The sequence below is a fragment of the Acidobacteriota bacterium genome (assembly GCA_033549365.1).
Taxonomy (GTDB): Bacteria; Acidobacteriota; Aminicenantia; order Aminicenantales; family Saccharicenantaceae; genus JAWSUF01.
Genome location: JAWSUF010000005.1, coordinates 1 through 57,671, shown reverse-complemented (window position 1 = coordinate 57,671; position 57,671 = coordinate 1). Strand labels below are relative to the sequence as shown.

The 57,671-nt window shown below is 58.3% G+C and carries 58 protein-coding genes (1 of these 58 running past the window's edge); 33 read left to right on the top strand and 25 right to left on the bottom strand.

Annotated features, from left to right (window positions below; translation table 11 throughout):
- Positions 1–1,701: the 3' portion of a TlpA disulfide reductase family protein gene (locus SCM96_08800; protein MDW7760723.1), read on the top strand. Its footprint begins 222 nt before the window's first position; 1,701 of the gene's 1,923 nt are visible here — the last part of the coding sequence; its start codon lies beyond the left edge, outside the window; it ends in the stop codon at positions 1,699–1,701.
- On the opposite strand, the gene SCM96_08795 is transcribed toward SCM96_08800, so the two are convergent.
- The 11 genes from SCM96_08795 to SCM96_08745 form a co-directional block, all read right to left on the bottom strand.
- On the bottom strand, positions 1,702–2,520 hold the full coding sequence (locus SCM96_08795; protein MDW7760722.1) for a redoxin domain-containing protein: 819 nt from the start codon (positions 2,518–2,520) through the stop codon (positions 1,702–1,704).
- Between the two features lie 92 nt (positions 2,521–2,612).
- On the bottom strand, positions 2,613–3,182 hold the full coding sequence (locus SCM96_08790) for a hypothetical protein (protein MDW7760721.1): 570 nt from the start codon (positions 3,180–3,182) through the stop codon (positions 2,613–2,615).
- Positions 3,183–3,218: 36 nt separating this feature from the next.
- Entirely contained in the window at positions 3,219–4,346 is a 1,128-nt protein-coding gene (locus SCM96_08785; protein MDW7760720.1) for a hypothetical protein, read from the bottom strand.
- Positions 4,347–4,427: 81 nt separating this feature from the next.
- On the bottom strand, positions 4,428–5,678 hold the full coding sequence (locus SCM96_08780; GenBank protein MDW7760719.1) for a hypothetical protein: 1,251 nt from the start codon (positions 5,676–5,678) through the stop codon (positions 4,428–4,430).
- A gap of 136 nt (positions 5,679–5,814) precedes the next feature.
- Positions 5,815–7,116, bottom strand: coding sequence for a hypothetical protein (locus SCM96_08775; protein MDW7760718.1), 1,302 nt, complete (start codon positions 7,114–7,116; stop codon positions 5,815–5,817).
- A gap of 15 nt (positions 7,117–7,131) precedes the next feature.
- Entirely contained in the window at positions 7,132–8,427 is a 1,296-nt protein-coding gene (locus tag SCM96_08770; GenBank protein MDW7760717.1) for a hypothetical protein, read from the bottom strand.
- A gap of 308 nt (positions 8,428–8,735) precedes the next feature.
- Entirely contained in the window at positions 8,736–9,050 is a 315-nt protein-coding gene (locus tag SCM96_08765) for a YbjQ family protein (protein MDW7760716.1), read from the bottom strand.
- Positions 9,047–9,499 (bottom strand): zf-HC2 domain-containing protein, encoded by a 453-nt coding sequence (locus SCM96_08760; protein MDW7760715.1) that lies wholly within the window; start codon positions 9,497–9,499, stop codon positions 9,047–9,049. Before SCM96_08760 ends, SCM96_08765 begins: the two co-directional genes overlap by 4 nt.
- Positions 9,496–10,113 carry a sigma-70 family RNA polymerase sigma factor gene (locus SCM96_08755; GenBank protein ID MDW7760714.1) on the bottom strand — a complete coding sequence of 206 codons (618 nt, stop codon included), beginning with the start codon at positions 10,111–10,113 and terminating at the stop codon, positions 9,496–9,498. The genes SCM96_08760 and SCM96_08755 overlap by 4 nt, the downstream gene beginning before the upstream one ends.
- 55 nt (positions 10,114–10,168) lie before the next feature.
- Complete coding sequence (gene rlmB / locus SCM96_08750; protein MDW7760713.1) at positions 10,169–10,915, bottom strand: 23S rRNA (guanosine(2251)-2'-O)-methyltransferase RlmB; 747 nt, start codon at positions 10,913–10,915, stop codon at positions 10,169–10,171.
- A gap of 96 nt (positions 10,916–11,011) precedes the next feature.
- Positions 11,012–11,731: a DUF4412 domain-containing protein gene (locus tag SCM96_08745; protein MDW7760712.1), complete on the bottom strand. Its 720-nt coding sequence runs from the start codon at positions 11,729–11,731 to the stop codon at positions 11,012–11,014.
- A gap of 120 nt (positions 11,732–11,851) precedes the next feature.
- On the opposite strand from SCM96_08745, the gene SCM96_08740 reads away from it, so the two are divergent.
- The 3 genes from SCM96_08740 to SCM96_08730 all read left to right on the top strand — a co-directional run bounded on the left by SCM96_08740 (position 11,852) and on the right by SCM96_08730 (position 15,271).
- Positions 11,852–13,117, top strand: a complete 1,266-nt coding sequence (locus SCM96_08740; protein ID MDW7760711.1) for a hypothetical protein — start codon at positions 11,852–11,854, stop codon at positions 13,115–13,117.
- 599 nt (positions 13,118–13,716) lie between these two features.
- On the top strand, positions 13,717–14,355 hold the full coding sequence (locus tag SCM96_08735; protein MDW7760710.1) for a Crp/Fnr family transcriptional regulator: 639 nt from the start codon (positions 13,717–13,719) through the stop codon (positions 14,353–14,355).
- 88 nt (positions 14,356–14,443) lie between these two features.
- Positions 14,444–15,271, top strand: a complete 828-nt coding sequence (locus tag SCM96_08730; GenBank protein ID MDW7760709.1) for a 4Fe-4S dicluster domain-containing protein — start codon at positions 14,444–14,446, stop codon at positions 15,269–15,271.
- Positions 15,272–15,423: 152 nt separating this feature from the next.
- Here SCM96_08730 and SCM96_08725 read toward each other — a convergent pair whose 3' ends face one another.
- Both SCM96_08725 and SCM96_08720 read right to left on the bottom strand, forming a co-directional pair.
- The gene (locus tag SCM96_08725) at positions 15,424–15,783 is read right to left on the bottom strand and encodes a type II toxin-antitoxin system VapC family toxin (protein MDW7760708.1); all 360 of its coding nucleotides are present in this window, start codon (positions 15,781–15,783) and stop codon (positions 15,424–15,426) included.
- A 2-nt stretch (positions 15,784–15,785) separates the two neighbouring features.
- Positions 15,786–15,983 carry a type II toxin-antitoxin system VapB family antitoxin gene (locus SCM96_08720; protein MDW7760707.1) on the bottom strand — a complete coding sequence of 66 codons (198 nt, stop codon included), beginning with the start codon at positions 15,981–15,983 and terminating at the stop codon, positions 15,786–15,788.
- Positions 15,984–16,187: 204 nt separating this feature from the next.
- Here SCM96_08720 and SCM96_08715 point away from each other — a divergent pair, with 204 nt between their 5' ends.
- Positions 16,188–16,619, top strand: coding sequence for a pyridoxamine 5'-phosphate oxidase family protein (locus SCM96_08715; GenBank protein MDW7760706.1), 432 nt, complete (start codon positions 16,188–16,190; stop codon positions 16,617–16,619).
- A 3-nt stretch (positions 16,620–16,622) separates the two neighbouring features.
- Here the strand turns inward: SCM96_08715 and SCM96_08710 are convergent, their stop codons facing one another.
- The gene (locus SCM96_08710; GenBank protein ID MDW7760705.1) at positions 16,623–17,258 is read right to left on the bottom strand and encodes a cyclase family protein; all 636 of its coding nucleotides are present in this window, start codon (positions 17,256–17,258) and stop codon (positions 16,623–16,625) included.
- Positions 17,259–17,369: 111 nt separating this feature from the next.
- Here SCM96_08710 and SCM96_08705 point away from each other — a divergent pair, with 111 nt between their 5' ends.
- The 13 genes from SCM96_08705 to SCM96_08645 all read left to right on the top strand — a co-directional run bounded on the left by SCM96_08705 (position 17,370) and on the right by SCM96_08645 (position 24,037).
- On the top strand, positions 17,370–17,588 hold the full coding sequence (locus SCM96_08705) for a ribbon-helix-helix domain-containing protein (protein ID MDW7760704.1): 219 nt from the start codon (positions 17,370–17,372) through the stop codon (positions 17,586–17,588).
- Entirely contained in the window at positions 17,578–17,862 is a 285-nt protein-coding gene (locus tag SCM96_08700; protein ID MDW7760703.1) for a type II toxin-antitoxin system RelE/ParE family toxin, read from the top strand. Before SCM96_08705 ends, SCM96_08700 begins: the two co-directional genes overlap by 11 nt.
- Before the next feature lie 20 nt (positions 17,863–17,882).
- Positions 17,883–19,040, top strand: a complete 1,158-nt coding sequence (locus SCM96_08695; protein ID MDW7760702.1) for a 6-bladed beta-propeller — start codon at positions 17,883–17,885, stop codon at positions 19,038–19,040.
- 11 nt (positions 19,041–19,051) lie between these two features.
- On the top strand, positions 19,052–19,171 hold the full coding sequence (locus SCM96_08690) for a hydrolase (GenBank protein MDW7760701.1): 120 nt from the start codon (positions 19,052–19,054) through the stop codon (positions 19,169–19,171).
- A gap of 241 nt (positions 19,172–19,412) precedes the next feature.
- Entirely contained in the window at positions 19,413–19,625 is a 213-nt protein-coding gene (locus SCM96_08685) for a hypothetical protein (GenBank protein ID MDW7760700.1), read from the top strand.
- 43 nt (positions 19,626–19,668) lie between these two features.
- A complete protein-coding gene (locus SCM96_08680) occupies positions 19,669–21,267 on the top strand; it encodes a radical SAM protein (GenBank protein ID MDW7760699.1) in 1,599 nt (532 codons plus the stop codon).
- An 11-nt stretch (positions 21,268–21,278) separates the two neighbouring features.
- Entirely contained in the window at positions 21,279–21,884 is a 606-nt protein-coding gene (locus SCM96_08675) for a hypothetical protein (protein ID MDW7760698.1), read from the top strand.
- A gap of 64 nt (positions 21,885–21,948) precedes the next feature.
- Complete coding sequence (locus SCM96_08670; GenBank protein MDW7760697.1) at positions 21,949–22,293, top strand: nucleotide pyrophosphohydrolase; 345 nt, start codon at positions 21,949–21,951, stop codon at positions 22,291–22,293.
- Positions 22,294–22,395: 102 nt separating this feature from the next.
- Positions 22,396–22,683 carry a nucleotidyltransferase family protein gene (locus tag SCM96_08665; GenBank protein MDW7760696.1) on the top strand — a complete coding sequence of 96 codons (288 nt, stop codon included), beginning with the start codon at positions 22,396–22,398 and terminating at the stop codon, positions 22,681–22,683.
- Complete coding sequence (locus SCM96_08660) at positions 22,680–23,021, top strand: HepT-like ribonuclease domain-containing protein (protein ID MDW7760695.1); 342 nt, start codon at positions 22,680–22,682, stop codon at positions 23,019–23,021. The genes SCM96_08665 and SCM96_08660 overlap by 4 nt, the downstream gene beginning before the upstream one ends.
- 151 nt (positions 23,022–23,172) lie before the next feature.
- Complete coding sequence (locus SCM96_08655) at positions 23,173–23,343, top strand: hypothetical protein (protein MDW7760694.1); 171 nt, start codon at positions 23,173–23,175, stop codon at positions 23,341–23,343.
- Positions 23,344–23,430: 87 nt separating this feature from the next.
- Positions 23,431–23,664 carry a CopG family transcriptional regulator gene (locus tag SCM96_08650; protein MDW7760693.1) on the top strand — a complete coding sequence of 78 codons (234 nt, stop codon included), beginning with the start codon at positions 23,431–23,433 and terminating at the stop codon, positions 23,662–23,664.
- Positions 23,665–23,683: 19 nt separating this feature from the next.
- Positions 23,684–24,037, top strand: coding sequence for a type II toxin-antitoxin system RelE/ParE family toxin (locus SCM96_08645; GenBank protein MDW7760692.1), 354 nt, complete (start codon positions 23,684–23,686; stop codon positions 24,035–24,037).
- Positions 24,038–24,226: 189 nt separating this feature from the next.
- Here SCM96_08645 and SCM96_08640 read toward each other — a convergent pair whose 3' ends face one another.
- From SCM96_08640 to SCM96_08595, 10 genes are all read right to left on the bottom strand, one after another.
- Positions 24,227–26,233 carry an NADH-ubiquinone oxidoreductase-F iron-sulfur binding region domain-containing protein gene (locus tag SCM96_08640; protein MDW7760691.1) on the bottom strand — a complete coding sequence of 669 codons (2,007 nt, stop codon included), beginning with the start codon at positions 26,231–26,233 and terminating at the stop codon, positions 24,227–24,229.
- A 77-nt stretch (positions 26,234–26,310) separates the two neighbouring features.
- The gene (locus SCM96_08635; protein MDW7760690.1) at positions 26,311–26,781 is read right to left on the bottom strand and encodes an NAD(P)H-dependent oxidoreductase subunit E; all 471 of its coding nucleotides are present in this window, start codon (positions 26,779–26,781) and stop codon (positions 26,311–26,313) included.
- A gap of 1 nt (position 26,782) precedes the next feature.
- Positions 26,783–28,087 carry a [Fe-Fe] hydrogenase large subunit C-terminal domain-containing protein gene (locus SCM96_08630; GenBank protein ID MDW7760689.1) on the bottom strand — a complete coding sequence of 435 codons (1,305 nt, stop codon included), beginning with the start codon at positions 28,085–28,087 and terminating at the stop codon, positions 26,783–26,785.
- Between the two features lie 12 nt (positions 28,088–28,099).
- A complete protein-coding gene (locus SCM96_08625; GenBank protein MDW7760688.1) occupies positions 28,100–28,540 on the bottom strand; it encodes an ATP-binding protein in 441 nt (146 codons plus the stop codon).
- Positions 28,537–28,881: a DRTGG domain-containing protein gene (locus SCM96_08620; GenBank protein ID MDW7760687.1), complete on the bottom strand. Its 345-nt coding sequence runs from the start codon at positions 28,879–28,881 to the stop codon at positions 28,537–28,539. Before SCM96_08620 ends, SCM96_08625 begins: the two co-directional genes overlap by 4 nt.
- 1 nt (position 28,882) lies before the next feature.
- Entirely contained in the window at positions 28,883–30,298 is a 1,416-nt protein-coding gene (gltA, locus tag SCM96_08615) for an NADPH-dependent glutamate synthase (protein ID MDW7760686.1), read from the bottom strand.
- A gap of 14 nt (positions 30,299–30,312) precedes the next feature.
- Positions 30,313–31,146 carry a sulfide/dihydroorotate dehydrogenase-like FAD/NAD-binding protein gene (locus SCM96_08610; GenBank protein MDW7760685.1) on the bottom strand — a complete coding sequence of 278 codons (834 nt, stop codon included), beginning with the start codon at positions 31,144–31,146 and terminating at the stop codon, positions 30,313–30,315.
- A gap of 1 nt (position 31,147) precedes the next feature.
- Positions 31,148–33,667: a molybdopterin-dependent oxidoreductase gene (locus tag SCM96_08605; GenBank protein ID MDW7760684.1), complete on the bottom strand. Its 2,520-nt coding sequence runs from the start codon at positions 33,665–33,667 to the stop codon at positions 31,148–31,150.
- 13 nt (positions 33,668–33,680) lie between these two features.
- On the bottom strand, positions 33,681–34,007 hold the full coding sequence (locus SCM96_08600) for a DRTGG domain-containing protein (GenBank protein ID MDW7760683.1): 327 nt from the start codon (positions 34,005–34,007) through the stop codon (positions 33,681–33,683).
- A gap of 18 nt (positions 34,008–34,025) precedes the next feature.
- A complete protein-coding gene (locus SCM96_08595; protein ID MDW7760682.1) occupies positions 34,026–34,556 on the bottom strand; it encodes a hypothetical protein in 531 nt (176 codons plus the stop codon).
- Between the two features lie 526 nt (positions 34,557–35,082).
- Here SCM96_08595 and SCM96_08590 point away from each other — a divergent pair.
- The 12 genes from SCM96_08590 (at position 35,083) to SCM96_08535 (ending at position 51,967) form a co-directional block, all read left to right on the top strand.
- The gene (locus SCM96_08590; protein ID MDW7760681.1) at positions 35,083–35,889 is read left to right on the top strand and encodes a nucleotidyltransferase domain-containing protein; all 807 of its coding nucleotides are present in this window, start codon (positions 35,083–35,085) and stop codon (positions 35,887–35,889) included.
- A 118-nt stretch (positions 35,890–36,007) separates the two neighbouring features.
- Positions 36,008–36,724 (top strand): phage Gp37/Gp68 family protein, encoded by a 717-nt coding sequence (locus SCM96_08585; protein ID MDW7760680.1) that lies wholly within the window; start codon positions 36,008–36,010, stop codon positions 36,722–36,724.
- 389 nt (positions 36,725–37,113) lie between these two features.
- Positions 37,114–38,586 carry a protein kinase gene (locus tag SCM96_08580; protein ID MDW7760679.1) on the top strand — a complete coding sequence of 491 codons (1,473 nt, stop codon included), beginning with the start codon at positions 37,114–37,116 and terminating at the stop codon, positions 38,584–38,586.
- Positions 38,587–39,216: 630 nt separating this feature from the next.
- Complete coding sequence (locus SCM96_08575; protein ID MDW7760678.1) at positions 39,217–39,723, top strand: hypothetical protein; 507 nt, start codon at positions 39,217–39,219, stop codon at positions 39,721–39,723.
- A 529-nt stretch (positions 39,724–40,252) separates the two neighbouring features.
- The gene (locus SCM96_08570) at positions 40,253–41,908 is read left to right on the top strand and encodes a class I SAM-dependent DNA methyltransferase (protein MDW7760677.1); all 1,656 of its coding nucleotides are present in this window, start codon (positions 40,253–40,255) and stop codon (positions 41,906–41,908) included.
- 196 nt (positions 41,909–42,104) lie between these two features.
- Positions 42,105–42,614, top strand: a complete 510-nt coding sequence (locus SCM96_08565) for a hypothetical protein (protein MDW7760676.1) — start codon at positions 42,105–42,107, stop codon at positions 42,612–42,614.
- Positions 42,526–43,995, top strand: coding sequence for a restriction endonuclease subunit S (locus tag SCM96_08560; GenBank protein ID MDW7760675.1), 1,470 nt, complete (start codon positions 42,526–42,528; stop codon positions 43,993–43,995). Before SCM96_08565 ends, SCM96_08560 begins: the two co-directional genes overlap by 89 nt.
- On the top strand, positions 43,992–45,392 hold the full coding sequence (locus SCM96_08555; protein ID MDW7760674.1) for an SIR2 family protein: 1,401 nt from the start codon (positions 43,992–43,994) through the stop codon (positions 45,390–45,392). Before SCM96_08560 ends, SCM96_08555 begins: the two co-directional genes overlap by 4 nt.
- A complete protein-coding gene (locus tag SCM96_08550) occupies positions 45,382–47,580 on the top strand; it encodes a DUF87 domain-containing protein (GenBank protein MDW7760673.1) in 2,199 nt (732 codons plus the stop codon). Before SCM96_08555 ends, SCM96_08550 begins: the two co-directional genes overlap by 11 nt.
- Positions 47,577–50,747 carry a type I restriction endonuclease subunit R gene (locus SCM96_08545; protein MDW7760672.1) on the top strand — a complete coding sequence of 1,057 codons (3,171 nt, stop codon included), beginning with the start codon at positions 47,577–47,579 and terminating at the stop codon, positions 50,745–50,747. Before SCM96_08550 ends, SCM96_08545 begins: the two co-directional genes overlap by 4 nt.
- 31 nt (positions 50,748–50,778) lie before the next feature.
- Positions 50,779–51,513, top strand: a complete 735-nt coding sequence (locus tag SCM96_08540) for a hypothetical protein (GenBank protein MDW7760671.1) — start codon at positions 50,779–50,781, stop codon at positions 51,511–51,513.
- 85 nt (positions 51,514–51,598) lie between these two features.
- Entirely contained in the window at positions 51,599–51,967 is a 369-nt protein-coding gene (locus SCM96_08535) for a hypothetical protein (protein ID MDW7760670.1), read from the top strand.
- A 491-nt stretch (positions 51,968–52,458) separates the two neighbouring features.
- Here the strand turns inward: SCM96_08535 and SCM96_08530 are convergent, their stop codons facing one another.
- On the bottom strand, positions 52,459–52,614 hold the full coding sequence (locus SCM96_08530; GenBank protein MDW7760669.1) for a hypothetical protein: 156 nt from the start codon (positions 52,612–52,614) through the stop codon (positions 52,459–52,461).
- 87 nt (positions 52,615–52,701) lie between these two features.
- Between SCM96_08530 and SCM96_08525 the strand changes: the two genes are divergently transcribed.
- The 3 genes from SCM96_08525 to SCM96_08515 form a co-directional block, all read left to right on the top strand.
- On the top strand, positions 52,702–56,685 hold the full coding sequence (locus SCM96_08525; GenBank protein MDW7760668.1) for a hypothetical protein: 3,984 nt from the start codon (positions 52,702–52,704) through the stop codon (positions 56,683–56,685).
- Positions 56,686–56,708: 23 nt separating this feature from the next.
- Entirely contained in the window at positions 56,709–57,110 is a 402-nt protein-coding gene (locus tag SCM96_08520) for a GNAT family N-acetyltransferase (GenBank protein MDW7760667.1), read from the top strand.
- Between the two features lie 76 nt (positions 57,111–57,186).
- A partial coding sequence (locus SCM96_08515) for a UPF0236 family protein (GenBank protein MDW7760666.1) occupies positions 57,187–57,671 on the top strand: 485 nt, incomplete at its 3' end.

The following is a 57,671-nucleotide window of genomic DNA, read 5'->3' as shown; positions in this document are numbered from 1 at the left end:
GACAAGGGCCTTCTCATCCTGGCCATAACCGTGGACGGCCCGGAAAGCGTGGCCATGGTCCGGCCCTTCATGAGCCGCTACAACTACACGTTCCCGGTTCTTCTCGATACGGAATCCCGGGTCATCGCCCTCTACAATCCGAGGGTGGTCCTCCCTTACCGCTTTCTGGTCGACAGACAGGGGAACATCCGGCACACCCACACCGGTTACAGTCCCGGAGACGAGATCTCCTTGGAGAAGCAAATCCAGGAATTGCTGGAACCCGAGGAAGAAGGCCGGATCCGCCGGTTTTCCTTCCACGCCTCGGATGCGCTGCTGAACAGAAATTTCAGCGACGCCGACTATGTCGACCGAACCCGCGGAGGCAGGGCCTCCCAGATTATCAACCAGCTGGACCTGACCCTGAGCCGGGGGGCCTTCATGGCCGGGGCGCGACTCGACGCCAACCTCGACTTTTCCCCCTGGCAGGACGAGGTCTCGCTGGCCAAGCGCTTCCTGGAATTCAACACCCGGAGCCTGTCCGTCCGGGCCGGGGATTTCTATCACACCGTCGGCCGGGGCTTGGCCTTCAGCGTCCTCAAGACTTTCGAAAAGGAGGGCCTCGAATACATCATCGACACGACGGTCGACGGCGGCAAACTCGCTTTCTCCCACAAGGAATATTCCGCCGAGCTGTTTGGGGGTTGGCTCGACCGCGAGGACTCCGACGTCAAGGACCGCGTCCTCGGCGGCGCCCTGGGCCGGCGGATCGGCGGGCTTGTGGACGTCAAGGCCCAGATCGTCCATGCCGACCTCGAAAGAGGCTCGTTTTTCAACACGGAGCGGGCCACCATGGAATCCTTGAGCCTCGACCTGCCGAATTTCCGCGACAAGCTGAAGTTCTTCGGGGAATTCCTGCTTCTTCAGAAAAAGATGCACTACGTCGAGGACACCGTCCGGGGCCACGGCCTCTACCTCGAATCGGGGCTCTTCCTCAAGAACCTCTCCTTTCTCCTCGAATTCAAGGACTACAAGAACCTGGATTTTGAATACAACCGCCCTCCGCTCCTCGAACCCGAACCGGTGGCGATCCTGGCCAACCAGTTCGCCGTGAGCTCGAAGAACGTCACCGCGATCGCCGGGAGGGTCGACTATTATTTCCCCAAGCGTTCCCTCCTGGCATTCGGGAGATACGCACACTTCCGGGATACTCCCGTCACCCAACCGAGGACCATCCACCACACCTTCCTCGGCCTGGAAAAGAAATTCGGGGAGACGGGCTGGGTCAACGTCCTGGGCGGTTTCCGTCGCGAGGAGACCGAATCTCTCGTCTTCTATTACACCCACGGCGACACATGGCACGGCCAGGCGAATGTCAGCTTGCCCCTGACCTCCCGGTTAAGCCTGGAGGCGTATCTCGAAGCCAAAGACTTCGACGGCCGCCATTTCGATTACAGGGAAACCCGCTCCTCGTTCTCCGTCCACCATTCGCCCTGGATCGTTCTGACCCTGTTCTACGACCGGTCGACGGACCCCGAGGTGCTGTTTTTCAAGAACAAGAAAGACTGGTGGGGCAGCCAGGTCGAATTCAAGCTCTCCCGATGGGGAAACGTCAAGGTGTTCTACGGCGCGATCAAGGGCGGCGTGAAATGCGCCGGCGGGGCCTGCAAGTTCTTCCCGCCGTTCGAGGGTCTGAGGATCGACCTTCTCTTCAGGCTCTGATCACAGATACTTGCGGATGACATCCTCGACTTCGCTCTTGTTCCACCCTTCCTTCTTGTAGCGGATGGTCATGTTCCGGTCCAGGACATGGGGAAGCGGAATGGATGTCTTGCGGAAGTGATTATAAATGGCCTGGCTGTTGTCGTTGAGGACGGGGAATGTCAGCTTGTAGGTGTTCGCCCAGTTTGCGGGATCGCCGTCGATGACGACCAGGATGTACATGAAGCCCTTGTCCCTGAACTGCTGGTAGAAGGCCTCGGCCGTCTCCGCCTTCTCGCGGCAGGGTGTGCACCAGTCGGCGGTGAAATCGAGGAGGACGACCTTGCCGTGATGATCCCAGAGAGAGACGGATTGACCGGACTGGTTGTTGGCCGTGAAGTTCCTGGCCACATTGTTGACCTCCGTCCCGGTCGACGCGGCCGCCGCGGTGAAATTCAGATCCTTGCGGGTTGTGGCGCCCGCCTCGTAATTCGACGGATTGAAAGCGAAGCCTTTCCGGGACGGGGTGATGATGTAATTTCCGGCCGGCAGGTTTTTAAAGGCGAACGAGCCGTCGGAGGCCGTGGCCGTCTTTTGCGCCCCGCCCCAGGACAGATAGACGTCGACTCCGGAGACGGGCGCCGTGACGGAAAGCATCCCGACCTCTGTCGTACCGGACGTTCCGGCCGCTCCGGCTGTGCCATCCTGGATCCGGCCGCTGAGTTCGATTCCGGTCTCCCCGGGTCCCGTCGGAGTGTCCTTCTTGCAGCCGCCCAGGCCGATCACGAGGATCAGAATCCCCGGAGCCAAGACCCAAAACCAATGCATTTTTTTGCTCATGAGAGCCTCCTTACACCGACTCCATGGCCGATGAAATGACGTTCCCCGCGCCCTGCATTCGAGGCTGAAAATCCGGTGTTGCGCTTTTTCCGCTACGGGAGGAACTGCAGGCCCAGGCCCAGGCCGATATGGATGCCTCCCAGATCAGCCTCGATCCCCGCCGGCTCGACCTTGCACATGCTGTAACTTCCCTGTAGGTCCAGGAAAAGCGGCCCCGCAATCAGCACTTTCACCCCTGCCAGACCCATAAATCCGAGACCGCCGTCTTCGACCTTCCCGATAGGATTCTCTTCCTTGTAGAGAATATAACCCGCCCCGGCCCCGATATAGGGGCGGAAGCGGCCGCTGAGGAATTGGTACTGAAGACCTCCGAAGACGGGGATCAGAGTCATGGTCGTCGACTCTTCCGTGAAAGTCAGCGTCCCCGTTTTATTGAAAAAGCTTCCCCCGGCCCAAAGGCTCAGTCCTCCCATGATCTTCAGGGAGATTCCGCCGCCGTAAACGGGGCTTTCTCCGTAAATCTCCTTGAACACGGCTTCCGAGGGGATGAAATAGGCGCCCCGGGCCTGGATGGAAAAACTGTCTCCGGCTGCCGCGCCCGCGGTGACCGCAATGAAAAACACCAGGATGGCTCCCTGTCTGCACGCCGCCGTTTTCATCATCGACATCATCATGGTCATGTGTTTCCTTTCCGCCAACTATCGAAATGTGACCGACGCCGCTTCACTTTCCCGGCCGCCTGAATCGACGGCGGATACCTGATAAGTGTATTCTTCGTCCTTTCCGGCATGGCGCTGCCGGAACTCGAAAATATCCGACCCGACCTCGGCGAGAAGAGTCCGAGAAGCCGCCCGGACTTCATAAATCCTGTATTTGGCGATGGCGGCGTTGTTGGGATTCGCCTGCCAGGTCACCACATTGATATACTCGACCAGGAATACGGACCGGTTGATGCGTTTGACCCCGGTAATGTTGAGTGGCGCATAGATCCTGCGAATGAAGTTCGCCGTGATTGACTTATCGGTGGTCATGACGACACTCGCCGGATTCTGGGTTCCCGTCAGATCGCCGCTCCACCCGTTGAACGCGAAATGGGTCTGGGGAACGGCCCGGATCGAAACCGAGAGGCCTTTTTGATAGCTATACGTTCCGGGTGTCGGGTCCGTCGTTCCTCCCACCGATGCCGCCAAGGTCAGGAAACGGACATCCGCGGCGCCGTTCTTGTAGATGCTTCCGCCGTTCGTCCCGGCGTAAAGGATGGAGTTCACCGTGTCCCATTGCAGGCACAGGACATCTCGGAAGTCCAGGCCGTTATTGAACTCCGTCCATGTGGTCCCGCCGTCCCGGCTGTAATGAACCCCATTCATTCCGGCGACATAGATCTGGTCGGGAGCGTTCCTGTTGATCCGGATATCCTTCACATCATGGGTCATGACCCGGGTCCAGGAGCCGCCCGAATTCAAACTCAGGAAAAGTCCGTTCTCCGTTCCGGCGAAGATCCGGGTGGTCCGAACGGGGTCGACGGCCAGCTTATTGACCTGACGCGTAAAGGCCCCGGCGTCGATCGGGGTCCAGTTTGCCCCGCCGTTTGTCGAGCTGAAAACGATCCCCCGGTAGGGAGAATAGGAGACGCCGCCGACATAAAGGGTATTGTCGTTGGCGGGATGAACCGCCACGGTCCGGAGATAAACCTGGGGATTCGCCAAAACCGTGTGTGTGGTCCAATTTGCGCCCGCATTCACGGACTTATGGAGGGCCGGGTGATATTCCGAGCCGCTTCGGGTCTGACCCGCGCCGAAGATACGGGAGAAATCGTTCGGATTCACGGCCAAGTCGTCAAACAATCCCGATGTCAGTTTCTGCCAGGTGTTGCCGCCATCTACAGACCTGTAGATGTCATCGCCCCCTCAACCCCCGGCCAGGATGTAGAGATCCTGGCCGTTTGCGGGATTGATGAGGATCTGGTCGATGGCGTCGCACCGGTAGAAATCCGGCATCCTCTGCCAGGAGGAGCCGAAATTCGTGCTCTTGAAAAAGCCGTTGCCCTTGCCCTCCGCATAAAGGAGTTGGGGAGAAGAACGTGAATAAGCCAGAGAGCCGATTTCGACGGCGGATATCCCCTGGTTTCCCTCCGTCCAGGACGCCCCTCCGTCGCGGCTGAAAAAGAACCCGGCCGTGGAACCGAAGTAAATCCCGGAAGACGCGGCGAGGACTTTTCCGCAATAGCCGGCCAGTCCCGCTGTGACGGATGTCCAGTTGACGCCGCCGTCCGTGCTCTTGAAGACCCGGGCGCCGTACCCCGCGTAGAGCGTATGGCTGTTGCCCGGATCGATGGTTATGGATTCCGCGTAGGCTGTCCCGGTGTTTTTCGTCCAGCCGGTCCCGCCGTCAGAACTCCGGTAAACGCCCCAGGATGATCCGGCGAAGACTCTCGAGGGGGACTGGGGATCCACAGCGAGGGTCCTCACCGAATCCGACGTTCCGATGGACCCGGTGATGTCCTGCCAAGAGGCACCCTGATTTATGGATTTATAGACCCTGTAGACGTATCTCGATCCGTCATAAGAACTCCCGCTTGCATAAAGAATCCGGGAATCGGAGGGAGAAATCGCCAGCGCCAGAGAGCTCCCGTATTGAGTCAAAGGACCGACGCGGACCGAAGACCAGGAGGCGCCGCCGTTGGTCGATTTGTGGATCGCCATCACGCTTTTCCATGAGGGCGACGTTTCCCAGTATTCGATGCCCGCGACATAGATCGTCGAGGGATTGGCCGGGTCGACGATCAGACCTGTATACGCCGACCGGTTGGAGCCGAAAGGATGTTCCGTCCAGTTGACGCCGCCGTTCGTCGATTTGAATAGACGATCGGCGTAATTCGGCAGAACATAGACGAGACTCGGGTTGGACGGATCATAGGCCACGTCCTTGAGTGGCCTGTTCAGAGTCGCGAGGACCTGCCACGTCCCGCCGGCATTCGTTGTTTTCAAGACCTGTCCGGAGTTGCCGCCGATGACGGCCAGCATCTCGTTCGGATTGCCCGGATGCCTCGCAAGGCCGGAGACGTTGCCGCCTTCGGGTCCGACCCTCTGCCAGGACTGGGCGGACACGACCAGGCAGGCCGAAACAAGGATTAAGAAAAAAATGACGCTTTTTCTCATTCTTCCACCTCCCTCATGATTCAAGCCCTATCCCTCACCGAGGTCAAAGGTATATCACAATTGGAGGAATGTCAAATCGTCATGACCTATTCTTGATCGGCTTTGGAAACGCGTCGTAAAGATTACGGAATCCAGCCTACATGCTGATCGAAAAACCCCGGCTGCCGCTCCCGAAACGGGGGTTGACGACCTGGCTCTTCGTCGAACCGAAAGTGAAGTTCAATCCGGCCGAGGCGTAAGTGTTGTAACCCGTCGCGAGCTGTTTCCGGCGGAGGAGAACATCCTCGTAGGAGGCTCCGCCCCGTGGGAGGGCCAGCTGGTCGCGGACCCGGGTGTAGCCGCCGCTCACACGGAAATTGAGGCCTTTCCAGATCCGAAGGGAGGCCTGCAAACCGATATCGATGCGGTTTTTCGAGAAGTCATGAAGGTAGTGCGAGCCTTCGATCTCGATTCCCGCCGTTCCCCAGGGACGCTTGATTTCGAAGGCCAGTTCCAATGATTCGCGGAACAGGGTTTCGGAGGTCTGGAGGTAGATCGTTTCTTCCGCGTACACGGTGCGCGTGACGCCGATCCGGTAGAGGATCCGGAGCTGCCTTTGGGTGGACTCTGAGTAGGGGAAGACGTTGAATTCGACGGCCGGGGCCGCCGACAGGCCGAACTTGATATTGGAATAGGTCGAGGATTGGGTGCTGAGGAAGGCCCCAACCGACCAGTGTTCGGACAGGCTCTTGACGCCCAGGCCGGAAAAGCCGGTGCCCGAGGATGTGCTGTTATAGATGGAATCTCCGAAGTCGAACCGCGTTGTGTTGATGTTGCCCTGGACGGACGTCCGGAGCTTGAATCCGGGCGTCACGCGATTGGCCGAAAGAGAGCCGTAGCTCATGGTGCTTTTGTAGAGGGTTTCCCCCATGAGAAACATGTTGGCGCTGAGGTTGAAGACCCAGAAGTCCCAGGGGTCGGTGACGGATGTCGGCCTGACCTGATCCTGGAAGCGGACCGTCAGATTTTTGGCGAGGGGTGTTTTTGCGGCGTAGCGCACAAGCCCGAGCTTGAGGAGCCCGGCCAGGTCTTTTCGGGCATCCTCGTTCGTCGCGCCGGGAGGCGATGTGTAGTGCAGCGTGTTTTCGTCGCCCAGAAAGTTTTTCCGGCCGGATAAGGTCAGCCGGAATTCCCGGCCGCCGTCGGACTCCTGAGAGGTCACGGCGGCCAAAACCTGGGCCTCGTCGGGGGAGTCAACGAATTCGGCGAAGGGAATGTCCGAGGCGATCAGAGCCGGGTCGACACCCGGCCAGTCCAGGAAAACCTTGGGCGCGGCGCCGGCCGTGCCGCCGGGTATGACCGATTCGGTTTGAATGTCCGCCGGATGAGCGGCGGACAGGGCCGGGGCGGCGAAAAGAGCCGCGACGGCCGTAACGACGGAGATCATTTTGATTGTCATGTCCGGCTCCTTTCCTCAGTTGATGACGATGTGCATTCCGCCGCTTCCGGTCGATCCGAATCGGGGATTGATGACGTTGGTGAAGATGGATCCGAAGGTGAACTGCAATCCGACGGAGATAAAATGATTGCTCGTCATCGGGAATTCCCGGAGTCTGAGAAGCAGCTCTTCGAAGGTCGGTTCATGGGCGGGGAGAGCGATCTGGTCCTTGATCCAGGAATACCCGCCGAAGACGAAAAGACTCAGGCCCTTGTAGAGGCGAAGGTTGACGATTCCGAAGACGTCCGTGCGGTTACGGCTGAAATCATGGAGAAAGTGACCGCCCGAGGCGCTGACGCTGACCGTCCCCCATTTTTCGCGGAGATCCAGCGTGGCCGAAAGGGATTCCCGGAAGAGCGTTTCCCTGGTTTTTCCGAATATCGTCTCTTCCCGGTACTTGACCGGGCAGATATCCAGGCGGTAGAGGATCCGGAACTGCCGGCGCGTGGATTCCTCATACGGAAAGATGTTGTATTCGATGGCCGGCGCCGCCGCGAAGCGGATGTCGATGTTGCTGTAAAGAGAGGATGAGGCTTCGAGAAACACGCCCGCCGACCAGCGGCGCCCCAGGCTTTTGACGAAAAATCCGTCGGCGTTCCAGCTCGACCAGGATCCGGTGATGTCCTCGCCCTCCACCGTGAAACGCTTTTTTGAAGATTGGTTCGACAGGCCCAGCAGGATCTTGGTCTCCGGAGTCACGCGTCCGGCCGAAAAAGAGAAATTCGCCGTTCGATCCATATAGGATTCCTCGCCCATGAAAAACCCGCTTCCGGACAGACTGAAAAGCCAGGAGTCCCAGCGGTCGAGGTCCGGCCCGGTTTCGGCCGGCCGCCGGTAATCGACGGACATGCGCCGGGCGATGGGAGTGCGGGCGACGTAGCTCATCAGGCCCAGCTTCAGGGCGTTGGTCAGACCGCGCCGGATGTCGTCCGCCGTGTCCGTCGGGTTGGAAAAGTATTTCTGGACGTCGTTGATGTCCTTGAAGGAGTTCTGGCCCAGGAAGGCCAGGGTGTATTCGCGGCCGCCGCCTCCCGTGGTCTGGGTCGTGACCAGGATGTGGACCTGGGCCTCCATGCGGTCCCGGACGTAATTGACGAAGGTGATCTCCGTCTTGATATAGTCGATGTCGCAGGCGGCGCAGTCGAGATAGACCTTTACGGCCGTCTTTTTCAGATCTTCGAGGTCGTTGTCCGGGGTTTGGGCCGGGGCCGGACGGAGAAGGAGAAGAACGCATAAGACCTGGATAAGGATCATCGCGGCGGGCTTCCTCATTCGGCCACTCCTTTGCCGGGGCCGGCTTTTAAGCCTGCCGGCCCTTGAACCTTTGTGAGATAACGCAGCAAATAATGTGCCAGCCGCGCTTCAGGTATTATATACGTTCGGGAGTAAAGAAAAGTTACATGCCGGACAGGAAATAGTCCCATATTCGGAAGAATAAAAATATGTGATATCACCGAAAGCCGGAGAAAAGAAAACGGCTTCCAGGATGTCTGTGCCGCTGAGGGCTCAAAATACGAAAATAAAAACGAGAATGATCACGACAATCAAGAGGATCAGTTTGGACATCGCGGGCGCTCCGTTCACTCCAGGGTGACGGCCGTGCCGTAGGCGATGATCTCGGCCGCGCCCTGCATGATCATCGAGGTCGCGAAACGGACGTTGATGACGGCGTCGGCGCCGAGACCTTCGGCTTCGGCGATCATCCGGTCGATGGCCTGTTCGCGGGATTCGGCCATCATCTTGGTGTAGTCGCGGATTTCGCCTCCGACGAGATTTCTCAGCAGGGCTTTGATATCGCGGCCGAGGTGGCGGGCGCGGATGGTGTTGCCCTTGACGATGCCGAGGGATTTGACGATCGTTTTTCCCGGGACGCTCTCCGTCGTGACCATGATCATTGTTCGATCTCCTTGTAACGTTCGCGCTTGTTGACATAATACCGTTCCCGGACGAGGGACACGATGAGAACGGCCAGCCCGGCCAGAGCAAGAAGAATGCCGGCCTTGACGATCAGGGGGAGCGAGGGGTCGTGGATGAGGCCTTTGACGGCTTCGAAGGCGGCGAAAAAGAGAAGGATCGCGGCTCCCAGAGACAGGAGAATCCAGCCGATCCGCCGCTCCAGACGGTTGTAGACGGACAGCCCGAATCCGCGCCAGGCTTCCTCCGGCGGAGATTTCAAAGCCACCCGGCTCATGACACGCTCGAATTTGTTCATCTCCTCGTACTCCTTTCGGCAGTCCGGACAGGACGCGAGGTGGGCCTCGACGGCCGCTTTCCGGTCTCCGGACAGTTCGCCCTCAAGGTAAGAGGGCATGAGGTCCATGACGGCCTTGTGGTCCAACGTCATCGCGGTTCTCCTTCGGCTTCCCTCCTCATGTATCCGGCCAGGGCTTTTTTCAGCCGGATCCGTGCCCCGTGCAGCGTCGACATGACGGTTCCTTCCGGTTTTCCCAGCATGTGGGCGATCTCGCGGCACGACATGTGCTGGAAATATTTCAGGAGAACCATTTCCCTCGGGTCGATGGGGAGAGCCTGGATTTCCCGCCACAGGACCTCTTTCATCTCCCAGTCCTCCTCGTGGTTTTGGAGAACGGGTTCCCGATCCAGGGGAACGGAAAGGGCGGCCGGCCTGCGGCGCAGGTGGTTGAGCGAGAGATTCTTCACGATCTCGTAGATCCAGGGAAAGAACGGCCGGCTGGGATCATAGCGCCGGATGGATCGATAGGCGCGGACGAAGGCGTCCTGGGCGATGTCCATGGCGTCCTGCTGATTGTGAACGAAGCCCAGGGCGACGGACTGGATCCTCCGCATGTAGGTCTCGACGATCACGTGATAAGCATTTTTGTCGCCCCGGCGGACGCGCTCGAGGGCTTCCTGCTCGGTGAGCGCCGCAGGCGGATTCATGATGCCGGCCGTTTCCGCCGCGGTGTTCGCTTTCCGGGATGCCTGAATGTCCGCCATTTTGATCTCTCATGGGGGTATACACGAAGTCGCGGCATTTCATTCAAGCGGCCGTTCATTTTCCGGTGTTGCGTGTGTGCGTTTTTTGGGTCCGTTGGCGGACGGCCTCGAAAAGAAAAACAGCCGCCGCGGCGGAAATGTTGAGAGAATTGACCCGGCCGAACATGGGGATGGAGAGGAGTTTGTCGCACTTGGCGCGGACGAGAGGGCGGAGGCCCCGCCCCTCCGAGCCGAGGACGATCGCGACGGGGAGGGTATAGTCGAAAGCGTGCCAGGGTTCCCGGGCGCCGCCTTCGCAGCCGACGAGCCAGACGCCGAGCCCGCGGAGCTCGTCCATGGCCTGGGCCAGGTTGGCGACGCGGGCGACCGGAAGGTGTTCCCAGGCGCCGGCCGAAGAGACGGCCGCCGATTCGGTCAGCCCGGCCGACCGGCGTTCAGGAAGAACCACACCTCCGGCACCGGCGCACTCGGCGCTGCGGATGACGGCGCCGATGTTCCGGGGGTCTTCCACGCCGTCGAGGAGAACCAGGAAAGCCGGCGATACGGCCTTGACGGCATCGTCCAGCGAGGCGAAGGCCTTGGGTGCGAGGAAGGCGACGGCGCCCTGGTGGTGCGGCGATATGCGGTCGAGCTTGGCTTTGGGAACCGGAAAGACAGGGACGCGGCACTCCCGGGCCCGCCGGACGATTTCCCCGGTTCGTCCGCGGACGTCGTCCCGGGCGACGAGGATCTTATTGATTCTCCCAGGCTCCGAACGGAGAGCCTCCAGGATGGGATGGATGCGCTCGATCCTGTCCATCATAAATTGCCAAGATCAGGCATAATCTATTCATAAAAAATGCCGTGGCATTTCCGGACATAAGGCATTTTTCTTTCTCGGGCTCGTGAATAGATTATGCTAGCGGCCTTGCATGGAGATAAAGTCTTTTTTGGCATATCCGGCGGGGACGGAATAAACTCCGGCCGGAGGATTCTTTTCGGCGATTTCCACGACCTCGGAGGTCGATCGAATCTTTGAACCCATCATATCCACGACGGTTTCCGAGGCGATCCAGAAGCCCCGGATCTTTTTCATCTCGGCGATGGCTTTTTCGTCGAGCTGGAATTGAGCGGCCAGAAAATTGACCTGCATCTTATCGACATAGGCGTTGAGATCGAAGGGGACGTCGGTCGTGGCCCAGACCGTCATCTTGATCGGCATCATCATGGTGATGTCGACGGCGTAGTTCTGACATTTCCACTGTCCGATGGTCTTTGTCTGCCCGCCCGGCGTGACGGAAACCGACATCTTCAACATGCCCTTGAGCATCCCGGCCATCTCGGGCGGGAAGAGCTTGGACATGTCCAGAGGCAGCTCCGACTCGACATAGGTTTTTTCGGCGTGGTTGATTATGAACATGACATTCTTCTTGAGGTCGACGATGAACCCGGTCTTTTCCTGGATCATGGCGACCTGGTCATTGCCGATCCATTGTTCGGCGATGGAATCCTCGGCCGGCTGGCTCTGTCCCATGATGGAATAGGCGTCCTGATGCATTTTGGTCTTCACGTAGATGTCGGCGTTGGCGAAGGCTGCGACGGCCAGGATAGAGATGAAGATGACAGCGGATTTTTTCACGTGTCCTCCTTGGGGTTTTGCTTTCATTTTATATTATAGTCCAAGCCGGAATCCCGTTCAACGCAATGGGTGAGGCCGAACGCTGGCAATCGGCGGCGAGGTTTGATAAAATCCAAAACCATGAAAAGAACGGCCACCGCCTTCGCCGGAGGATGCCTTGTCGGCGTTCTTCTGGCGACATCGCCGCTTGCGGGGCAACAGGGGTTTCAGCCCTTCGACAAGATCAAGGAGGAAGCCCCCAGGGTCTTTATCGACTGCCACCAGTGCGACATGGATTTCATCCGGCGGGAAATCACCTTCGTCAACTTCATCCGCGAGCGCCAGGCGGCCGATGTCCATGTGCTCATCACCATTCAGGGAACAGGCGGAGGAGGGCGCGAATACACTCTGAATTTCATCGGTAAAAACGGCTATTACGACGTCCACAACACTTTGAAATACGGCTCCTCCCGCACCGACACCGCGGATGCCGAGCGCCGCGGGCTGGTCCGCGTTCTCAAGATGGGACTGGTCCCCTATGCCGCCAAAACGCCGGCCGGCGATTTTCTCAGCGTCAATTTCGACAAAAAGGTGCAGCCGGAGGCCGTGTCCGACGTCTGGGATTTCTGGGTCTTCAACGTCGGCATGAGCGGAAATGTCAGCGGAGAAAAGACGAGAGATTACGCGGCCATGAGCGGGAGCTTTTCCGCAAACCGGGTGACGCCGGCCGCCAAACTGCGGATGGGTCTGTCGGCCGGATACAACCGGAACCGGTTCGAAATCGACGACGATGTCATCGCCGTCACCCAGAACAGCCGGAATCTCAGCGGGCTCTATGTGGTCAGCCTGGACGAGCACTGGTCCGTCGGGTCCTGGTTCTCGCTCCATTCTTCGAGCTACAACAACATCGCCCTGGCCGTCAATCCGGCGCCCGCCGTCGAGTACAATTTCTATCCCTACGATGATTCCACGAGGCGCCAGCTCCGGCTGCTCTACCGCGTCGGCTACAGTTTTCAAAAATACGATGAGGAGACCATTTACGACAAAGTCCAGGAAAATCTTCTGGGACAGACGCTGAGCATGACGCTCGAAATCAAGGAGCCCTGGGGGAATATCAGCTCCTCCATCCAGGGGTCGCATTTCTTTCACGATTTCAGCTTGAACCGGCTGGAGTTCTGGGGCGGGGTGAACCTGCATCTCTTCCGAGGGCTGGCCCTGAGCTTCTCGGGGAATTATTCCCACATTCATGACCAGATCTCGCTGCCCAAGTCGGAAGCGAGCCTCGAGGAGATTCTGCTTTCGCGCCGGGTCCTGGCCACGAACTACCGCTACGGATTCGCGGTGGGGTTGAATTATACGTTTGGGTCGATCTACAGTAATATCGTCAATCCCCGCTTCGGCCGCTGACCCGGAGGATACGTCAAAATGCCGCCGTTGTTTTCTGAATTTCCCCAATTGGCTTTTAGGTCGCCAGTTCGTCAAGCCGCGACTTCAGACGACGATCTGAACATCCGAAGACGGCATTTTGACCCTTCGGGCGAGCCGATCTCACCATTCCGGCTTCGTCGCAGCCCACTCGACGTAGCTCAACTACGCCTTCGTGGGCCGCATCCTTGCCGGAACGGCAATCTCGACTCGCGTATCCTCCGGGTCCCGCTTCACCCTGCGCTCCTTGCATCTGCAGCCGCCTCGTCTCGTGACTATGCCGGGTCCGGAGGATACGTCAAAATGCCGCCGCTGTTTTCTGATTTTCCCCAATTGGCTTTTAGGTCGCCAGTTCGTCAAGCCGCGACTTCAGACGACGATCTCAACGCCCGAATAGGGCATTTTGACCCTTCGGGCGAGCCGATCTCACCGCATCGATTTCGTCCCGGCCTGCTCGACGTAGGTCAACTACGCCTGCGCAGTCCGCTCCTCATCGCTGCGGCAATCTCGACTCGCGTATCCTCCGGGTCCGGAGGATACGTCAAAATGCCGATGTGTTTTTCCGGAATGGGAAGGTGCTGATGTGTGCTTCTGATTCGGATAAAGCCGTCGAGGGCCTGCTTCAGGAGCTGGGCCGGGTGCGCAGCCTGAATGCGGGCGCCGTCCTCTTCGATGCCGGGGACGAGTCGAGAGAGTTTTTCCGCGTCGAAAGCGGCGAGGTGCGCGTATTCCGCATGGATGCCGAAGGCCGGGAGATCGAAATCGTCCGCCTGGGTCCGGGCGACTTTTTCGGCGAGGCGGTCGCTTTCGCCGGTGCGCCCTATCCCGCCTACGCCGCCGCCGTCGGCGAGACGTCGGTTTTGGCCTTCGACCGCAGCCGGGTTCTCGATCGCATCGACGCGGAGCCTGCGGCCGCCCGGTTTTTCATCCGCCTTCTTGCCGAAAAATGCCTGATCCTCAACGCGCGCATCGAGGCTCTCGGTTTGAAAACCGTGCGCCAGCGTCTGGCCCATTTCCTGATCGCGCGCTGTCCGGGCCACGGCGCCTGCCTCGTCGACCTGGAAATCCGGAAGGTCGATCTGGCGAAGCTTCTCGGGACCGTGCCGGAGACGCTGTCGCGGACCCTCAAGCGGATGGAGGACGACGGTCTCATTCGGGTCGACGGTCCCAGGATTCACATTCTCGACTGCCCGGCGCTTCGCTCCGAAAGCTTTTCCTGATATCCCCTGTGCGGCTTGACTTCGGTCAAGGACGGGGATTTCTCTGCGGGCTACAATTTCCTCGCGATACACCGAAAAGGAGGAAAACATGGCCAAGAGAAAGATCATCGAAATCGATAGGGAGGCCTGCAACGGCTGCGGGCTCTGCACGACGGCCTGTGCCGAGGGCGCGCTCGAGCTCGATGCCGAAAACAAGGCGGTCCTTGTCCGGGAGCTTTTCTGCGACGGGATGGGTGCCTGTCTCGACGTCTGTCCGACCGGGGCGCTCAAGATCGTCGAGCGGGAAAGTGAGGCCTACGATCCCCAGGCGACATACGTCCATGTTTTAAAGACCCGGGGGAAAGAGGCGGCGGCCCAGGTGCATGGTGCGGGTCACGGCGGGGCTCATTCGGGCGGTCATGCCGGGGTCCACGGCGGCGCGGGCCATGGTGCGCCCGGTGTGCCTGCGGCTTTTCGGGGTTGCCCGGGAAGCATGGCCTGCGAGATCCCCGCGGATGCGGCGCCCGCCGAAGATAAAGAAGGCTCGGTGGCGTCCCAGCTCAGCCAGTGGCCGATCCAGCTTCATCTCGTCTCGCCGTTTGCACCGTATTTCAAGAACAGCGATCTCCTCATTGCGGCCGACTGCACGGCCTTCGCCCTCGGGAGTTTTCACCAGGACCTGCTCAAGGGGAAGAAGCTGGCCATCGCCTGTCCCAAGCTCGACGACAAGGAAGGTTACATCGAGAAGCTGGCCGAGATCATCCGCCGGAACGAACTCAAGTCCCTGGCCGTGGCCGTGATGACCGTGCCCTGCTGTTCCGGCCTTCTGCATATCGTCCGCCGGGCCGTCGAGGCTTCAGGCGTCGATATTCCTGTTCGTGAAGTCATCGTCGACATCCGCGGCTCGATTGCACAAGACGGCATCATGGCCGTATAAAAAGAAGTTGTTGCTTGGCTTTGGGAAATTTCACAAAACGCTTAAGATCCTGTTTTTTCTTCAGGCTTAGGAAACCCTTAGACACACGTTTTTTGGGCTAAAAAGCGCATTTTCAGGTCCGAGAATGACTTGAGGCTAATGCCAAGCAACCCTCACTGGCAGGGGATATCGAGCGATTCGGCCGCGGCGGAGAGTTTCCGATCCTGTGTCCATAGGGAACAGCCGGACAAGAGCGCGGAAGCCAGAAGGTGCATGTCGATATAGCCGAGACCTTTCCCCATGAGCCGGTGCGTCTCGATGAGCGCCATGACTTCATCATGGCCCGCGACCTCCGCGGAGTGGAGTTCGGCGAGGAGACCCAAAATTTCTTTTCTGTTTTTGAAGTTTCCGCAAGCCAGCTCGCCGATGATCATGGGGTGGCAGACGACATCTCCCTTGTGCAGGCGTTCGCGGAGGCTGGGGAGGTCGTCGCGGAAATGCGCCACCCAGACGGAGGTGTCCACAAGCACCATGGTTAAGCTTCCGGGGGTCTTCGCCGCGGAACAGGCCGGAGAGCTTTCTCGGTTCCGCCGAGCCGAGCCAACCGCCGTCCGCTTTCGAGCGCGATGAGCGCTTCAAGGCCCATCCGGACGAGTGCCGTTTTCTCCTCGACCTTGGTCAGAGCCGCGGCTTTTTCCAGAAGCCCCCGGTCAATATTGATCGTCGTTCTCATATGCATAGATATGCACATATAAGGCATCCTTGTCAAGCGGGGCCGCCGTGTGTCCGCAGCGCGGCTTTCCCCGATTTATATGACGATTCGCGATGTCCGGACGTCTCGCATCCCGCCGCCGGATCCTCGGAGGCGGCTTGACGCGAACATTCGCCCGTTGTACGATTCAGCCGGATTCGGCACTTTATCGACGGGAGGATGACGATGACGGACATGACGTTAAAGCGCCTTCTGTCCGGCCAGAATCTGGGCGTTCTGGCGACGATGGGGGATGAGTATCCGTACACCTCGCTCGTGGGCTTTGCGGCGACCGAAGACCTCAAGAGCCTGGTTTTCGCGACCCTGAAGCCGACACGCAAGTATGCCAACCTCAGAAAACATCCGAAGATATCGATCCTCATCAACAGCGGCCGGAACAGTGCCGAGGATTTCCGGGACGCCGCCTCCGTGACCGTTCTCGGGCGCGCTTCGGACGCCGAGGGAGACGAGCGAGACTCGCTGCAGAGGATTTTCCTTTCGAAGTTTCCGTTCCTGGAGGATTTCGTCCGCGATCCGGCCTGCGTCCTCGTCAAGGTCGATGTCGAAAAGTTCATCGTGGTGACCCGATTCCAGGACGTCCGGGAATTCGAACCGTGATTATCAAAAAAAGGCGACGGCGCGGACGGGTGAGCCGTCGCCGCCTGAGATCTTGAGCGGCAGGCACGAGAAAGAGAAATCCTTTCCGATCAGTGAATCGAGGCCGGTCAGATTTTCGATGAGAATGAAGCCCGAGCCCATAAGCGTCTTATGGACGGGAAGAGCCGTCGAGCCCATCTCATCGACCGAAATGGCGTCGACGCCCACGCCTTTGAGCTTGAATCCAGCAAGCCAAACGGCGGCCTCAGCAGATAGAACCGGGAAACCCTCGAAGTATGCCGGCCGCCCCCAGCGCCGGGCCCACCCGGTGTGAAAGAGCGCGAAATCGACGGTGGCGATGCGCGCCTTTTCCTTTTCCAGGTCGGCGATTTCGATCGTTCCCCCAACCCTGTGCGAGACGTCCACAACAAGGCCCGGCCCGATAAAATGCCCGATCTCCAGGTCGTCCAGAGTCGCGACCCCCGGCAGAATGTGTCCGGGGGCGTCGATGTGGGTTCCCGTATGGGAATAGAGGCTGAGGAGCTTTTCTGCGAAGCCGTTCTCCGCGACGGTGTTGGCCTCGACGATGCGCGGCGGCTTTGTGCCCGGGTAAACCGGCATTGATTCGGAAAGGGCGTGGGTCAGGTCGATGACGGTCATGATCACCGCGCATTAAAACGCAATTCCCCCGCGAATGCAACCCGCCGTGCTATCCTTGACAAATGAACTACAACGCATACAATATAATACAATATAGTCAGGAGACATCATATGAACACAGTGATATCGGTCAGGCTTCCCAAGGAATTATCCGAGCAACTGGAAAGCATCGCCCGAGAAACGGAGAGGCCCCGCTCTTTCATCATTCAGAAAGCGCTGGAGTCCTATATCGAGGATTATGCGGATCTGCAGATCGCCCTCGATCGACTCCACGACAAATCCGATCCCATGATTTCCGGAAAAGAGCTGAGGAAATCCCTTGGCTTATAACATCGTTTACAAAAGGTCTGTCCGGCGCGACCTCGGAAAATTATCAAAATCGGAAGCCGGCCGCATCCTCGACCAAATCGAGAGTGAACTCTTAAAAAAACCGGAATCTTATCCCGCCCTGAAGGGCCGGTATGCCGGGCTTCGCAAGTTTCGCGTGGGAGATTACCGGGTCATATATGCCATGCTGGGGGAACAGATCCTTATCTTGAGGATCGGACACAGAAAGAATGTTTATAAAGGCGATGTTTCTCAAGTAAAACCTATCAATGAATGAGTTCTCTGGGGAGGTCGGCCATGTCGGGTTATGTTAAAGGGGGGATGATCGCATTTTGTATCGCGGGGCTTTTCGGATGTCATGGAAGCGACCCCATTATGCGGTCTTTCGAAAACGGCACGGAAATCATTGAAAATCCCGTGCGATCTCCGATGGATGCTTCGCCCATCCTGACTCCCTACATGGAGATCTCCCAGCAGAGAGCCGATCTTGTTCAATACGGCATGAGATCCATGGGGGAGTTCGTTGTCGATGACGAGGGAAACATCTATGTCGTTGGATATAAGAATGAGAGAGACCACTTCTACAAGCTTGACGCTTCCGGCGAATTCGTTTTGTCTTTCGGTGCAAGCGGACAGGGCCCGGGAGAACTGGAGATGCCGCTGAGGCCGACGGTATACAAGACCCGAATCTATGTGACGGTCCGAAAGAACAAGCTTGTCGTTTACGGAACCGATGGCAAATTCATTGAAGAGCGAAGACTTCCCTTTGGCGTGGACACGGCGGAGCCTCTCCCGGAAGGCCGCTTTCTGCTCTACGGTTTCGATTCGAGCGCTCAGCCGGAACCGGATAATTCTCATTATGCTCTTTTCATCACCGATTCGGATTTCAATGAGATCAAGCGGTTGGATACCAATAAGTGGTATTTTGGCGGGGACAAATATCCGCCGTTCTTCATGTGGAGCATCACGAAAGACCGCATCTTCGTCGTCAACGAGGAGCGGAACTATGAAATCCGGGTTTTCGATTTTTCAGGAAACCTTGTGCAAAAGATAAGAAAGGCCTTCCTTCCCCAGGAAGCGGATTCCGTCGTTCGAGAAGGAATCCTGGGGCCGCAACATTCGGACCCATCGCTTCATAAAGGCTATATTCCGTCTCCTCTGCCGTGCATGAAGTTCTTTATCGCCGACGAAGAGGGACGACTGCTTGTCATGACTTACGAACGCGGCCGGGGCGCGAAGAGCTTTATCTACGATGTTTTTGATTCCAACGGAGACTTGATCGGGCACATGGATCTCGATCTGGAATGGGCCGGCCGATACTTCGGCCCCCAAATATTCGTCATGAAAAACGGCTTGTTTTATCGCTACGATACGGATGACGAAGGCTATAATATTTTGAAAATCGACAAAATCCGATGGCCGGGCGACGGACCGCCTTCGCCTTCGTCATCATAAAAAGGCTATAATTGTCGTCGGCTGATTATGAAGGAGGAAACCCCATGAGCAAGTCCAATCCCGATGAGTGCTGTCCGAAATGCGCGAAGAAGTACGGCAAGAACTATGTGGCCATCCTGGCGCAGATCTGATACGCAGAAAAGCATCTTCAGATTCGCCGCCGTTAGCGCTTCGGCGCTCATCCTCCTTCTCTCCGGATGGACCTGCCGCGGCCGAGGCGGTCATGCGCATCCTCGACCGCTATGGCGATGACATTCTGAATTTACAATAAAGCCCCCGCGTCTGCGACTAAACGGATAGAACGGCTGGACAAAAAAGGGGCGAAACCTGATTCGTGCGAATAATCCGATTATTTTATAAAGGAGGCCTATCATGCCGAGAATCGGAGAAAGGATGCCGGGTTTCAACATTTCGCACTTAGTCGGGCCCGTGGCCGATCCCGGACCCGATGTGCTGCTGGACAAAGTCGGCCTGGTCAGGATCAAGCTCGAAATGCTGAATCAGAACATCATCGATCTGAAAAACCAGATCAAGATTGCCGAGATCTACCGCGATATGCTCAAGGCGCAGTACAAGCTCAAGTAATCCGAGCGTCCGGCGCAAATCCAGGAACCGGGACGATTCCCCGATGTTGAAGTCCGGCCGAGGCGTTGTTCTGATCGGCTTTGAAGATCAGGAAAACCTGGGGTTGCGCGGGATTGCAGCGCATCTCCAAAAACACGGTATCGGCGCCGCCGTGGTGCCCTTTAATCTGCCGAAGACCCGGATTCTCTCTGAAATCCGGAAGGCCAAACCCGCAATCGTCGGATTCTCCCTTATCTTCCAGCGCTTTTTCTTCGATTTCAGAGATCTCATCGCCTACCTAAGAGACAAGGGCATCTCGGCTCATTTCACCATGGGCGGTCACTTCCCCAGCATGGACTATCGGGAAACCCTCGAGAATATTCCCGGACTGGATTCGGTCGTTCGTTTCGAAGGCGAGGAGACGCTGGTTGAGTTATGCCGGAAAATCGCTGAACCGGATGAATGGGCCGCGATCCGGGGACTCGCGTTTCGCCGGAACGGCCGGCTAGAGGTCAACCCCCCGCGCCCGCTCATCGCCGACCTCGATTCTCTACCCTTACCTCTCCGAGACAAAAAAATGGCATCGCATCGCGGCCTCGGCGTCCGTTCGATCCTGGCGAGCCGGGGATGTTACCACAACTGCAGCTTCTGCAGCATTCATCAGTTCTACAGGGAGCCGCCAGGTCCTCTGCGTCGGACCCGTTCCCCCTCCCATGTTGTCCGGGAAATGGAAGCGTTGTTTCACGATTGCCATGCGCGTGTCTTCATCTTTCAGGATGACGACTGGTTCATGAAAGGCCGTGCCCATGCAGCCTGGATCGAGGATTTTATCGGCGCCCTTGAGAGGTCTTCCATCCGGGAACAGGTGGCGTGGCGCATATCCTGCCGGATCGACGATCTCCGGGCGGATCTCCTCGGAAAGATGAAGGATGCCGGGTTGCTGTGCGTTTACCTCGGCATCGAATCCGGAAATGACCGGGGATTGCAGGTTTTCAACAAACATTTCACCGTGGATGATGTTCACCGCGCGATCGAACTTCTTCGTCATGTCGGCATGCCGTTCGAGTTCGGCTTCATGATCTTCGATCCGGAAAGCACGTTCAAGACCGTTCTCGAGAACATCCGGTTTCTAGAGCGAATCACGGAAGACGGCCGGACGATCGCCGGATTCAGCAAGATGGTTCCCTACGCCGGCACGGCCATCGCCGCGAAACTGAAGGAGGAGGGCCGCCTGAAAGGGACGATCGCATCGCCCGACTATGGTTTTCGTGATCCCCGCCTGGATGCGCTGCAGCTTATCGCGTCGCGGACTTTCAATTACCGCAATTTCGACCGCGAAGGTCTTGTCGAGCGGCTTCGCCTGGCCAAGTTCGACGTCCTGATTCTCAGGAAGTTCTTCCCGAATCGCCAAGATGCTGAGGTTTACGGTGCTGAAGTCGGGAATCTGATCCGGCGGAGCAACGCCGCGGCTCTGGAATGTTTTTCCCTGATGGCCGAGTTCATGAAGACCCGGACTGAAGACGAAATCTATGCCCTTTGGCCTTTCCTGGAAACCCTTCGGCAGGAAGAGCATGAAACCGAAGACCGAATTGCTTCGCAGCTGGATCGGCTGGAATCCTCTTTTCGGGACGCCGGAGATCCGGCTAGAATCAATTTTGAATAGGAGGCGGCATCATGGACTCACTTGAAATCGGCCGATGGGTGATGATCGTATTGGGGGCTGCGGTGATTGTCAGCGTGATTGTTTCGGGGGCCCATCGCAACCGGAATCCCGTCGCCATGTTGCTTTTTGGAGTCCTTTTGCTGGGCATCGGCACCTTCGGGATGGAATTCATGCCGAGGTACTCCGAATGGCTGAAAGTGATCAAGGCCATGGTCGATTCCCCGAGCATCGAAACCTATCAGGTCTTTTTCGACAAAGTCGCCGAAGAGAAGCTTCCGTCCGAGGTCGCGGACATCGGCATCAACTTCGTCGTCAACCATCAGGTCGACGGCATGGAGTTCATTCTCGCCCGGGCCATCGCCGAAACCCCGCCGGAATCTCAAGGCCGAAGAGATCTTGAGCGGACACTCGAGGCCTTAAGAGGACGCCAGGCGGCGGTGGATCAGCTGCTGCAGGCGGCGCCGAGTCCGGAGACGGCGCGGGAATTCGATTCGTCGATGCGAGAGTTGCTCTACCGGAGCATGCGACTTGTTCCCCCGCACAAACTTCAGGAGTTCGGGATCGATCCGGCCGCGATCAATCAATACAAACCGCCGCCCAAAAAAAGACCCCAATAGGATTGTTCAAGCGTCCTTTATTCTTTTCTTGAACCCCCGCCCTGATTGGCCGATAATATCCCCGATGGACGACCTCATCGCCAAGCTCCGGGCCTTCGCCGCCGAAAGGGACTGGGACCAGTTTCACTCTCCAAAAAATCTGGCGATGGCACTTGCCGTCGAAGCCGCCGAACTCCTCGAACACTTTCAATGGCTGACCGAGGAGGAAAGCCGCACCCTCGACCCCGAAAGGTTGGCGAAGGTCCGCGAGGAAATCGGCGATGTCCAGCTTTACCTGGCCCGGCTGGCCGACAAGCTCGGCCTGTCTCCGATCGACGCCGCCCGCGACAAGCTCGAAATCAACCGCCGCAAGTATCCCCCGGAGAAGGCCCGGGGCAATGCCGTCAAATCGACCGATTTCGAAAAGTAAGTTTTTCGGCTGGATGAAGCCGTCTTCTCTCGTAATTCCTGTTGTTGCAAGGGAAGGGAATTTCAGGATACACTGATTTTGGTCGAGACAGAGGAAACCAAGATGACCATCGATATTCTTCGCATGAAACGCGACGATGTGCTTGCCATAGCTCAAAAACATGGCGTGACGTCGATTAAGGTGTTTGGTTCGGCCGTCCGGGGAGAGGATTCAGCGGACAGCGACATTGATCTGCTCGTTACCACGGGTCCTGAAGTCAGTCCTTGGTTCCCGGCCGGACTGATCCTCGACCTTGAGCAACTTCTTGACCGGCGTGTCGATATCGTTACGGAATCAGGAGTCAACGCGAATATTCGAGATCATGTCTTCTCCGAGGCGGTTGCATTGTGAAACGCGACAGCACCTATCTGCGATATATCCTCGAAACAATCACCCGTATCGAATATGCTGTCAGCGGGGGCAAAGACCTCTTCATCAAATCAACGGTGCATCAGGATGCCGTCCTCCGCAATCTTCATACGATGACCGAGACAACGCAGCGCCTATCCGCGGCGCTGAAGTCGTCGTATCCAAAGGTCGAGTGGGCCTCTTTAGCGGCTTTTCGCAACGTTCTCGTGCATAACTACCTGGGCCTTGATATTGAGTTGATCTGGCAAGTCGCGACGACTGATGTCCCAAGTTTCAAGAAACAGGTCGAACGAATGCTCGATAACATCAACGAGACATAGCTGCCAAGCCGATCGAGCAGCCGGCCCGTCTCTTTGGGGTCGCTTAGCGATCGATTCAAAGAAAACCGACAAGCCCGATCTCGCCTATTTTAATCAAGAACGGGTCGGTTGAAGGTCAGTCCGTCAAAAAAAAACAGGAAAGGGTTGACAGGTGGCATCGCAAAGCCTGAGACTTCCTGATGAATTGAATAAAAGGCTTTCCGCCCTGGCTCTAAAAACGCGGAGGACGAAAAGCTCCTTTATCCTGGAATTGCTGGAAAATTCGCTGGAAGATCTTGAGGACGGCTATATCGCCCACAGAAAAGATGTCTATCGAAGATAGCCTGATCGATCCGCCATGTGCTCGGGCAGCAGAAAGTGGCCTTGACGTTGTGACGTCATAGCATTAAAATGCCTAAGGAGGCGGAATATGACTGAAACTTCGAAACGTTCCACAATTTACTTTGAGCCCGAACTTCATCATGCCCTGCGTATCAAGGCCGCCCATACGCGACAAACGCTTTCAGATATTGTCAACGATGCCGTGCGTCAAGCTCTTCGGGAGGATCAAGAGGATTTGGCTGCATTTGAAGAACGTGCCCATGAGCCGCTGATTTCGTACGAGGAGCTTTTGAAGAATCTGAAGGCCCATGGGAAGATATAAACTTGCCTTCAGGAACTCTGTGGCCGGAGATCTTCGGGCGCTCCCTAAAAAAGATGTGACGCGCATTCTGAAAAGAATCGAAAAAATTGCAGAGAATCCTCGAGGCCGGGGTTGCCAAAAACTCACGGAACAGGAGCTCTACCGTGTGCGGCAGGGCGATTATCGCATCATCTATGAGATCAAGGATGATGCCCTTATCGTCGTTGTCGTTAAAGTCGGACATCGCCGGGATGTTTACCTGATCTATTCACGAGTCGAGGCGGCTGCAGATGCAAGGCGCCAAGATCGACCTGCTGACGGAAAACCCGAAGGTGTCGTTTTGCGCCGTCGGCAGAACCGAGGTCCAGCCCGCACAGTTCGCGACGAAGTATGAGAGCGTGATCGCCAGAAGTACTCACCCGGCCACATGAAGGAAGGGCTGGAGTACATTGCCAGGGAGATCGACCGGACGAAGGTCTTCCGAATTCGCATCGAATCCATTACCGGCAAAGCCCGTTTGTGAGTTTTGACGACAATGATGCCTAAGTCTTCGGCCTGATCCGCGCTGCGCCGCACCAGCCCCCTACGAGACGATGATGATGGCCTCGCCGGCGACGGCGTCGAACTTGCACACCTCGTAACACGAGCGGCACTTGATGCACTTGCTCTGGTCGAGGTTGTGCGGCTTGGACCGCGGTCCGGTGATGGCCGCCGTCGGGCAGACCTTGACGCACATCATGCAGCCCGTGCAGCGGTCGGGGATGATGCGGAAGGTGATGAGGTCGCGGCAGACGGCCGCCGGGCAGCGCTTGTCCACGACGTGGGCGATGAACTCCGACCGGAAATACCGGAGGGCCGTGAGCGCGGGGATGGGCGCCGTCTTTCCCAGCCCGCAGAGCGAACTCGCCCGGACGATGTTCCCCAGCTTTTCCAGCCGGTCGAGGTCGGCCTCGACGGCCTTCCCCTGGGCGATCTTGTCGAGCAGTCCCACCATGTGGCGCGTTCCGACCCGGCAGGCCACGCACTTGCCGCACGACTCGCTCTGAACGAAGGCCAGGAAAGTTCGGGCGGCGTCGACCAGGCAGGCGTCGTCGTCCATGACCATGATTCCGCTCGATCCCATGATGGACCCGGCCTCCTCGAGGGCGTCGAAGTCGAGGGGGATTTCGATCTTGCTCCCGGGCAGGAAGCCTCCCGACGGACCGCCCGTCTGCACGGCCTTGAGTCCCTTCTTTCCGGGGATGCCACCGCCGATTTCGTAGATCAGGGTCGAAAGGGGCGTTCCCAGCGGCACCTCGGCGATCCCGGCGTTGGCCACCTTCCCCGTCAGGGCGAAGACCGTCGTCCCCGGGCTTGCGCCGTTGCCGTTCCCCGAGGCCGCGAATTTTTCGGCCCCCTCGGCGATGATCGTCGGGACACAGGCCAGCGTCTTGACATTGTCGATCACGGTCGGCTTGCCCCAGAGCCCCTTTTCCGCGGGATAGGGTGGCCGCGGCCGGGGCATGTTCCTCGAACCCTCGAGCGAGCTCAGAAGGGCCGTCTCCTCCCCCGAGACGAACGTCCCGCCGCCCTCGAAGATCTCGACGTCGAAATCGAATTTCGAGCCGAAGATGCCCTTGCCGAGATAGCCTTTTTTGGCGGCCTGTTCGAGGGCGACGCCCGCCCGACGCGCGGCCAGCGAATACTCCGCCCGGCAGTAGATATAACCCTGGGCCGCGCCCACGGCATAGCCGAGAAGAGCCAGCCCCTCGATCACCGTATGCGGGTCGGCCTCGAGAAGGCTCCGGTCCATGAAGGCCCCCGGGGCGCTTTCGTTGGCGTTGGCGATCACGTACTTTTCGCCGCCCGGCTGCCGCCTGCAGACGTCCCACTTGATCCAGGTCGGAAAACCGGCCCCGCCCCGGCCCCGCAACCCGGCGCGCTTGATCTTGTCGACGATCTTCTCCGGCGACATCGACGATACGGCCTTCCGCAGCGCACCGTAACCGCCCCGCTCCTCGTAATCCTCGATTCGTTCGGGATTAACGAGGCCGCAGTTCCGAAGAATGATCCGTCTCTGCTTCTTGTAGAAGACGATGTCCTCGTAGCGCGGGACGACCTCCTTCGTCACCGGGTGTTTGAAGAACAGACGCTCGACGGGACGGCCTCCATCTGAAAGGCTTGCCGCAATATCATCGGCATCGCCCGGATTGACCCGGCAGTAGAGGATACCCTTGGGCTCGACGGAGACGATCGGCCCGACCTGGCAGAAGCCGTGGCATCCGGTGAAACCGACCTCGACCTTGTCGCCGAGCCCGCGCGCGGCAACGGCCTTTTCCAGGGCCTCGCGGATGGCCGCGGATTTCAGGGACAGGCAGGTCGTGCTTTCGCAAACCAGGATGCGGGTTTTTGGCTGTGATGCTGTCTTTTTCTTTGCCCCGATCTTCGTCAGGACTTCTTTTTTTTGGCGAGCCGTTATTCTTGCGCTTGCCTCTTTCTTTTGTCTGACTTCAGTTTTCCGAGCTGCCGTGCCCTTTGGCTGGGTTTTGGCGATTGGCTTAGATTCTGTCCTTTTTCGGCTTTTGGTCTTAACCTGAATGCCGGTCTTCAACTTTGCCGCCCTAGGCTGTGTTTCGAGTTTCGATCGCGTCTCAGGTTTCTTTGTGACTGTTTTCTTCCTCTGCGGGCTCATGACTCCTCCTCGACGGGCGCAAGCGTGTCCACGAGCTTCATGAAGGTCACCCGGTTCATGCGCCCGTGGATCTCGCTGTTGACAACGACGACGGGCGCCATGGCGCAGCAGCCCAGACATCCCACGCCCTCCAGGCTGATCCGGCCGTCGGGCGCGGTCTGTCCGTCTCCGAGGTTCCGCTCGATCTTCATGCCCTCCATGAAGTTCGGCGCGCCGCTCAGGTGGCAGGCGTTCCCCAGACAGACCTGGACGTGGTATTTCCCGGGCGGCGTGAAGCGGAACTGCGGGTAGAACGAAGCCACGCCGTAGATCTCGTTTTCCGACATCCTGAGCTTTCGGGCCAAACCGGCGACCGCCTCCTCCGACAGAAATCCCTCGGCCTCGTGGGTTTTTTTCAGCAGGGGCAGAAGGCTCCTCCGCCTGTCACGGATGTCCATGCGGCTGAAATGGGACGTTGAACCCGCCATGTCAGTCTCCTCTCGCTGTTTTCTTGTAGATCGTCCTCAGGACATCGATCCGGTCGCGCGACAGAAACACGCACTCCACCGTCTCGGCCCGGTCGAGCGAGACGTCCTCGGCATGGTTCCTGCAGGACGGCGCGCCGCACAGTCCGCAGTTCAAACCCGGCAGGGTCTTCATCATCGCGTCCGCCCGCTTTTTCCGGGCCACCCGGTCGCGCAGGTCGATGTCCCGGCCTTCGACATTCCGGGGCAGAATGGGCGCCCTCAGCGAAAAATCCTCCTCGGAGAGCCGCCGGGCGATCTCGTCCCCCATCGCCTGCGACGGAAGCGACAGGCCCGAAATCAAGCGAAGGTTCCGGGTGCGGGCGACATACAGGTTCTCGACGGTCAGGTTGCCGCCGATGCAGGCGCCCTGGCAGGCGTGGCACTCCAGGAAGTCGATGTTCCGGATCTTACCCTTCTCGATGTCGTTGAAGACCTTGATGATGTCCGAAAGACCCAGGAGGGGAAGATAATGCTCCTGGGACAGGCTGGGGAACTCGCCCTCCGGCGCGCCCCAGTGAAACCACTCGGACGAGCCGTTCCCGTTCCCCGCCGGATCGTCCTCGGCCGGGCCGCGTCGCAGGATGGACAGAAGATCGTTGTATATCTCGGAGATGCCCACGGAGCCGTCCAACGAGCTTCCTCCACCCTCGGCCGGTTGAAGGATGGAGATCGTTTTCGCCTGGCAAGGAGCGATGTAGACGGCGGCGATTTCCGAGGGTTCGAGGCCCAGCTTTTTCGAATAACGGCGTTTCAGTTCGCGGGCGGCGGTCTCGCGCGGCGCGTCGACCCGGATGAGCTGATTGACCAGGGTGGGATAGGCGACCTGGACCAGGCGGACGACGACCGGGCAGGAGTTGGAGATGAGCGGGAACGGTCCGGACCAGTTCTTGACATACTTGCGGATGGCCAGGTCGATGAGCTCGATGTCGACGGCGTATTCCCAAACGGCGTCGAATCCGAGCTCGCGAAGCGCCCGGTTGACCTGGGCCGGCGCGTGCTTCAGGGGAAATTGCGTGTACAGGGCCGGCGTGACGACGGCGACCTTGTATTTGAACTTGTCGAGCTCGGCGAAGCCGACGGTCGCCGCCGCGATAGCCCCCGTCGAGCAGGCTGCAAGACACGACCCGCAGTCGATGCAGAGCTGGGGAATGACCGACGCCCGGCCCTTTTTCACCCGGATCGCCCGGGTTGGGCAGGCCCGCATGCAGGCCATGCAGCCGTGGCACTTTTCGGCCTCGATCCGAAAACCGTGCGTCAGCTCATTCATGGCCCTTTTAGCTCATCCATGTGTGTTGAGGCGGATCCGGGCGTAAACGGACGTCCCCTTTCCGACCTCGGTTTCGACCCGCAGGTCGTCGGCGTTCTTTTCCATGTTCGGAAGGCCCATGCCGAACCCGAAGCCGAGTTCCCGCATCTCGTCCGAGGCCGTCGTGAATCCTTCCTGGAAGGCCAGTTCCAGGTCGGCGATGCCCGGCCCCTCGTCGCAGATGTCGAGCTTCACCTCCTCCTCGGTGAGGACGAAGGTCAGCGTCCCCTTGTCCGCGTACATGACGACGTTCATTTCAGCCTCGAAGGCGATGACCACGGACCGCCGGATGCTTTCCGCGGGGATCCCGAGGTCGAGAAGCGTGACCTTGATCTCGCTCGAGATCTCTCCGGCCTTGTCAAAATCCCGGCCCTGGATCTCGAACGTCTCGCGCAGCAGTTCGGCGCCGGTCATGAAACCCCTTTGAGCCCCTTTCCGGACAGCACGGCGCAGATGTCGAACATGACCATGCGGGTCGCCAGGATGGGGATTTTCTTGGCCCGGGCGTATTCGAGGACCCGGGCGTCGGGCCGCTTCCCCCGGCAGTAGACGACGGCGCTGCAGCCGGCCAGATCGGCCGTGCGGACGGACTGGATGTTCGTGAGCCCCGTGACCATGAGCTCCTTCGATTTGGCAAAGGCCAGGATCTCGCTCATGCCGTCCGAGGCCACGACCGTCCGGACGTCGATCGACAGATCATCCTCCCCGACGAGAACTTCGCATTCGAGGACGTCGCGGACTTCGGAGAGTTTCATGTCACTCCTGTCCCGTCAAGTACTTGTGAATCGAGGCGGCGGCGATCCGGGCGTCGCCCATGGCGCTGATGACCGTGGCCGCGCCCCGGACGATGTCGCCGCCCGCCCAGACCCGGGCCTTGGTCGTCTTAGCCGTGGCTTCGTCGGTCACGATCCCGCCCTTGCGGCTGATTTCGAGGCCGGGCGTGGTCATGGGGATCAGCGGGTTCGGGCTGTTTCCGATGGCGATGACCACGGCGTCGGTCGGCATGAGGAAGTTCGACCCCTCGATCGGCATCGGGCGCCGCCGCCCCGAATCGTCGGGCTCTCCCAGGGCCATCTCCAGACACTCCATTTCCTTGAGCCAGCCGTGCTCGTCGCCGATCAGCCGGATGGGCAGGGTCAGAAGGTTGAAGATCACGCCCTCCTCCTCGGCGTTTTCGACCTCCTCCTCGCGGGCCGGAAGCTCGTGCCGCCCCCGCCGGTAGACGAGGTGCACTTCGTCGGCGCCCAGCCGCACGGCCGTCCGGGCGGAGTCCATGGCCACATTGCCGCCGCCGACCACCGCGACCTTGGACGGCTGCTTGATGGGTGTGTCGTATTCGGGGAAGCGAAAGCCCTTCATCAGGTTGACGCGCGTCAGGTATTCGTTGGCCGAATAGACGCCGTTCAGGTTTTCGCCCGGGATCTCCATGAACCAGGGCAGCCCCGCCCCCGAGCCGACGAACAGGGCGTCGTACTCCTCGAGAAGCTGGTCGACCGTCCGGGTCGTGCCGACGATGAAGTCCAGATGGATCTTTGCCCCCAGCCGCCGGACGTATTCCACCTCGCGCCCGACGATTGTGTTGGGAAGCCGGAACTCCGGAATTCCGTAGGTGAGGACACCGCCGCAATCGTGAAGCGCCTCGAAAATCGTCACCTCATGACCGAGAACGAGAAGGTCGTTGGCTACGGTGAGTCCGGCCGGCCCGGCCCCGACGACGGCCACCTTCTTCCCGGTCTTCGGGGCCATCTCGGGCATCTCGAGTTTTCCCGAGGCCGCCTCCCAGTCGGCAAGGAACCGTTCGAGCCGCCCGATGGAGACGGGCTCGCCCTTCTTGCCGATGACGCAGAGCTTCTCGCACTGCTCCTCCTGGGGGCAGACGCGGCCGCAGATGGCCGGAAGGGCGTTCGTCTCCTTGAGCTTGCGGATGCCCGCCGCGAAGTCGCGCGCGACGATGGCGCGGATGAAGCCGGGAATGTCGATCCCGACGGGGCAGCCGTCCCGGCAGAACGGCTTCTTGCAGTCCAGGCAGCGCCGGGCCTCCTCGACGGCCGTGTCGGGGGGATATCCGAAGGCCACCTCCTCGAAGTTCTTTCTCCGCTCCAGGTGATCCTGCTTCGGCATGGGCCGCCGCTTCAGGTCCAGGGTCTTCTTGGCCGGTTTTTCGTCATTCACGCTCGAAACCCTCCTCAAAAATGCGTGGCGCTGCTGCTCCGGCGGAGCGGGTCGATCTCCTCCGGACTGTAGCTCTTGCGCCGGGCCAGAAATTCCGCCCAGTCGATCTCATGCCCGTCGAAGTCGGGGCCGTCGACACAGGCGAACTTCATCTTGCCGCCGACCGAAAGCCGGCAGACGCCGCACATCCCCGTGCCGTCGATCATGATCGGGTTCATGTTGACGATCGTCTTCCAGCCCAGCGGCTTCGTCAGTTCGGAGGTCCGCATCAGGAGAAACGTGCAGCCGTTGACGATGACGAGATCGGGCTTGACCCCGGCCTCCTCCATCATGGCCGGCATCTTGTCGATATGGCCCTTGCGGCCCGCCGTTCCGTCACGGGTAACGACGAAGACACCGTCCGAAACCCGCCCCAGCTTTTCCTCCCAGTAGACGAGATAGGAGGAGCGGGCCTCGATGAAGGTGTAGACCTTGTTGCCCGCGGCCTTGAGCGCCCGGGCGACGGGATGGATCGAGCCGATACCGTAACAGCCCCCGACGCAGAGCGCGGTCCCGACTTTCTCGATCGGGGTCGCCTTGCCCAGCGGCCCGGCGTAGGTGGGGATTTTTCGGCCGGGTTTCAGGCGGGCCAGCTTGGCCGTCGACGCCCCGACCTGCATGAAGATCGAGGTCACGGTCCCGGCTTTCGCGTCCCAGTCGGCGACCGAAAGCGGGATGCGCTCGCCCATCTCGTCGGGCCGGACGATGACGAACTGGCCGGGCCGGATGGAGGCGGCCACGGCCGGGGCCCGGACGGTGAGCTCGTGGTGGTTGGGGACGATCATCCGCCGCTCGATCACTTCGTACATGTCATGTCTCCTTCCCGGCGCGGGCGACGTCGACCCGGACCGGATTGGCCGAAAGCCCGAAAAGCGGCCGGAGGGCCCGCCTGTGATCCAACCCGCCGAAAACGACGGGCCGCGTGACGTAGACCGCGCCCTCCGGGCATTCCGCATCCTCGACGGCAGGGCCGGAGACGGGCGCATCAAGGCTTTTGCAAGTGATGCAAATATCGCCGCCGTTTTCGACTCCCAGGCGATCGATGTCCGCCGGATTCATCCGGAATCCCTCCTCGAGCCCGAGTTCGGAAAGCCCGCCGGCTTTCGAGACGAGGTCGATCCCGCGGTGGCGGTAGCCGCCCGGCTTTGCGATGAGGGCGAAGGCGCCCTTCACAGCCGGCCCTCCGTTTTCCGCGGCCTCCGGCGCCCATGCGGACGGGGCCGCCATGCGCCGCGGCCTCCGGTTGGCTCCGGGCGGAAAGCCCGGGACATCCCTGCGGATGTCCTTGAAGACGTCGGCCGGCGTCTTGTAGCTCATCGTGTGACGGTCGAGCGATGCGGCCAGGTCGGAGAAGATCCGCCAGTCCGGCCGCATGAACCCGGTCATGGCCCCTTCCGGCGGATTTTCGACCTGGACGACCTCCTGCACCCGGCCCTCCAGGTTGACGAGGCTTCCCCCGGCTTCGGCGAACGAGGAGGCGGGTAGAAAGACGTCGAATTCGAACGGGGGAAGATAGGTGTCCTGGACGATCAGAAAATCGCAGTCCGGGCGGTCGAAAAACGGGATGTCGCCCACGAGATACAAGACCTTGGGCCGCACCTTTCCGGAGACCAGAACCGTGAAGCGGAAGTTTCCGTCCGCTCGCGCGGCGCCTTCCGGCCCGGTTTCGGGAAAAACACCGAGTTCGAGTGCGCCCCGGCTGTTGGCCCCGAAATAGAGCGGGATGAAGTTCGTCTCCGCCCTTCCGGAAAGCGTCTTTACGGCCGCGTCCAGGTCCGAGAGGTCGCCGTAGTGGAAAAGCTGGGGCCCGAGGATCACGGTGAGGCGCTTTCCGGACTTGAGGATGGAGACCGCCTGTTCGAGGTCGGCGACTTCGACCGACGCCGCATCGGCCGCGGCCTTGAGCCCTGGCCTTTTCCCGGTGAGCGCTTCGGCGACGGCCTTGAGGAGCGTGCCCTCACGTCCCGGGGACGGGCGCAGCCAGTCGTCCGTGTAGCGGGCCAGATTGCTGTCCCGGGGATCGACGGTCACGAGCCGGGCCCCGGCGTCGATCGCCTGGCGGATCTTGGTCCCGACGACGGAGAAGTCGAAGCGGCTGTCGAGCCCGGCGGCCAGGATGACGTCGGAGCGGGCGATGTCCTTGAGGGAGATCGGCAGGGAAAAGAGCCCCGCCCAGAAGCCCGGCCCTCCGGCGAGTTCCGCCCGGGCCGTCGAGTCGATGTTCGCGCTTCCGATGACCTCCCGTGTGAATTTTTGCGCCGCATAGAGGCTTTCGTTCGTGAGGTCGGGCGATGCGAGCATGGCGAAATCGCCGGGGTCGAGGCCGCGGAGTTCCCCCGCGACCCGCGAGATCGCCTCGTCCCAGGACACCTCGCGGACGAATTCGCCCTTCTTGAGAAGGGGCTTCCGGCTCCGCGAGAAATGGTGGGTCGCCTCCGGCAGGCAGAAGCGGCCCTTGAGGCAGAGCTGTCCGTCATTGACCTCGGGGTCGGCGTGGGCCTTGACCCGGGTCAGGCGGCCGCCCTTGTGGCGGAGTTCGATGCGGCAGCCGATGGCGCAGACGGGGCATGTCGAGATGTGGGCGCCGTCGGGCTTGCCCTCCCACTTGGAGGCCTTGTCGGCCAGGGCGCCCGTCGGGCAGACGTCGACGCAGGCGCCGCAGAACTCGCAGCCGGCCTCGCGGTGGCTGCGGCCGAAGGCCGGGCCGATCTTGGTCTTCGAGCCGCGGTGGGTGAAGGCCAGGATGTTGCTGCCGCGGACCTCGGCGCACATCCGGACGCAGCGGCCGCAGAGGATGCAGACGTTGTAGTCGCGGTCGTAGAAGGGGTCGTCGTGTTCGGGCTCGAAGCCGTGGTAGAGGATGGGATAGTCGATCTCCGGCATGCCGATCCGGCCGATTGCGTCCTGGAGCTCGCATTGGTCGTCGTTGGGGCAGAAGCGGCAGCCCGTCGTCACGCCGGCCTTGCGGATGGTCGTCTGGTAGCCGCGGCAGGCGGCGCTCTCGTCGCAGATGAGGCAGCTCGAGGGGTGCTCGCTGAGGATGAGCTTGAGCATCTCCCGGCGGTTTTCCCGGAGGGCCGGCGATTCCGTCCGGACCTTCATGCCTTCCGCGGCCGGGGTGCTGCAGGAGAGAGGGAAGCCGGGCAGGCCCTCGATCTCCACCATGCACAGCCGGCATCCGCCGAACGGCGAGAGGTCCTTGTGGGAGCAGAGCGAGGAAATGGAGACGCCGTTGATCTCGGCCGCCCGGAGGACGGTTGCGCCCTCGGGGAAGGCGGCCGGCCGCCCGTCGAATTCCATGGTCAGGGTGCGTGGCTCGGTGCGGGCCATGGTCGTCCGGCGGTCAGCGGATGCCGAGCTCGTAGAGCTTCTTGGCCAGGGTCCAGGTGTCGTCGGGCGACCCGAAGAGGGCGATCTTGGCCCGGTCGGCCAGGGCCACGACGTCCTCGGGGGGCTTTTTATTGCGGGAATAGACGATGGCGGCGACGTCGACGAGGTTGGCCGCCGCGATGAGGTTCTTGTGGGTCTGGAGGGTGATGAGAAGGTTGCCCTCCTTGATGCCGATGATGTCGCTCACCATGTCGGAGATGTAGACGCCCCGGATGTCCTTGTCGGGGTGCCGGTTGAAGGCCGCAAGTCCGAGTTTTTCGGAAAGTTCGGAGATTTTCATGGCTGATCCTTCCTTTTCTCAGTAGAGTTCGGTCAAGCCGGTGTCCGCGAGGACGATCCCCTGGCAGGTGTCCACGGATTTCCGGAGGCGGCACGGCACGACGAGGATTTTCTTTTCGGGGTCGTCGAGCCCGGCGTTGAAGTATTCGTTGAGGGCCCGGATGCTGTCCTCCGAGACGCATTCGTCGGAGATGTGGGAGGAGTCGGCGCAGAGGGCGACGTAGACCCAGGTTCGGCCGTCGGGGCCGCCCGCTCCGGCCTGGTAGACGCCGCACTCCGGGTCGCACTTCCAGCAGAGCATCAGGGCCATGAGTTCTTTGAGGGCGACCTCCTTTCCGCACAGGCGGCACCTGAGGTCGAACTTTGAGGCCTGGGAGCTTCCCAGGTAGCTCCAGAAATGCGGCCCCTCGTGGTAGTCGTCGATGGGTGGGACGGGCTCCTCGGAGAAGAAGGAGGTGCGGTTCCGGCAGTGGAAACAGCCCTCCGTGACGAGGTATCCGCCGCGGATGTTGACCATGTCCCAATGATGACGGCATGCGGTCGCGGTCATAACGCCTCCGTTCCGAAGCCGGATTAGGATGGGAGGTGCATAGTTCGCACTTTTCCCTTGTGTGCTTTTCCCAGTCTGCGGTTTGGACTATATCAAAGCCAAAAAAAACTTGTCAAGGATTTTTTGTGGACGAATGTTTGGTTGACATGCCGTAGAGTGCCATCTTGTTCAGCAACATTTCCTCTTCTTCTTGACTTGTCCGGCCGACCGAAATGCGAACTGCACACCAAGATAAGGACGCGATGTGACAACGGAAATTTCTGTCGATCCGGCCCCCGATTCCGGTCGATCCGGCCGCTTTCTTGACATTTCTCTTCGGATTGATAAATCTAGGTCTTTGAGGAGAAGCGGCGTGTCACGTGAAGGCAATCCTTCATTCTGGAGTTCGGGCGTCGTGAACGCGGCGCCCTAAACACCGGTTGGGGAGCCTCTCACTACGTGAGCATCGGCGGCGATACGTACAGCGAGGCGATCATTATTATTGTCGCATGGGAGAATGGAAAAGCCTTGATACGTGAGGTTGAGTTTGAGCGGCCATGAATCGGTGAGGGATAAGCTCTTCAACAGAGTCAAGAACGGGCTTGACCGGATAGAGGCGGAAGAGTCCGTACGGGTCTTGTACGCTTGCGAGTCGGGGAGCCGAGCTTGGGGATTCGAGTCGGCGGATAGCGATTACGATGTCCGCTTCATCTATTTGCGGCCCGTGGATTGGTACCTCACGATCCGGAAGAAACGGGATGTCATCGAGAGGCCGCCGGCCGATGGTTTGGACATCTCCGGATGGGACCTCCTCAAAGCCCTTGAAATGCTCCGCAAGTCCAATCCTCCCCTTTTGGAATGGCTTCAGTCGCCCATCGTCTACCGCGAGGTCGGCACCGCCGCTTCCCAACTGCGGGAGTTGATTGCCGAGTATTATGCTCCCATCTCTTGCATGTACCACTACTTGCACATGGCTCAAGGGAATTATCGGCAGTATCTCCAAGGTGACACCGTTTGGGTCAAGAAGTATTTCTATGTTCTTCGTCCTGTTCTGGCGTGCATGTGGATCGAGTCGGGTTATGGAGTGGTTCCCATGGAATTCTCGATTCTTGTCGAGCGTCTCCTCCCGGCCGGTCCTCTTCGAGAAGCGATAGAGGCCTTGGTTGCACGGAAGAAAGCCGGACATGAACTTGACAAAGGCCCAAGAATCCCGGCGATATCGGACTTTTTGGATGACCGGCTTTCCCGAATATCTGCAGCCCGCGAGAGGCCGTCGCGCACGAGAGACACGGAACGGCTGGATTCTCTGTTCGTTGCTCTCCTGCTGGAGACATACGGAAACAGGATCGAATAAGGGCGAAAAAATTCATTCTGCGATGAATCTATTCTTCTTGACTGGCCCGGTCGCCCGAAATATTGTTCATCCATTCCACGCTAAGGACGCGATGTGATAACGGGGGAATACATAAGTCATGAGTGCAACGAAAATTGAATGGACGGAGGCAACTTGGAACCCCGCAACAGGATGCTCAAAAATATCTCCCGGCTGCCTCAACTGCTATGCGGAGCGTATGGCAAAACGCCTTCAAGCGATGGGACAACGCAACTACCGTGACAGATTCGCAGTGCGGACACACCTCCACATGCTGGAGTTGCCATTGAAATGGGCGAAACCCCGCATGGTTTTCGTTAATTCCATGGGCGACTTGTTTCACGAGAGAGTACCGGACAGCTTTATACGCCGTGTCTTCGAGGTCATGGGAAACACGCCTCGACACACTTATCAAATTCTCACCAAGCGAGCTGATCGTTTGAGCAAGGTTGCTTCGAAGCTCCCGTGGCATAGAAATGTGTGGATGGGGGTCACGGTGGAAGACAATGACCGGCTTGGCCGGGTCAGACGGCTCAGAGACATCCCTTCGGAAGTAAAGTTTCTTTCTATTGAGCCTTTGCTCGGCCCTCTGCCGGGCCTTGATCTCGCCGGGATCGATTGGGTTATTGTCGGCGGCGAATCCGGCCCCGGCGCGCGCCCAATGAAGCAAAGCTGGGTCATTGAAATCCGCAACGCCTGCCTACAAAAGAATGTGCCCTTCTTCTTTAAACAATGGGGCGGGAAGAGAAAAAAGACTTCCGGCAGGGTTCTTGAGGGCAGCATCTGGAACCAGATGCCCCAACAATATTCGTCATAGAGCCCTACTCTCCTTGACTTGCCCCGCTCCCCGATATACCATTCATCCACACCAAGATAAGGGCGCGATGTGATAATGGGGGCAAACAGATTATTAAGCACCGTCGCCATCTGCTCCCGCCTACGAATTCCGACGATCTCGGCCACCCTTTCCGAAAAAACCGCTACAAGTGGCCGGCTTCGTCTCGGAATAGGTGGCCGACTTCCCTCGGAATGGGTGGCCGGATTCAGTCGGAATGCCCGGCCGAGTTGCGTCGGAATACTCACCCGCCCTCGTTCCCACTCACTCCCGCGCACTCGCCCTCGCTTCATCCCTCGCCCCCAACCCCAGCCTTACCCCCATCAATTCACGAGAAAACCCCTTGCACTCAGAAAAACTGGGAGTGAAGTGTGAGAGCAACCTTCCCGACCGTTGGAGCAGTAGTGCCGGGCCCTTCTGATGCGGGCGATCTTCGTCTTGTCGAAGTGCTGGGCGCAGGTGCTTTCGGCATTGTGTTTAGAGCCGAAGGAGAAAAGGGAGATATCTATGCAGTAAAGTTCCTACAGGCTGGGCTACTAGCTACGCAATCAGAGCGGCAGACCCTCTTCAATGAGGTGCTGGCGGGCAGCCAAGTTAGCCATCCGAATGTCTTGCAAGTGTTTATGCTCGGTCAGGAAGGTGCGTTTCCGCCGTACGTCGTAACTGAGTTTGCGAATAACGGGACTCTATTCCGCAAAATCGAAGATGCGAGAAATTTGAATCTTCCGTTTACCCTCGAAGTCATTAAACATTGGTGCCTTGACATTGCTGCGGGCATGGAGGCGATCAACTCAAAGGTTTTGCACCGCGATTTGAAACCCGACAACATTCTCTTTGTTGACAATACGCTTAAGATCGCTGACTTCGGTCTAGCAAAACTTGTGGGCGCAGCTACGCGTAGCGTGACTTTCAAGGGTGGCCAGCACGTCCTTTACATGGCTCCTGAGGGTTGGGAAGGAAAGAGCAACACGATCCAACTCGATATGTACTCAGCCGGAATAGTCTTCTTTGAAATCGCTACTCTTAAGTACCCATATACCATTCCAACCACGGGCGAACTTGACCAATTCCGAAGGATGCACGTCCTTAATGCGCCGATGGACGCCCGATCCCTCCGTCCAGACTTGCCACGTCGCTTTGATGAAGTTCTCGCACGCCTACTCGAGAAGCGCCCAGACCGACGGTACGAATCCTGGGCGGCTGTAACTGCTGCGCTTACGGCTGCCTTCGATAGAGAGGCTGCGACACTAGCCGCACCTGTTAGCCCGCTTCTCGAAGAGGCATCAAAACGGCATCACGAGGCTACTGAACGTCGCTTACGGGAGGAAGCTGAAGTCCGGAAGGCCGATGAGGAGGCTGAAATCGATGCCAAACAAGAGGGAGAAATAATTCGACTTATTGAAGACTCGGTCAAACGATTTAATGATTCCACCGAAGGGCCGAAGGCGTCCCTTGTGAGGGAGACGGGCGGATGGCGGATTCATTTTCCATACGCCGCGGCAGCAAAGATCAGTTTCTTTGCTGCATATCCACCGCTCAAGATCCCGCCCTTTGAAGTACGACATATGGCTCTGCTAGAAGACACTAATGGTTGTGGGTTTAATCTTCTGTTGAGACGGCGTGCTGGGGATATTTATGGCGAGTGGGTAGTCTGCCGAGTGCGCACTAACCCGCTCACTGATTCTGCATATCGAAACTGCAAGTATTTCGGCTTGGATTCGAAAAATGCAGAACACATTGAACGGGGGCTTAGGGCCATGCACATCTACATCCCCGAGGTGACACTTGATGTAGATGTAAAAATAGAAGAGTTTCTCAGATCGCTCTATAGGACTTCTATATGAGGCTCTCTCTCAAGTTGCTACCTGGCCGTCCGGATTGGCGACAATATCGGAGATCTCAGGGTTTCCTATACGGATTTTACCGAGATCGTTTATTGGAGAGGTCGGGCCTCGGCGCAATTGATGCCCATCATCTATCATGGCAGTAAACGGGTTGTGGGACACGCGTTGGGATTGAACAACGATACGGATCTGGCTCTGGCGGCCTGGCGGCGGGCCAAGAAAACGATAAGGGCGCTGGCCCGGAAGAGCCAAGATGTCATTGCGCGCCACAATCAGGATAGAGTATCTTGGCCACCGCTAGCTGGCCGAGATCATGGTAAAATCCAAAGCCCGAATTTCCTATTCCGAAAAGGGATGTAAAGAGAACGTCCTTATGGAGTCGTTCAACGGAAGATTCAAAGGAGAGAACCGGAGTTTGTTTTGGATCAAGAGGATCTCGAATCTCTTAAGACGGTTGTTTAAGAACGAATCCGGCATTACAATGATGAGTCCAGACACTCGGTGTTCGGCTATATGGCGCCGATGAAATATATCAAAAAAAGGGTTTAAACTCTCTGAGATGTTAGCACAAATAAGCCCTCAAACTGGTCCAAAAAATAGGGGGCTTATCCGTGCGGAGAGTCTTTGGCGATGCTGAAAACCGAGGGAATAGAGTTTAATGCTGTGTTTGCCCGCTTTGGTGCAGCCGTTCAGTACGCCCAGTTCTTTGAAGTCGCGTTGGGCGACCTTTTGGTAACATTCGCTAAGATTGGAGAGGTCCCGCCTTCTGTTGAAGAAATCGGACGCCTCGATGAGGCACTCCAGAAGAAGACACTTGGGGCCTTGCTTAATCGGCTGGCGTCCAAGGCGTCGTTCAGCGATGATCGTGTGACGACCTTGTGGGCCGAGGCCCTCACTACCCGAAATTTCCTGGCGCATCGATTCTTCATCGAAAGGGAATCCCACTTTGGAGACGAGGCGGGGCGCAGGGGGTTGCTCAATGAACTTACGCGTTATGAACAAATCTTTGCTGCAGCGGCGACCCTTGTCAGGGTGATCAATGATGCGGCCTCGAGGATTATCTCCGGAACACGCGAAGCCCCCGAAGATAGCCAAGTGCTGTTTTCGGTCACGATAGGCAAGCGAAAAGACGAATAGACGTTTCGATGTATTCTAAACTCCCGATGCACCCAATGCTACCAGCGTTGCTCCTAAGCCACAGGCGGCGTGGGTGATCTGCGACGTTGACCCTATAGTAGCTTCCCTTCGAATTCAACCTCTTCTCCTTGACTTACCCAGCCCCTCGATATACCATTCATCCACACCAAGATAAGGGTACGATGTGATAACGGGGGCATACAGAATATTAAACACCGCCGCCATCTGCTCCCTCCTACGAATTCCGGTGATCTCTACCACCCATTCCGAAAAAACCGCGAAAAGTGGCCGGCTTCGCCTCGGAACAGGTGGCCGGCTTCCCTCGGAATGGGTGGCCGGATTCCGTCGGAATGCCCGGCCGAATTGCGTCGGAATACTCACCCACCCTCGTTTCCACTCACTTCCCTGCTCCTGTTCTCGCTTCTTCTCCTGTAGCCACCCTCTCACCCGCCTTCGCCCCATCCTTCGCCCACGCCCTCTCCCCAACCCCCACCCCCGTCCACACACCCACCATTCCACGAGGTAACCCATGCCTAAGAGAAAAATCGCCTCCAACCCGCCCTCTCGCACCTCCCCCCGCATCTCCTCATCTTCCTCCACATCCCCCTCCCGCTCCTCATCCTCCGCAACCGTCGGCTACGAGGCCGAACTCTGGAAAATGGCCGATGCCCTTCGAGGCAGCATGGACGCCGCAGAATACAAGCATGTCGTCCTCGGCCTCCTCTTCCTCAAGTACATCTCCGACGCCTTCGAGGAACAGCATGCCCGGCTCGTCGCCGAACAGGCCGAAGGCGCCGATCCCGAGGACCCCGACGAATACCGGGCGCTTTCGATCTTCTGGGTGCCGCCCGAGGCGCGCTGGGCGCATCTGCAGTCCCGGGCCCGGCAGCCTGAAATCGGCCGCCTCGTCGACGACGCCATGGCTGGCATCGAGCGCGACAACCCGGCGCTCAAGGGCGTTCTGCCCAAGGACTACGCCCGCCCCGCCCTCGACAAGGTGCGCCTCGGCCGCCTCATCGATCTCATCGGCAACATCCGGGTCGGCGACGAGGATTCGCGCGCCAGGGACGTCCTCGGCCGCGTCTATGAGTACTTCCTCTCGCTGTTCGCGAGCGCCGAGGGCAAGAAGGGGGGAGAGTTCTACACCCCGCGCTGCATCGTCAAGCTCCTGGTCGAGATGCTTGAGCCCTACCGCGGCCGTGTCTACGACCCCTGTTGCGGATCCTCCGGCATGTTCGTGCAGTCCGTGGAGTTCATCCGGGCGCACGCGACGGGAAACGGAAACAGGCGCGCGGGCGGCCGGCCGGAGGGCAAGGCCGGGGCCGACATCTCCATCTACGGCCAGGAGTCGAACTACACCACATGGCGCCTCGCCAAGATGAACCTGGCCATCCGCGGCATCGACGGCCGGATAGCCCACGGCGACACCTTCCACGACGACCGCCACCCCGACCTCAAGGCCGACTTCATCCTCGCCAACCCGCCCTTCAACATCTCCGACTGGGGCGGCGACCGCCTGCGCGACGACAAGCGTTGGGTCTACGGCGTTCCGCCCGCCGGAAACGCAAACTTCGCCTGGGTCCAGCACATCATCCACCGCCTTGCGCCCGGCGGCACGGCCGGTTTCGTTCTCGCCAACGGCTCGATGTCGTCCAACCAGTCGGGCGAGGGCGAGATCCGCAGGAAGATCGTCGAGGCCGACCTCGTGGACTGCATGATCGCGCTGCCCGGACAGCTCTTCTATTCGACGCAGATCCCGGCCTGCCTCTGGTTCCTTGCGCGCGACCGCCGGAACGGAAAATTCCGCGACCGGCGCGGCCATGTGCTCTTCGTCGACGCCCGCAAGATGGGCCGCATGGTGGACCGCACCCATCGTGAGCTGACCGATGAGGACATCGCCCGGATTGCGAAAACGTATCATGCCTGGCGTGGAGAGAGCGAGGCGGGCGAATACGCCGATGTCCCCGGCTTCTGCAAGAGCGCGACTCTGGACGAGATCCGCAAGCATGGCCACGTCCTCACCCCAGGCCGCTACGTCGGCGCTGAGGCGCAGAAGGACGACGACGAGCCTTTTGAGGAGAAGATGAAGCGGCTGACGGAGCAGCTTTGTGAACAACAGGCTGAGGCGGCGAAATTGGACACCGCAATTGCGAAAAACTTGAAGGAGCTGGGTTTTGATGGATAAAGCCTGTGCTATCTTTAACGAAACACCCGTTTCGTTTAATAACAGTCGTCCTTATTTAATGGTATTTGAGTAAGGATTCTTGCCATGCAACGCGGCCTTACCGGACATTATGAATTAACATGCAAGTTCATACAGGCTTTAGCTAAACTGGGTATCGTTGGAAATGATTTGCTATTCAATCTGGGGATCTTAAGCTATGACAACTGACAATAAAATGAGTTTGATTAAAAATGCTGTTAATTGCGCAATAGATAAGCTCAAGCTTAACGATGAAGAACTGTTTGATGTCAACATCAATGAGCGCTCTATCTCACATAAGCTTGCTGAGTACCTTCAACAGGAATTCACCGGCTGGAATGTTGATTGTGAGTATAACAGGAAAATGAAAGACCGAAAAACTCTGAACGTAAGCTTCAATGATGTCAAAGACGATGATATTGAAGCAAAGACTGTTTTCCCGGATATCATCGTGCATCGTCGTCAGACTCATAAGAATCTTCTGGTTATAGAAATAAAGAAAAAGGGAATGAGCATTAATAAAGATAAAACCAAGTTGGAAGCCTTCACCGGTCGAGAATATGATTATTGTTTCGGACTGTTGTTGATTCTTAAAAATAATGATTTTAAGCGGCTCTGGTTTACAAAAGGCAAACAGATCAAACGCGTCAGCAAGAAGAATATTGAGGTTCTTGAGCATGGCGGGTGAGTGGAAGACCGTTCCCCTGGGTCAGATTTATGAGTTCAGCTCCGGACTCTCGAAACCCCGCTCTGCGTTCGGATCTGGATACCCATTTTTGTGCTTCAAGGACGTTTTCTACAACTCATCTGTCCCGACACAACTTGCCGAACTTGTTAACTCCACCGAACAAGATCGCACTCGTTGCTCAATCAGGCGCGGGGATGTTTTCGTGACTAGGACCAGTGAGACGATGGAGGAGCTCGGAATGAGCTGCGTCGCTCTTCGTGATGTTCCGAATGCAACCTTCAACGGCTTCACAAAGCGACTCAGGCCGAAGACCCCGGACACCGTCGTCCCAGAGTACGCTCGCTACTATTTCCGCGCTCCTGCTTTTCGTAACGCCGTCACAGCAATGTCGTCCTTGTCTACTAGAGCGAGCCTCAACAACGAGATGCTCGAGCGGTTGTCAATAGTGCTGCCCCCGCCCGAGGAGCAGGAAGCCATCGCTCACATCCTCGGAACGTTGGACGACAAAATCGAGCTGAACCGGCGGATGAAAGAAAGCTTGGAAGCGATGGCGCGTGCGCTTTTCAAATCGTGGTTCGTGGACTTCGATCCCGTCCGCGCAAAGATGGAAGGCCGCTGGCGCAAAGACGAATCGCTCCTTGGTCTTCCCGCTCACCTCTATGATCTTTTCCCTGATCGCCTCGTAGATTCTGTACTTGGTGAGATCCCAGAGGGATGGGAGATTAATTCTGTGGAGAGCTTGAGCCTTAAGGTGGGGATGGGTCCTTTCGGGAGCAATATCAAAGTTTCGACATTTGTCGAGCATGGCATTCCAGTTATCAGTGGCCAGCATTTAAATAACACGATGCTCGAAGATAGAACGTATAACTTCATCACCGCCGAACATGCAAAGAGATTAACCAGTTCCAATGTTATGCGTGGCGACGTTGTCTTCACGCACGCGGGCAACATCGGGCAGGTATCATACATCCCTGACCGATCACGGTACGAGCGATACATCTTGTCTCAACGGCAGTTCTTCCTCCGATGTGAATTGACGAAGATATCGCCGCTCTTGATGACGTACTTCTTTCGCTCCCCACAAGGTCAGCAAACGCTCTTGGCGAATACATCACAGGTGGGGGTGCCCTCTATTGCGCGTCCTGTTAGCTATCTGAAATCGATTCAGCTCATTACCCCACCCAAGGCGGTGTCAGACATGTTTGATGTTATTGTTCGAAAGCTTCATCACCGAATCTCCATTGCTCGAATGGAAGTCGCGGCACTCGCGAAAATCCGGGACACTCTGCTGCCTAAGCTTATCTCCGGTGAATTGCGTGTGAAGGACACAGAGAAGTTAATCTCAAATGTAACGCTCGGTCTTAGCGAGGGGGAGAAATGACAACTCAGTTGTTCACCGAGAAAGATCGCTTTGAGATAGGAGGCGAAAGGGTAATCGCTTTTACAGAGGCAACCGCAGATACTCGTGGTGCCGATGCTGTTCCGGCCCCCAAGAAAAGCGAATCGGAGTCATTAGATGACCTCTGCGTTCGCATTGGCACGTTGCTAAAGACAGAGAATGTCTCGTTTTTGCTAGGCGCCGGGGCTTCCGTGAATTGCGGCGGGCTCCTTATCGGCTCCGTTCCGCTTCCCATCGAGAGACAGCTGCACGACGAGGGCATCCGTGGAACTGATCAGCCACGTATTAGGCAATGGCTCAAGATTTTCTATCTGGCGGTGCGAGTGTCTGGTGGCGGCGAAGAGGCTCCGATATCGAGAGAACAGATTATCATGAGGCAAACAGCTCTCACCGGCGGCGGAGGCGAGCCACTACGGACCAACTTCGAGCGAGTGCTGGCCATCCTGTTTCGCTGGCGCTCTGCCCTGCCCAAATCAGGTGGGCGGCTCAAGATTGATGGCTCACTCTCGGTCGACGCCAAGTCGGACGATATTGACGATGCCATTAAACATGCCTCGTTGGCCTTGGCCAACAACTGCAACCTGCCAACCAACGACAAAGAGGACAGACTCGCTGACCACAAGACGCTGCTACGAAAGCTGCTTACGAGGCCACTCAATCTGAAGCGGACCAACATATTCACGCTTAATTACGACACTCTAGTCGAGCAAGCCGCTGATGCTGAGGGGGTCGTGCTGCTGGATGGCTTTGTCGGAACGCAGCGACGTGTGTTCCGACCCGAAAGCTACGAGCAGGATCTCTACTTTCCTGCGGAGACGACTGAAGGTCGCGTTCATCGGTTCGATCGTGTGCTGCACCTATACAAGCTGCACGGATCGATTACGTGGACAGCAAATGAGCCGACTATGGATGACCCCTATGGCGTGCAGACGGTTCCGTTCAAGTCCGATGGTGTGCAGCCATTGCTGATCTATCCAGCTCCGACGAAGTACGGCGAGACACTGGGCATGCCGTACTCCGAGCTTTTCCGTCGATTTTCTGGGGTCGTCACGCGGCCTCAGAGTGTGTTGTTCGTCATTGGCTATGGCTTCGGTGACGAGCACGTGAACGCAATCGTCAGGCAGGCCCTAGCGGTTCCGAGTTTCACGCTGGTCATTGTTGATCCTAATCCGCAGAGCGAGTTCCTCACAAGGCTACGCACACAAAAAGACCGCAGAGTCTGGATCGCTGAGGGGCCTATGCTCGGAACGCTTGCTGGATTTGTAGAGCACGTTCTGCCGGACCTGCGGGACGAACAGATCCGCAAGAAGGTGCTGGCTACCTACCGGTCGCTTGCCAGAAACGCAGTTTCAGAAGAGAGTCAGACCGATGAGGACTGACTCCGAAATCGGGCGCGTTGTCGCCGTCGATACAGCCCAAGTCAGCATCGAGCTAAACCGCGACCTCAAGGGTATGAGCCGGATTACGTATGAAGGCCCGCAGGAAGTAGGGCGAATCAACTCTTACGTTATCATTCCCGTTGGCGCTCAGCGGCTTGTGGCCATGGTAACACGCGTCGTTCTGGTGGAAGATGCGGAGATAAAGGCAGACCGCACGATGGTAGCGCTTCCTGCAGCGCGCCGCTTGATGAAGGCGACGCTCATCGGAACGATTGATGGTGCGTCATTCAGGCAGGGCGTGTCACTGTTCCCGGTGCTCGACAACCCAGTGCATCTCGCCGGGCGTACAGACCTGGACGCGATCTTCGGCCCTATCGAGAGAGGCGAGAGCGCGACACTTGACCCGGAGAAGCCGGGGTACTGTATCCCCATCGGCGAGTCCACAGTCGTTCAAGGGCGCCCGATCAGGATAGACCCCGACGCCTTCTTCGGCAAGCATGCCGCCATCCTGGGAAGTACGGGGTCGGGCAAGTCCTGCACGATCGCGAGCCTGCTTCAGTCGATCCGGGAACAGCAAGCGGTGAAGCGAATGACCTGCGTAATCCTGGACACCAACGGGGAGTACCGCACGGCTTTCCAGAAGCAGAAGGAGGACGGCAGTTGGGAGGACGCGGGGGGAGGGAGATGTCTTTACATCCCATCCGACCCGACAAAGACAGGCGAACGTCTAGTGATCCCGTACTGGTTAATGAATGCAGAGGATTTCGTGCGGCTCTTTCGGGCGCGCGAAGGACTGCAGGCGCCCGTCTTGCTCCGTGCTTTGCGTTTGGCGCGTACGGGCGCGGCGGCATCTGGCACACCGGCATCAGCGCTCGAAGTACTAAGAACTGCCTGTCGGCAGATTCTCGCACTCATCGAGAACGATGCGCCGAATCAGCAGTGGGCAATTCCCAATAACTTGAAGCAGCTATGCAAAGACGGTCTGCGATATCGAGTGACAGTTCCTCAACACGTCCAGGCGCTGGACGAGGCGTTCGGTACAGAAGTTTTCACCAACTGGGAGACGGCACTCACGACGATTAAAGGAATTGCACAACTGGCAAGTAAGCGGGATAACGAGTTCGGACTGGGCGGGACATGCCTGCAGCAGATTCGAGATGCAATTGACCCGGTCATTTTGAGAATTAACCAGCTGGCTGTCGATCGGCCGTTGGGAACCGCCGACATCAGCGCCGATCAGCCGTGCCGTTTTGATCGTAGTCAGTTCATGGAGAGTGCCCTTGAAACCGCCATGCGCGAACAGGTGGAGTCGGGAAACCCTGCGCGAGTACGGGATGCGTGTGGACCGATGTTTCTCCGCATCCGAAGGTACTTCGAAGACCCGCGGTTTCGGTTCATATTCGATGCCTATCCACAGGCGTTGCATGTCCTGTCCGCATTCCTTCGCGACACGCTCGGCATCGGAGCTGCTTCGGAAGCCGAGTTGTCGAGCGAGGAAATCGTCGCGAAGGAGCGCTTGCCATTCTATGATCGCCAGCGTGACAAGAAGAGCGCCGTCGATGTTGTCATCCTGGATCTGAGTCTGCTCGCTGCGGAAGTGCTGGAGAATGTCACGGCCCTCATCGGTCGCTTAGTCCTCGAGTTCCTACAGCGACTCGGCGAACACGGGGGGGAGCAGGCCCGAGGCTCGCTCCCGATCGTACTCGTATTGGAGGAGGCCCAGAACTACATCCAGCAGCCTCGCTTCGCCGAGGAGGAGTCGATCGCTCGGATCGTGTTCGAGCGAATCGCGCGCGAGGGGCGGAAGTACGGGCTGTCCCTTGTGGTTGCTTCGCAGCGGCCCAGCGAGCTTTCGAAGACGGTGCTGTCGCAATGCAGCAGCTTCATCGTTCATCGACTTCAGAACCCTGAGGACCTGCGGTACTTTAAGGAAATAGTGCCGGGCATTTTCGGACCGATGCTGGAGCAGATCCCGGCGCTTGCGCCTCAGACCGCATTAGTTCTCGGGGAATGCGTTCCAGCACCTGCACTGGTGAAGATCCGTGAGGCGCGCCCAGTGCCCAGAAGCCGCGATCCAAAGTTCTACCGATACTGGGTGGCAGACGAAGCACCTGCTATTAACGTCGAGGATATCTGTAAACATTGGGAGAACGGCGGCATGGGAGATTGTGGCGGGGCGAGCGAATGACCGAGCGTTCCTTCACCGAATCCGTCGTCGAGTCTGCGGCCCTCGCCTGGCTCCAAGGGCTCGGCTGGAGCATCGCGCACGGGCCTGACATCGCGCCCGAAACGCTCCTCGCCGAGCGGCGCGACTACGGCGATGTGATTCTGGAGCAGCGCCTTCGCGATTCCCTTGCCCGGCTCAATCCGCATATTCCCGCCTCCACAATCGAAGATGCATTCCGCAAGCTCGCCCGTCCTGAGGGCGCCGACCTGATCGCGCGCAACCGCGCCGTCCACCGCCTTCTCGTCGAGGGCGTTCCCGTCGAATACCGCGACGATGAGGGCGCTGTCCGCGGCGATCTCGTCCGGGTCTTCGATTATTATCTACCCGCCGCCAACGACTGGCTGGCCGTAAACCAGTTCACCGTCACGGAAAACAAGCACACCCGCCGCCCCGACGTCGTGCTGTTCGTAAACGGCCTGCCGCTTGCCGTCATCGAACTCAAGAACGCCGCCGACGAAAACGCAACGATCTGGACGGCTTTCCGGCAGCTTCAGACGTATCAGGCGGAGATCCCGGCGGTTTTCGCATCGAACGCGCTTCTCGTGATCTCCGACGGCACGGAGGCGCGCGTAGGCACGATCACGGCAGGCCGCGAGTGGTTCAAGCCCTGGCGCACCGTATCCGGCGAGGGACCGGCCGATCCCAGCCTGCCCGAGCTCCAGGTCGTCCTCCAGGGCATATTCGCGCGGGAGCGCTTCCTTGACCTCGTACGCGATTTCGTCGTCTTCGAGGACGACGGCGGCGGCCGCCCCTCAAAGAAAATGGCCGGCTATCACCAGTTCCATGCCGTCCGCGTCGCGGTCGGAGAGACGATCCGTGCGGCCAAGCTTGCGCGCCCTCCCGGCACGGGCGAATCTCCGCCGGGACGCTTCGAGGCCGGCCGCACTCCCGGCGGCGAGCCGGGCGACCGGCGCATCGGCGTCGTCTGGCACACGCAGGGTTCGGGAAAGAGCCTGACCATGGCCTTCTATGCCGGATGCATCATCCGCGAACCCGCGATGGAAAATCCCACGATCGTCGTCCTCACGGACCGGAACGACCTCGACGACCAGCTCTTCGGGACATTCTCGCGCTGCCGCGATCTTCTGCGCCAGCCGCCCGTCCAGGCGGAAAACCGCGCCCATCTGCGCGAGCTGCTGCGGGTCGAGTCGGGCGGCGTCGTCTTCACGACGATCCAGAAATTCTTCCCGGATGACGGGGGCGATCCGTCCGCGGTTGCGCTTGCGGACCGCCGTCCGTATCTCTCCATGCGCCGCAACATCGTCGTCATCGCCGACGAGGCCCACCGCAGCCAGTACGACTTCATCGACGGCTTCGCCCGCCACATGCGCGACGCGCTGCCGAACGCCTCGTTCATCGGCTTCACGGGAACGCCCATCGAGCTGGCCGACGCCAACACGCGCGCCGTCTTCGGCGACTACATCAGCGTCTACGACATCCAGCGGGCGGTTGCGGACGGGGCCACGGTGCCGATTTACTACGAGAGCCGCCTGGCCGGGCTGGCGCTCGACGAGGCCGAACGTCCGCGCATCGATCCCGACTTTGAGGAGGCCACGGAGGGCGAGGAGGTCGAGCGCAAGGAGAGGCTCAAGACGAAGTGGGCGCAGCTCGAGGCCGTCGTGGGCGCCGGGAAGCGCCTGCGGCTCGTCGCCCGGGACATCGTCGAGCACTACGAGCGGCGCTGCGAGGCTCTGGCGGGCAAGGCCATGGTCGTCTGCATGAGCCGGCGCATCTGCGTCGAGCTCCACCGCGAACTCGTGCGGCTACGGCCGGAGTGGGACGGCGCGGAGGACGGCGAGGGCGTGATCAAGGTCGTGATGACCGGATCGGCCGCCGACCCCGCCGACTGGCAGCCTCACATCCGCAACAAGGCGCGGCGCGAGGCGCTGGCCAACCGCTTCCGCGACCCCGGCGATCCGTTCCGTGTCGTGCTCGTGCGCGACATGTGGCTGACCGGCTTCGACGCGCCGTCGCTCCATACGATGTACGTGGACAAGCCGATGCGCGGCCACGGCCTCATGCAGGCCATCGCGCGCGTGAACCGCGTGTTCCGTGACAAGCCCGGCGGCCTGGTGGTGGATTACCTGGGACTTGCACCCGAGCTGAAGACGGCGCTTGCGACCTACACTGAAAGCGGCGGCACCGGGAAAACGGCGCTTGACCAGGCGGAGGCGGTCGCGGTCATGCTGGAGAAGTACGAGATCTGCTGCGGGCTCTTCCACGGCTTCGACCGGTCGAAGTGGACGGCCGGCGCGCCCCAGGAGAGGTTGGCGCTTCTCCCCGCGGCGCAGGAGCACATCCTGAAGCAGGTGAACGGCGGGGATCGGTGTGTGAGCGCCGTGCGCGATCTGTCCAAGGCGTTCGCGTTGGCCGTGCCGCACGACGAGGCGATGCGGATCCGCGACGACGTGGCCTTCTTCCAGGCCGTGCAGTCCGTGATCGTCAAGCGGGCGCCGGGAGAGGCGCGGCCCGAGGAGGAGCTGGATCACGCGGTGAGGCAGATTATATCGAGGGCGGTTGCGCCGGAGGGGGTTGTCGATATTTTTGCGGCGGCGGGGCTTGCGAAACCTGACATCTCGATTTTGTCGGAGGAGTTTCTGGCCGAGGTGCGGGGAATGCCCCATCGGAATCTGGCGGTGGAGCTGCTGCGGAAGCTGCTTAAGGGGGAACTTTCGGAGAGACGGCGCAAGAACGTCGTCCAGGCCCGCTCGTTCGCCGAGATGCTGGAAGAGACGATCCGGCGATACCAGAATCGGGCGATCGAGGCCGCGAAGGTGATTGAGGAACTGATCGGACTTGCGCGTGAGATGCGGGCGGCCGGCGCGAGGGGCGAAAAGCTGAACCTGAGCGAGGAGGAGTTGGCGTTCTATGATGCGCTTGAGACGAACGACAGCGCGGTGAAGATCTTGGGGGATGAGACGTTGAGGGCAATTGCGAGAGAGCTGGTCGCGGCGGTACGCAAAAATGTGAAGATCGACTGGACGCTGCGGGAGGATGTGAGGGCGGCGTTGAGGGTGATTGTGAAGCGGGTTTTGCGAAAATACGGCTACCCGCCCGACAAACAGGAAAAGGCGACGAGAACGGTGCTGGAACAGGCGGAGCTGCTGTCGGAGGAGTGGGCTGCGTGAGGGTCTGGCATTATGTACGGAGGGGGAACCTTTGGATTTATTGCCGCAGAGTGCGGATAAGGATGTAGAAGCGCGAGACGCACTTTGGCGGGCGATATGCGTTGCTTCTGAAGACATTCTGAATCGGCTTAGAATTAGATCTATCCACAGTGAAAAGGAAACTCAACTTCGTCTTAACTCGCCAGTTCCAGACGTTCCTACATGGCAACTTGTTGAGGCGCTCAGCTTATTGGGAATCATCCTTCGCTCTGAAGAGGCATCCGCTGATTCAGTAAGAATTTTTGGGAAAACGGGTCCGATTGAGATTAAAGAAGATGGGGTGGTTCGTTTCTTATGGTCACAACAAACTCTAAAAGGTGAAAAAAGCAATCTTTGGGGCCGACCGGACATTATTGTGACAACATCCTCAGAAATGCCAAACCCGGGCAATGCCGTCCGAATTATAGAAGCCAAATGTGTCAAAAAGCTGGACACACAAATAATCAGAAGTGAATTTGGGAAAGCTCATGATCTTCGAGTAGCGACATATCTAATCTGGAGTTTCTATTCTCCAACCATGCGTGTAGTTGAGGGCGCTCAAGGACTTGGCATTGACATTGAAGCAATCGGATTTGACACCAAGTGGAGGTCAAAGCTTATTGAAGAGCCTGAGACTTTGATATCACGCGTAGCCTATACACAGGAACAAGTTAGCAAGAATAATAGATTTATTACAGTATATGAAAAAGTGGGTCGCAATATCAGAGATAAACTGACGATTTTATAAATGATCGTATATAATTCCGGAGGAACGATCTTCAAATCAGTTGAATGCAAATCGATAAGATTGAGATTTTATTTGAGGATGGATCATGATCAGCAAAGAAAAGCTTCGTAAGACATCGGATATCGCGGTTTTTGCCAGAAATCATCATAAATATCTGGAAGCGGCGGCAGGCAGAAATATGGTCGATCCTGAGAAGCCGACAACTTTCCGGGCCAGGTCGATATGGAGCACGGCTCGGGATGCCCTGCAATTGTATAAAACCCTAACAATCTATTTTTCGGCGGTTGGCGGGAAAGGGGATGTCGAGTATTCCGCAACTCTGCACCATATCAGACTTCACCCCAAGCGTGGTGATCATGAGACGGAAACATATCTTGGTTTCACTTTAATCGATGAAGAAGTTGAAGGGACCAGCAAAGAAGGATTGTGGGAACAATTCTATTTACAGAATTGATAAAACTCGAAAATGGGACACCCATCAGTCCGAAATATGGTTATAGTTACTGTATGGTCCACCAGCATACTCAAAGTCCGGGGGATGACTTCATCGCCGGTCCCGAGGAGATTGAGGATCCATCTCGATACTCCGAGGGCACCAGTCGCACCGTGTCAGTGAACGTCTTCGAGAGAAGTAAAGCGGCTCGGCAGAAATGTATCGCTCACTACGGGCTTGATTGTGCAGTTTGCGGGTTCAACTTTGCCAGGGCATACGGCAAGGTATGCTCAGGTATAATTCATGTCCATCATCTTAAGTCTTTGGCCGAAATCGAAAAAAAATATAGGGTCAATCAGCTTAAAGATCTGAGGCCGGTGTGTCCGAATTGCCACGCGGTTATCCATTCTTCAGACCAGCCTTTGTCGATTGAAAAAGTCAAATCAATGATAAAAAGATCGTGAAATCGATGCCCTCGATTTGATATCATACATCCGGACTCTCAATCCTGTTCAGGGTTGATCGGTGGTTAAATGGCAAAGAAAAGCATTCAGACGAGCGACGAAGAGATCGCCCGGAGGGCGATGGACCTTGCCCGGCAGATCAACGGCCGGGTTTTCGTGGCGCAAAACGGCGCTTTCCTGGTCGGCGGAAAGCCGGATTTCCAAAAACTTCGCCGGTGTCTTGCGGAAATCTCAAAACCTCCGAAAGACGACGATGCGCCCACGCCCATGGATTTGGGATTCGCACCGACCGTGATCACGCCGCTGACCGGTGAGCTGCTCGCCGCATGGAGCCGCGGCCTACAGAAATGGCGGAAGATTCTGGACGATTACGAAAAGCCCCGGCAAAAGACCTCCGAGCGGCGCGGGAAGTATCGCCGTTGGAAAGATGAAATCGACCGGCTCTCGCATACTCTGGAGCATCTCTGGGAAGTCCATCGGCTGTCGAAAGGCGGGAAGCCGCCCCACGGAATGACTTACGTCTCGGAAGACCTCGCCGCAGCCGAAGGCCGTTCGACACACGGTCCCGATCCACGTTTCACGGAACCGCTTTGGGACTGGATGGAGCGTCTTGTCATCTGGATAGGAGGTTCGGAGGCGGGCCTGCGGTTTCACAAATCGCTGCTTCCCCACGTGGAAAGCCGCGCGGCCCGGGAGAAGCGATCTCTGATCGCAAGAGCGCTTCCTCAACTGCGATCCCTTCGAGACAGCCTGATCGGTCTTCCCCGCGCCCAAATGGCGAAAACCGTTCGCAAGGCGCTGTCCGGCATTGCTGAAGAGATATTGACGGAATTCGCCGTGCAAATCCCCAAAAGCCCGCGCGATATTCAAAAACATGTTGAGTATCTCATTGCAGACTGCGAGAAAGCCTCTGCCGGAAATCCGCCTCCGGCGCGCCTTGTCGGATCGGCCGCGGCGCTTTGCGCCGTGGACGGCGCGCAAATCCCGTTGCCGACCTGGCTGTTGATGCCGGGTGATCAAGAGGACGTAGCGAAAAGAGTCCGCTTTATTAATAAACTGCAAGACGAACACAGTGAACCGGGCTATGACTTGCTGCTTTCGGCGCTGGGCGAAACGAAAGACGCTTTAAAAAGAGATCTCCGTGTGATCCGCAAGTTCCTTGCAGCCGGAGTTGAAAAAGACGATGCGATATGGGCCGACCGTCGTCTATCCTGGGGCGCCGAGGCTCTGGCCGACAAGAGCCTTTCTCCTCATTCTTTCCGGGCTCTTGCTGCGGTCCTGGAGAAATCCGGACTGAACTTCAATAAGGTCGACGTCAGTCTCGCTGATGTTGCCGAAAAAACAGCCTCAAGAGGCAGCACGAATATTGTGGAAGCTTTTACCCTGTGGCTTTCAACGCTCAACCCCGCATCGCTTGATAAAAAAATTGTCACATGGGCCTGGAACTGCATCTGCCGGATTCTTGTTCTGGAGGGGATCAGTCCGGCCCTGAGGGATACCTTAAGGCAATGGGCCGAACCGCCGAAAACCGGGGTACGGCTTCCGCCTGAAATCGCCGTTACGGTTGCTCCCGAGATCCGAGAGTGGCTGTCAAAACTGCATTACTACCAGAAAATGTCCGGTCATAAACCCGCTTTACCTGCGTCTCTGTCGAGAATGTTCGACGCCGGCGGTCGCGAGTCCGGCGAGCTTGAACATCTGCGCGAACTCAGAACGAACGGACGGCTCGACGAACGGATGGCTTCCAGGCTGGCGCTTCTTGAGAGCCGTGAGGGGAAGAGTCGCTCGGCCTCCCAACAGCGCATCCTGAAACAGGCTCAGGAGGTGTGCGCGCATGCCGCATTGGAAGCGATCAGGCACTTATCTCACCGGGAGGGCCTCCTCCTATGGAAGCGGCAGATCGGGATTGACCCGCCCAGCCATCTTACGGATGATCAGGTTTTCCGAATCGCCGCCTGGGGCGCCCGGCTTGACAAGACGGCCGCCAGGCGTCTTCAGGAGTTGCTCGAAGTCTGGAAAGAATGCGGTTCAAACTACCGTGAGCGCCTGCCCTTGAATTCAGACTGGCTAAGAGCCGCCGCAACCCGCATCGATCTCCGGGCTTGGTTCTCACCTGAACCGTGTGAAGTCGATCTTCACGGATTGAACGTCACGATAGGCCTTTCTCCCGACCCAATTAGAATTTTCCTGATGGGCGACTTTTTTAGAACCTGTTTGAGTATAGACAGCAGTAAGGAGCTATCCGTGCTGACGAATGCCTATGATGCCAACAAAGCGGTGGTCTTCGCCCTGGGATCGGACAGTCAGGTCCTGGCCAGAAAACTTGTTTGCCTCGGTTCGGATTTCCGGCTTCTCGGCTTCAGAACGTACGTTGCTGAAAACGAATCGCTGACCGAAGAACGGAAAAAGAGCATCAGTTCTCTGATGGATGCATTCTGCGGCCGCTGGGCCCGTAGGGTGGGCTTACCATTGGGACAGACCGGCGCGCCGGCAAAGTTGTCCGGCCTTTATTGGTATGACGACGGCGCCGAGCCATGGTTACCCTCCGCCATAAACGCATGGGCCGACCCCGCTTTGGAAATCAAAACGGCCGCCGCCCGCGCGGGAGTCTTGATGCCGAAGATTGCCGATGCGCTGTCGTCAAAGTTGCAGGACTGCCTCGATTTGCTCGATGAACTGGGAATCCCGAAGCCCACTGGCGTTGATGGTTGCCGGGAATTTGCGGATGCGCCCGATCTTGCCGAAGAAGTCCTTGCGATTCTGGCCCGAGAAAGTCAGGACGTACGACTGGCGCGCCTTGTCTTCGAGAATGCCGTGACCGAGGGAGGACGGATTGAGGCGCTGACGTCTGTTGCCCTTCTTGAAAAAATAGACGAGATGGCCGAGCAAGTCTTCGCTGCCGCCCGTTCGAATTCTGAAATGGCTGATCGCGCCATGGAAGTTCTCCGCCGTATGGATTTCCCCAAAGCCTGGCAATTGTTCATGAAGCTGGCAGTCAGCGAGGTATCGAATGTCGAAGAACTTTGGTTGACTTTAGCGGTCGCGGATTCCGTCGATTCGGCGGATGCCCTGATCGACACATGCTTTACGCCGGGCCGGCATGACATATATTTTCCGGAGCATTTTATGGTTCAAGAAATGCTCGCCGGCCTCGACATGAGGCTGCCGCAGGCGGTGGTGCTGGACGCTTTTGTCAGTTTTTATCCCGAAAACCGCCTCTACCTTGCCGAATGGATGCCGCCTTGTCCGGATGTCCTGAAGCGCCATCATTTGGCGAAGATGGCCGAATTCGATGAGGATGACAAGGAGGATGAGCAGCACGCGGTGCTTTCAACGGCTATTGTCGCCATGGCAAACCCGGGTCCCCGATCATCGGCCTATTTGAAGAACATGGCGGAAAGAGAACCGGCGGCTTTGCTGGCTCTGTCGCTTTTATACGGCGGGAAATATCGGGAGTTTATTCGGAAAACGGCATTCGACATGTCCGCCGAACCGGCGGCCGTTCTTGCTCTGCTTGTTTCGGAAGGTGAGCCTGCGGCGGACGATCTCTTGAAAGCCACGCTTAAAAGCTATCCCCATCAAGGCGCGATGATCAACAGCGTCAGGGAACTGCATCGGGGTTTCAGCAACCTGGACGGGGGGATGTGTGTTGACTTTTTCGAATCGACTCAGCTTGGCAAGAATATATCCCTGCTCCCGTATGTGATTTGGCGGCTGTGGAGGTGGACGGATGCCGGGCAACCGAATATTCCGGCTCTTTCGGCGCTTATGGCGAGCGGCAATACCGCGGAATTTCTCTATGCACAAAAGGTTTGCCTGTCTGGGTTGTCGGTGAGGTTGGCGGGATTACTTCGGAATGCGATTGACGAAAATGCCGCTCCTCTGAGAGAGACCCTGCTGAATTTGCTGGACAAAAAATCTTCTCTGAGGAGTGGCGGAGATGCGTTGCTTCTGAACAAGCTGTGCGACGAGAAACTCTGGGCGGACCCGCCCTCAGGCGATCGCGGCATGCTTTTGCTGGGAGATGCGCTGAACTGCGCCGGGGCGTGGGAGCTTCTTCTGGACGAGGCGGGAAACGAACGCCCGGTTTTAAAATGGGTCGACTGGAAAACTGTCTATGACATCCGTTTTCCGTTGGACATCAAGACGTCGGCATGCGCGATGGAATTGCTGATGTCGGTCATTCCGCCGGGTGAAATCAGCAAGAAAATCCGGCCGATTACCGGGCTTCAAAAACGCCTGCTGGAGAAGGCGGGGTCAGATGCCGAGAGATAACTCGTAAGGATGCTTGAAAAAAGATGATCGAGACTCGACTTATTAAACAAAGGGATCATCACGCAATATTGGCAATATCCGAATCACTTGCCTCTTGGTTTGATGTAGACGCTAGGGACCGGGCGATACCTGTCGATCTGCGGCATCAGAAAGGATTTGTTGCTCTGTTGAATGGGGTAATCGTCGGATTCATTACGCTCTATGTAGCCGAGGGCCGGCTTAACATTGGTTGGATGGGAGTCCGTCCGGATACTCAAAGGCAAGGAATCGGGAGGCGTCTTCTCTCCTGTGCCGAAGACTTTGCCAGAGAGCAAGGTATTAAGGAAGTGGCGACTTACACTCTGGGTGCCGGGGTGAATTACGAGCCATACGAGGCAACCCGAAACTTCTATTTTAAAAATGGAGCTTGTTTCAAAGTTACGTGATGGCATTTGACAAGGACGAAAAAAAAGGGCTACAACCCTCCATGATATCCACAACAACATCAGGAGGAGTAGCCCAATGGACGACCTCGAAATCAAGATCGCCATCACCTACAGAGTACCAAAAAACAACCTTACGCTCAACGGCCTTCTGCGCGGTCTGGAACGCGATCGGGATGAGATCATGAGAGCGGTCCTCGGCCGCATCCTGGAGGCCTTGGAACAAAAGGCCAAGAACGATTATCCTCCGGGTCGTTATGTCCAGAACGGCCACCAATCGACGGCCCGCGTCCTGATGACCTCGTTTGGTCGAGTTCGCCACCGCCTGGCCCAGGTCTTGGACCGGACGACGGGGGCCGTCGTCTTCCCCTTGGCGAAGCGACTGAAGATCGAGCCCTATCGGCAGTACCAGAGAGAGACGCTGGAAGCTCCGGTGGGTCAGGCCATCCACCTGTCCTACCGCTTGGCCGCCAAGGAGACGCGACGTCTTCGCGGCCACGGGCCGAGCCCCAGCACTCTCTGGCGCCGGCTTCAGGAGGTCGCCGTCTCTCAGGGCGGGTGGCC

Bases quoted from the DNA above. Each gene is read 5' to 3' on its own strand.
- SCM96_08795 (MDW7760722.1), bottom strand. From the start codon at position 2,520: ATGAGCAAAAAAATGCATTGGTTTTGGGTCTTGGCTCCGGGGATTCTG.
- SCM96_08790 (MDW7760721.1), bottom strand. From the start codon at position 3,182: ATGATGAAAACGGCGGCGTGCAGACAGGGAGCCATCCTGGTGTTTTTC.
- SCM96_08780 (MDW7760719.1), bottom strand. From the start codon at position 5,678: ATGAGAAAAAGCGTCATTTTTTTCTTAATCCTTGTTTCGGCCTGCCTG.
- SCM96_08775 (MDW7760718.1), bottom strand. From the start codon at position 7,116: ATGACAATCAAAATGATCTCCGTCGTTACGGCCGTCGCGGCTCTTTTC.
- SCM96_08770 (MDW7760717.1), bottom strand. From the start codon at position 8,427: ATGAGGAAGCCCGCCGCGATGATCCTTATCCAGGTCTTATGCGTTCTT.
- SCM96_08765 (MDW7760716.1), bottom strand. From the start codon at position 9,050: ATGATCATGGTCACGACGGAGAGCGTCCCGGGAAAAACGATCGTCAAA.
- SCM96_08760 (MDW7760715.1), bottom strand. From the start codon at position 9,499: ATGACGTTGGACCACAAGGCCGTCATGGACCTCATGCCCTCTTACCTT.
- SCM96_08755 (MDW7760714.1), bottom strand. From the start codon at position 10,113: ATGGCGGACATTCAGGCATCCCGGAAAGCGAACACCGCGGCGGAAACG.
- rlmB (MDW7760713.1), bottom strand. From the start codon at position 10,915: ATGATGGACAGGATCGAGCGCATCCATCCCATCCTGGAGGCTCTCCGT.
- SCM96_08740 (MDW7760711.1), top strand. From the start codon at position 11,852: ATGAAAAGAACGGCCACCGCCTTCGCCGGAGGATGCCTTGTCGGCGTT.
- SCM96_08735 (MDW7760710.1), top strand. From the start codon at position 13,717: ATGTGTGCTTCTGATTCGGATAAAGCCGTCGAGGGCCTGCTTCAGGAG.
- SCM96_08730 (MDW7760709.1), top strand. From the start codon at position 14,444: ATGGCCAAGAGAAAGATCATCGAAATCGATAGGGAGGCCTGCAACGGC.
- SCM96_08725 (MDW7760708.1), bottom strand. From the start codon at position 15,783: ATGGTGCTTGTGGACACCTCCGTCTGGGTGGCGCATTTCCGCGACGAC.
- SCM96_08720 (MDW7760707.1), bottom strand. From the start codon at position 15,983: ATGAGAACGACGATCAATATTGACCGGGGGCTTCTGGAAAAAGCCGCG.
- SCM96_08715 (MDW7760706.1), top strand. From the start codon at position 16,188: ATGACGGACATGACGTTAAAGCGCCTTCTGTCCGGCCAGAATCTGGGC.
- SCM96_08710 (MDW7760705.1), bottom strand. From the start codon at position 17,258: ATGACCGTCATCGACCTGACCCACGCCCTTTCCGAATCAATGCCGGTT.
- SCM96_08705 (MDW7760704.1), top strand. From the start codon at position 17,370: ATGAACACAGTGATATCGGTCAGGCTTCCCAAGGAATTATCCGAGCAA.
- SCM96_08695 (MDW7760702.1), top strand. From the start codon at position 17,883: ATGTCGGGTTATGTTAAAGGGGGGATGATCGCATTTTGTATCGCGGGG.
- SCM96_08685 (MDW7760700.1), top strand. From the start codon at position 19,413: ATGCCGAGAATCGGAGAAAGGATGCCGGGTTTCAACATTTCGCACTTA.
- SCM96_08680 (MDW7760699.1), top strand. From the start codon at position 19,669: ATGTTGAAGTCCGGCCGAGGCGTTGTTCTGATCGGCTTTGAAGATCAG.
- SCM96_08675 (MDW7760698.1), top strand. From the start codon at position 21,279: ATGGACTCACTTGAAATCGGCCGATGGGTGATGATCGTATTGGGGGCT.
- SCM96_08670 (MDW7760697.1), top strand. From the start codon at position 21,949: ATGGACGACCTCATCGCCAAGCTCCGGGCCTTCGCCGCCGAAAGGGAC.
- SCM96_08665 (MDW7760696.1), top strand. From the start codon at position 22,396: ATGACCATCGATATTCTTCGCATGAAACGCGACGATGTGCTTGCCATA.
- SCM96_08650 (MDW7760693.1), top strand. From the start codon at position 23,431: ATGACTGAAACTTCGAAACGTTCCACAATTTACTTTGAGCCCGAACTT.
- SCM96_08635 (MDW7760690.1), bottom strand. From the start codon at position 26,781: ATGGCGGGTTCAACGTCCCATTTCAGCCGCATGGACATCCGTGACAGG.
- SCM96_08630 (MDW7760689.1), bottom strand. From the start codon at position 28,087: ATGAATGAGCTGACGCACGGTTTTCGGATCGAGGCCGAAAAGTGCCAC.
- SCM96_08625 (MDW7760688.1), bottom strand. From the start codon at position 28,540: ATGACCGGCGCCGAACTGCTGCGCGAGACGTTCGAGATCCAGGGCCGG.
- SCM96_08620 (MDW7760687.1), bottom strand. From the start codon at position 28,881: ATGAAACTCTCCGAAGTCCGCGACGTCCTCGAATGCGAAGTTCTCGTC.
- SCM96_08610 (MDW7760685.1), bottom strand. From the start codon at position 31,146: ATGTACGAAGTGATCGAGCGGCGGATGATCGTCCCCAACCACCACGAG.
- SCM96_08605 (MDW7760684.1), bottom strand. From the start codon at position 33,667: ATGGCCCGCACCGAGCCACGCACCCTGACCATGGAATTCGACGGGCGG.
- SCM96_08600 (MDW7760683.1), bottom strand. From the start codon at position 34,007: ATGAAAATCTCCGAACTTTCCGAAAAACTCGGACTTGCGGCCTTCAAC.
- SCM96_08595 (MDW7760682.1), bottom strand. From the start codon at position 34,556: ATGACCGCGACCGCATGCCGTCATCATTGGGACATGGTCAACATCCGC.
- SCM96_08585 (MDW7760680.1), top strand. From the start codon at position 36,008: ATGAGTGCAACGAAAATTGAATGGACGGAGGCAACTTGGAACCCCGCA.
- SCM96_08575 (MDW7760678.1), top strand. From the start codon at position 39,217: ATGCTGAAAACCGAGGGAATAGAGTTTAATGCTGTGTTTGCCCGCTTT.
- SCM96_08570 (MDW7760677.1), top strand. From the start codon at position 40,253: ATGCCTAAGAGAAAAATCGCCTCCAACCCGCCCTCTCGCACCTCCCCC.
- SCM96_08565 (MDW7760676.1), top strand. From the start codon at position 42,105: ATGACAACTGACAATAAAATGAGTTTGATTAAAAATGCTGTTAATTGC.
- SCM96_08560 (MDW7760675.1), top strand. From the start codon at position 42,526: ATGATTTTAAGCGGCTCTGGTTTACAAAAGGCAAACAGATCAAACGCG.
- SCM96_08555 (MDW7760674.1), top strand. From the start codon at position 43,992: ATGACAACTCAGTTGTTCACCGAGAAAGATCGCTTTGAGATAGGAGGC.
- SCM96_08550 (MDW7760673.1), top strand. From the start codon at position 45,382: ATGAGGACTGACTCCGAAATCGGGCGCGTTGTCGCCGTCGATACAGCC.
- SCM96_08545 (MDW7760672.1), top strand. From the start codon at position 47,577: ATGACCGAGCGTTCCTTCACCGAATCCGTCGTCGAGTCTGCGGCCCTC.
- SCM96_08535 (MDW7760670.1), top strand. From the start codon at position 51,599: ATGATCAGCAAAGAAAAGCTTCGTAAGACATCGGATATCGCGGTTTTT.
- SCM96_08520 (MDW7760667.1), top strand. From the start codon at position 56,709: ATGATCGAGACTCGACTTATTAAACAAAGGGATCATCACGCAATATTG.